Source organism: Shewanella sp. AC34-MNA-CIBAN-0136 (genome assembly GCF_040309945.1).
In the GTDB taxonomy this organism is placed as follows: domain Bacteria; phylum Pseudomonadota; class Gammaproteobacteria; order Enterobacterales; family Shewanellaceae; genus Shewanella.
The window spans coordinates 57672-115342 of the sequence record NZ_JBEOPJ010000016.1 but is presented as its reverse complement, the minus strand read 5'-3'; the positions used below and the strand labels follow the sequence as shown (position 1 = coordinate 115342).

Below are 57671 nucleotides of genomic sequence, written 5' to 3'. Positions count from 1 at the left end.
CACATTTGAAACAAGATCCCGATACCGAAGATGTGGCGGTTATTTTTGTCACCGGTCATTTTGATGAAGTTAAAGAGGTTAAAGGATTTCAGTTAGGGGCAGTCGATTTTATTCATAAACCCATTAACCCGGTTATCACTAAAGCACGTATTAAAAATCAGATGATGTCTAAATCTCAAACTGATTTATTACGCTCTATTGCACTGTTAGATGGATTAACCGGTGTTGCTAACCGGCGTAAGTTTGACCAAGTGCTGCCTGTAAGTTGGTTACAATGTGCGCGTGAAAAACAGCCATTGACCATTATTTTATTGGATATCGATTTCTTTAAGCACTTTAATGATACTTACGGCCACACTGAAGGCGATACGTGCTTACGCATCGTTGCACAGAAGATACAAGACACCGTTAATCGTCCTTATGACTTAGTCGCGCGTTATGGTGGTGAAGAGTTTATCTGCGTGCTGCCAAACACTGATTTAATTGGCGGAACTTATGTGGCTCAGCAAATTGTTGACAGTATAGTATCATTGAAAATAGCTCATTTAAATTCACCAATATCTGAATTTGTTACTGTAAGCGCTGGGGTTTCAACGGTAGTGCCAATGTATGATATGCCGAATAAAAATTTAGTTGAAGCGGCAGATAAACAATTGTACTTAGCCAAAGACCGTGGCAGAAATAGAGTGTTAGGTTGTTTAGCAGAATGAAACACCTAGATAACTAGATCGCTGCGCTGCTAGTACGCTTCGCGGCTAGATGCTATAAATGCATAGGCTTAGAGCTTAGAGTCTAGACGACTAGAGCGCTGCGCTGCTAGTACGCTTCGCGGCTAGATGCTATAAATGCAAAGGCTTAGAGCTAGAGTCTAGACGACTAGAGCGCTGCGCTGCTATAAAACCAAAGGCCTAGATGACTAGAATCTAGTTCGCTTGATATCGCTTTTCATCGCTTGCTATCGATTTACATTTAACAGCGCAGCTGTCCTTAGCAGGACGCAGTCCGCCTTAGAAGCGCAGCGCTCTAGAACCTAGGATCTAAGCTTAACAGCGCAGCTGTCCCTAGCAGGACGCAGTCCGCCCTAGAAGCGTAGCGCTCTAGAACCTAGAATCTAGGATCTAAGCTTAACAGCGCAGCTGTCCCTAGCAGGACGCAGTCCGCCCTAGAAGCGCAGCGCTCTAGAACCTATGATCTAGGCTCTAAGCTTAACAGCGCAGCTGTCCTTAGAAGGACGCAGTCCGCCCTAGAAGCGCAGCGCTCTAGAACCTAGGATCTAAAATTTATGCCGATAACCTAATACATAAGCTATATCAGCACTGTTATCCATGTTTAAAAAATTCTCAACCATAGTGAATTCGATGGCGCTGCTATTGAAGTAATAGCGATAACCTAACACCGCTTCATTAGAGGCTTCTGAGAAGTTTTTATCCCAACTCACCATGCCATCATAACGATGATATTCAGCTAACCAACCGTGCCTACCGCTACGATATTCGTAACCCAGCCCTAACATTAAGTAATGTGATTCGAAGGCATTTTGCGATAACGGTTCTGTATTGTGTAAGAAACTCATTCCTAAAGTCGAGTTCACATGGTGATTGCCATTGTGATAACCGTAATTGATTTGTACGCTTTGCTGGAAACTTTCATCAACAAATGGGCCTGAATCTACATACTTGTAGTACAAGGTTCCCCCGATGGAAATACCATGGTGTTCATTTTGCAGTAATTGATAACCTAGGTATGCAGTAAGAGCATTATTGAGGGTTTCACCATTAAAGTTTTCAACATTGATATGGTATTTTTCTGAATGGATCTGACTTTGGTGTTTCGCTTGTTTATTACGACCATTTTGATCAAATCCAAAAGCATCGTGAAACCACATTGTTAAGGAGTCTAAATGGTTATCACCGCTAAATTGCCAAGTGTATTTAGCATCAAACAATAAATCCTCAGTGATTTGCCATTTTAAGCCGCTGCTAATCGCATTTTGGTAGTAATCAGCTAATAACTCATCTGACTCTGACCAGACGCTGGCTGCATTGGCTGTGATGTACCATTCTTTTTGACCTTGGGGCAACGAAAAGCCAGATCGTAAAAGTGGGCTAAGATTAATAGATTGCATCGGTGATTGCGCATATACCTGTAACGGTCCGTAATCATTAAAACTGACTACTTGCGCTTTTGCAGGCAAGATCGTAAAAATACTCACAATGGATATCAGTTTAAGGTTGGTCTTCATCGCTATTCCCTGAGTTAACTGTCCAGTTAATCTATTTGTATCGGCTAATTACATAAATAAAATAAATACTTGTATCTGCCAATATTTAGTGGTGTTAGTTGATGAGGTTGTGCGCATTATGATGGTATGAGAACATAATTTAAATATCCAAAAGGAACACATTATGACGTTCAGTTATATCATCACTCCTATGCTAACAATAGTATTCACTGTTTAAGATAATGTTGGCTAATATTACTGAGTATTTAAACAACTATTTTATTTGTAAAGTATTGATTATTATCTGATAGCAAGGTATAAAATTATTTATAGGCTCCTTGTGGATAATGAAATTAATATGATAGTGTTAATTTTGAATTGTTAATTCGAGTTTTATTTTGAGTTGTTGTTTGAATTGTTGTTTGAATTGTTGTTTGAATTGTTGTTTGAATGCTGTTGCTGTACAGAGATATAGTTTCTTTAATGTTTTATTTGTGATATCAAACTGCCGGTTTATTCAGTTTTTTAGTTGTATTATTTAAGCGTTATTTCCCCAAAATGTGTAATGGATACGCATTAATAAAATGGATTTGTAATGAAAAAACTTTCTTTTCAATTTACTCAATCAATGTCCTTCGAACTATTTCTTAACCTTTATATTTCTGCAATACATCATCGATTAGTTTACTCAACAGTACCTTTTATCTCTGTTATTTATGACATTGTTATTGGCGAGAACGTTTTTTTCAGGATCACTTGCTGCAATATTAGCGATACAGTCCCTCACTGTTCGATGCTGGAGCTGTGATGGATTTCATTTGGTTGTTAGGTTTACTGGCCATCTATATTCCAATCCAAATGTGTATTGATACGTACATTGTGTATCGAACTGACGTACAACAAAAAGGTTGTGATTACCTGTTGGCATTTATTCCGTTGCTGACGTTTGCCTATCCAGAGCACTATTTGTATAGTTTTATCTCTTTAGCGCTCATTGTACTGTATGGCATATCACTGCGTTATTATGCTGCATTTAATGATTGGCTTGATTTTGATCAAGATCGTTTAGCTGGATTGTGTCTCGGTGGGTTGGGGGTTGGTGGCATAATTATCACCGCGAGTTTGATTTACCAATTTGTACAGCATTAACCTAAGATAATGTAGGTTTGACAATTTTATCGCTGAATGGCGTTATGCTTGAGCGACAATTTTTTGATGAAGATTATCCCATTGTTCTGGGAATTTTCCATCCAGCATATACACAAATGCAATCAATTCTGCGATTAAAAGATACAGCTCTTTAGGTACTTCATCACCTAATTCTAATAGCTGCAAAAACTCACTTAAGTGTGGATCTTGATGTATATGGATCCCCGCTTCTTTAGCGATTAATATCATCTCCTCGGCAACTAAGTCCTTACCCGTAGCAGTAATTTTAGGAGCACTTTTACCATCAAAACTGAGTGCAACTGCTTGCTGTATTTTTTTCGAGTCATCTTTCATTATGTTCTCTATTAAGCTCTGGTTTTGACTAAATAGTGATCGCCGGGTAATAACGTCGCTGGAATTTGGGCCAACTGTGTTGTGAGCTTACCTGGTGTAAAACCAATTTGTGTAATTTTATCTGACAGTGTTTGGTTAAAACGTTCTACTCTCGTAAGTAGCGTTTGGTTGTTGCCTTTAAATTGGATATCAAGCACATCTGCCTGCTTATGAGCACAAATCAATAATGATCCTTGGGCTAAATTAAATTTGAGTTGTAGCTTCCATCCTGCTTTTTTATCTTTGTCTGAATCATTTTCTTGTTCAAATTTACCTTCAAACTGTTCATCACGTTGGTTGATTGAATAGGGGAGAGCAAAGTACCAAGTCATGGCTTGATTGGGATCGGTGCTTGCATGTTGGTACAGCGCAATACTGTTAGCCAATTGTGCCAAAGAGTCTGCCCCTCCTAACTTATCTAATGCGGCTAACAGACCTGAATTAGCACTGAGTTTACTCAAGGTCCGTTGTTGCAACTGCGCAAGGTGGGCCTGAAGTTTATCGCTGATCCCTGAGCCTGTTGATTTTGTTTTCACCCCTAATAACAACTGGAATAGAGTTGTGATAGCGCTACCAGAAAACAGAGGCGAGGGTAGTGAGTTAGTTGAGTGACCTAGCTGAGTGTGGGCAAGATTAAGCGCCGCTAAACTGTATAGCTCACTGCTGAGTAATGCTGGATCACTTAATGCACTTAATGGATGCGGGCTAATTTGTGGCAAATGCTTAAACAGTTCACTGGCCAGATTATGTGGGACTTGTTGGCTTAACTGCTGTTTTACTGGCATCGCGCCTGCTTTTGATAACGCTTTATTCAGCACTTCTATTGGTGCAGGGTCACCGTTCAATTTGTTTAATGCGTTGTTGTTGGATGCATTGTTGTTTAATGCGCTGTTGTTTAATGCGCTGTTGTTTAATGCATTGTTGCTTGGCGCATTGCTCTTTGCACTATTGTCTATCGCAGAAGCGGAGTTTGCTTTGGGTGTGTTTTGTTCCGCTAATGATTTTGTCGATAACGATGTTTGCTCTACCGTGTTGGTAGCATTTTTGGCTAGATTGGCTTGCTGAGCCATATTGCTGGTGGTTTTAGTGAGATTCGATTCAGATGATAGTCCTGATGGATTAGGTTGTTGTGTTACCGGCCCCCCGGTTTTTACTGTAGCACTATCTTGGCCGATTTTGGCTGAAAAAGGCGTTAATTCAATAGGCGTTTTTTGTTGGGTATCGCTTCCTTTTACCGCATTATCAAGTGTAGGCAGTGGTGTTGACTCTAGCTTTTTTAGAAATTGGCTGAGGATTTGTGCTGGTTCATTTTTAGTGATGATGATGTTTGCTGCTTGAACAGACTGATCTGCTTGAGGCGTTGTGGTGAGTTTCGTTAAATTAACGGTTATTTCAGCAATGACTGGCGTGAGCGCAAGTTGCAATTGCTGATGCTGCACCACCACCTTAGCTAAATATTGGCCTGAGTTTAACGCGGTGTTTGGCGATAATTGGATGCTTGTGCCACCAGAAAAAGTTAATTTCCCTTGGTCTATTATCGCTGTAGGCAGAGGATAACCTTGAGTTCTGGTTGCCAGCGTTGCGAGTTGTTGTGTTGATACACCATTTTGCTTTGCCAGTTCCTCAAGACCTTGTGGTAAGGAAAGCTGAATGGGTTGTGCCAAAAGCACTAATTGAGTGGTAACTGTTTGGGCGGGTGATGTGGCCGTTGAGCCAGCAGAAGCCGCTGACATTACAGGGGTGGTAGCTTGGTTGTTGATGACTTCTGTTTGAACTACGGGGACATTTGCACTGGAAACGGCACGAGCCACAAGTTTAGCGTGATCGCTTGCTATAACGACTTGCGCTGTCTGTTGTAATAATTTTTGCAGTTCAGCGGTCTTGTTTAGTTGATATTGCTGATTTTCAATGGTGACGTCGAGTTGGGCGTTTGCTGGTGGTTGTAACACTTTGACGGGCAATAATACGGCTGCTAAATCTGATTTAGTGGTCGACGAGCTAGATACCGCGGATTTGTCATTTGAAGTTTTTGTTGGTAAAGAAGGACTATCGGTTTGAGTTTGTTTGCGCTCAGCCAACTTCTGCGGACTTGCATCTGCAGGTTTTATTGTGACGGTATTGACCGTTTTTTGAGGGAGCGTTGTTGGTACAGCCATAGAAATCCTTTCAAACGAACATGTTTGTCTATTGAAATCAATCTACATGTCAGTGAACAATATTAACCACATTTACAATTTTTTGATTGATATTGTCAAATGGCACAGTATCCTTAGCTCCCTGTTACCTTATTGGGGTAACATACAGGGTTTTATTGCCATTACAGTGAATGATTGCTGATAACACAGACGTATGAGTAAGGCCTGACTGAAAATAGTGAATAATAACAGCCTTACACTTGCTTGCTAAATTATATCGACTTGAACAAAAATTGCTTTAATAAAAAAGACAAAAATAGCAGTTTGTTGAGTAGTACCTTTTGTCATTTTAAAGAGAATTATATGAAGTATAAATGGATATTACTTCAGGTGTTTGTTGCCGTTAGCATGCCAGTGTATGCCGAAGCAGAAGCACCTCAAGTTACCACATCATCACGTCCTGCGGTCGAAATCAAATACAATGATCCTCGCGATCCATTTGAAGAAGTTAACCGCACAATGTGGGACTTTAACTATCTGTTTTTAGATCGGTATATTATTCGCCCAGTTGCCCATGGTTATAAAGACTATGTTCCTAATCCAGTCAGAACGGGTGTTAATAATTTTGTTTATAACTTAGAGGAACCTAGCTCTCTGGTGAATAATACCTTGCAAGGAAAGTGGGGATGGGCTGCTAATGCCGGCGGTCGTTTTACGGTTAATACCACCATAGGTTTACTGGGTTTAGTCGATGTAGCTGACATGATGGGGATGCACCGTAAACAAGATGATTTCAACGAAGTGTTGGGTTATTACGGTACACCAAATGGCCCTTATTTTATGGCGCCGTTTTATGGCCCAATTGTGACAAGAGAAATCGCCTCTGATTGGGTGGATGGTCTATACTTTCCTTTATCTGAGCTAACGATGTGGCAGTCAGTATTAAAATGGGGTTTAAAAGGCTTGGATGCTCGCTCTAAAGCCATTGATCAAGAAAGATTATTAGACAATGCTCTTGATCCTTATGCTTTTGTAAAAGATGCCTATTTGCAGCATATGGATTACAAAGTTTTTGATGGTGATGTGCCATCTAGTCAAGCGGACGATGAGTTACTTGACGAATATTTAGATGAACTAGAATAGTCGAGGCATACAGGCACCTCGGCAGTGTAGTTTGCGAGGTTGTTGTATGGCGCTTACTGATGTCGAGATCCTCTTTGTTGAAGATGACCCGATATTTCGCCATGTCGTTGCTGATTTTTTGCAGCGGCAAGGTGCTCGGGTTCAACAAGCATGTAATGGCGATGAAGGCATAGCCCTTTTTTCCGATGCTATTTTTGATATTGTTATTGCAGACTTAAGCATGCCAGGCCTTCATGGTTTGTCGATGCTTAAACAAATGCAAGATATTAATCCTGCTATACCCGCTATTGTTATTTCTGGTAATGATGTGATGTCTGATGTTGTCGAAGCATTGCGCATTGGTGCCAGTGATTATCTGACTAAACCTATTGCTGATTTATTCATTATTGAGCAGGCAATCATACAAGCGATGATGTCAGCCGCTACGCCGATGAATGTTTCTGGGCAATCGCATTTACAAGAAATGAATGAGTTATCTTACCAAGAGCTTACCGATAACTTATCTTTACTTGAGCAAAATGCTCAAGCGGCCAAAAGTGTTCAGCAGCAGTTATTTCCTGCGTCGCATATCTATTATCCCAAAGCCGAAATCAATTACAGTCTATTTAAAAATAATGATGTTAGTGCTTACTTCATCGATTCTACAATGGTGGGGGAGCATCATTTAGTGATGTATATGGCACACTTTTCACCTGAGGATAATAGCGCCGCTTTTGGCTGTGTCTTATTGCGTAGTTTTATTAATCAAAAACTTAAGTTATTTAGAAATGGTTTAAGTAATACCTTAATCGAACCTAATAATATGTTGTCTTATCTTCATGAGCGTATGGTGAAGTCTGGGTTACATATTAATACCGATATTATTTATGTGTGCCTCGATTTGACCCGCTACCAGTTATCAATAGGGCAGTCTGGTAAAGGATTAAGGTGCTATTTACGTAACGGTAATGAGCTTACTCCTCTAGCATTGCCAGAATCAGCACCTCTTGGCAGTACCGTATGGGATAAGCCGAGTATGCAAACTAGAACCTTGTTACTGGATGAACAAATTTGTATTGGCACACATTTTTATGAGCATAAACAACAACTGCTTGATAACCGTTTTACAGGATTGGTTTATCAATCCGATATTAAAGCAGGTGGCTTTATGCAGTTAGCGTGTCGCTGATCATTGTTTAAGTCTATCTAGACACCAGACACTAGAAACCTAGAGCGCTGCGCTGCTAGGACGCTTCGCGGCTAGAGGCTATAAAAGCAAACTGCATAGCGAAGCGACTTTAGCAGGACGAAGTCAGCTCTAGCAGCGAAGTGAACCTAGCAGGATGAAGTCAGCTCTAGCCGCGAAGCGATCCTAGCAGGACGAAGTCCGCTCTAGCAGCGAAGCGATTCTAGCAGAACACAGTCCGTTCTAGCAGCGAAGCGACTTTAGAAGGACACAGTCCGTTCTAGCAGCGAAGCGATCCTAGCAGGATGAAGTCAGCTCTAGCAGCGAAGCGATTCTAGCAGGACGAAGTCCGTTCTAGTAGCGAAGCGAACCTAGCAGGACACAGTCCGTTCTAGCAGCGAAGTGAACCTAGCAGGATGAAGTCAGCTCTAGCAGCGAAGCGATTCTAGCAGGACGAAGTCTGCTCTAGCAGCGAAGCGATCCTAGCAGGATGATGTCAGCTATAGCAGCGAAGCGATCCTAGCAGGACGAAGTCCGCTCTAACAGCGAAGCGACTCTAGCAGGACGAAGTCCGCTCTAGCAGCGAAGCGACTTTAGCAGGACGAAGTCAGCTCTAGCAGCGAAGTGAACCTAGCAGGATGATGTGGGTATATAAAAAATCCCCTCACAAGTGAAACTTGGAGGGGATTTTATTAAGAATAACAATTACATCAAAACCAATTAACGTTGAATTCCTTCATGTTCGGCCGTGACTGCAATTTCTTCTTCTAATACTTCTTCTTCAGTCTCATTTTTGTTTTCTGCACCGTGCATCCAGTCAACTAATTTATCTGACATTAGGTATAAAATAATACCTGAGACGACCGCGGTAATACCAATGCCGGCAAAAATTGCCATTGCGTTAGCGAGTTGTTCTTCGACTTCGCCGCCATGGCCAATCAATGAACCGACTAGGCCACCAATTTTGTTTGCAGCAGCAATAAATAGGAACCATGCACCCATCATTAATGATGCAATACGCAGTGGAGCCAGTTTAGTGACCATCGATAAACCAATTGGTGATAAACATAATTCACCCATGGTGTGGAAGAAGTAAGCTCCTACTAACCACCACATGCTTGATTTAACTGAAGCGTCGCCACCCATTTCGAACACTGCGCCCATCATGAATAAGAAACCAATGGCCAGTAAGAATAAACCTAACGCAAATTTAACGGGTGAGTTAGGTTCATTTTTACCTAAGCGGATCCAAATAGAGGCAATCACTGGAGCAAAAACAACAATAAAGATAGCATTGAGTGATTGGAAGTAAGTGGTCGGTACTTCCCACGAGCCAATCATACGATCGGTGAAATTGTTGGTGAACAAGTTCATTAATCCGCCTGCTTGTTCGAAGCCAGCCCAGAAAATAATGGTGAATAACCCCATTACCATAATGACTTTAATACGGTCACGTTCAATCTTAGTTAGTGGTTCACTTCTGGTTTCACCTCTCGCTGCATTTTTTCTTTGTTCTACTTTAGCTGCCGGTTCGGTACCGATGTCGCCAAGTAATTTTTGAGCAAAGAAAAATTGAATAATCAACGATAAAATCATACCAACACCGGCGCAGAAGAAGCCTGCTTGCCAGTTATTGATAAACACGTCTTCACCACCAATAACCACTTCATGACCAAATGAAGTGTAAGCCCAAGCAACGATAAAGCCTGACAAGGCTGCACCTAAGTTGATGCCCATGTAAAATATGGTAAATGCGCCATCACGACGGTGATCACCAGCAGGGTATAAATCACCTACCATTGTGGAGATATTTGGTTTAAATAGGCCGTTACCTATAATTAGCGTCCCTAAACCAATATAAAACATAGTGGTTTCTAAACCCGGCATCCAGCTATGTGGTGCTGCAAGCGTAAATTGACCCGCTGCCATTAAGAAGCCACCAATATAAATGGCTTTACGTTGACCCAATACGTTATCTGCTAGCCAGCCACCAATTAATGGTGTTAAGTAAACTAAACCGGTAAAAGTACCATATAGAGATAATGCGTCTGCTTGGCTCCAGCCTAAACCACCACCTGCTTCATTGCTTTGCACTTTATCTACCAAATAAAGTACTAAAATTGCACGCATTGCGTAATAGCTAAAGCGTTCCCATAGTTCTGTTGTAAAAAGCAAGAACAGCCCCTTAGGGTGTCCAAACAATGTACCTTGTGGTTTTGCGTCACTCATTAAGTCTTCCACCTTAAGCTTGTGATTGCCTGTGAGAAAATATCGTCACAGAAATAATTGTTTGCAAGAGTTGTCTATGATTGCCTTATCAACTAACACTTGAAATAACGGGTGTTTGACCGTGATGAAGCAATACTGAGCAACTTTATTGTTTATTTTTTATATTAAATAATGTCAGTTTGACGCTGAATGCTAACCAAACATCAAAAAGCTAACCTTATATACCCTTTTCATGCCGACAAAGTCAATGTTAATGCGGGGAACAGAGAGGTTAAGCTTGTTATAAAATGTGTCAATACAAACAATCAACTATCAGTAATGTTAGTTGTTTGTATTGTTTTTGTTGCAAAGTTGGCTGGAAATTAATAAGGTTTTCTGGCATCGAGCCGATACCTATATCACGCTTAAGTGACATTTTAGTTAAGCATGATGGTGCAAGGTGTTGATTATAAAGTGTTGTCTTTTAATTTAAGCGATAAACAGTTAAAATACGATTCTTTAACAAATTTCGATGTCATGTCGAAGAGGTATTTATGACTATCATTCGAGCTGTGACATTGATTTTAATTGGCTGTTTTATCTGCACTGCCCATGCCTGGGTTGATACAGATTTTGACGGCGTTCCTGATAAAAAAGATGCCTGTAATGATACCCCTGTTAACAGTGTTGTTATGGCAAATGGTTGTATTGATACTGAATTGTTGATTGTTGATGAGGATGCCGAAGATGATGCTGAGTTTGATGAAGCTGAATTAGGCGCGACAGTAACAAATAATTCGGCCCTTATTGCTGAACAATGTCGTCAACAACGAGATGTTTCTGTGGCAGTAGATTGTTTTGGGTCTATTCTTCAACCTGTGTATTTTGATTTTGATAAATCAGTAGTGTTGTTAACTCAGCGGCCAACCTTGGTTAGGGTACAGCAATACATTGAGCAACATCCTCAAGTGGCTATTCGTTTAGAGGGACACACTGATAATATTGGTAGTGATGCTGTTAACCGCTCACTATCACTTAAACGTGCAGCCACCATTAAAGATTTACTCGTAAATGAGTACCAATTTCAACCGACGTCGATTGAGATCGTTGGCATGAGTAACAAAAATCCGATCGCGGATAATGCCACTATAGAAGGGCGTCAGCGTAATCGACGAGTAGAATTTATTATATCGGCAGAATAAGACTGCTATTAAAATGGAGAAAGAAATGGAACATATAGAAGGTTTAGATGCTTTAGTGGAGCAGGCACCTGAGTTTTTGATGACTTATGGTCTTAAAGCGCTAGCTGCTATTGTTATTTTTCTCATCGGTAAGTATTTTTCCGGTGTAGCAAAACGCATAACAACCAAATTATTGACCAACCGCAAAGTGGATACAACAGTTGTTTCGTTTGTGGCAAACTTAGCGTGGATGTTGGTGTTTGTATTTACTATTGTCGCCACGCTGGGTCAAGTTGGTGTGCAAACTGCGTCATTGGTTGCGGTTATCGGTGCCGCGGGTTTAGCAGTAGGTTTAGCATTACAAGGTTCACTTTCGAACTTTGCATCAGGTGTATTGATGGTGCTTTTCCGTCCATGTCGCGTAGGTGACTTTATCGAAGCGGCTGGTGTTGCCGGTGTAGTTGATGAAATTACCATTTTCTCAACCCGTTTACGTACTGGTGACAACAAAATGATTATCGCGCCTAACTCAGCGATTATGAACGGCACTATCACCAACTATTCAGCACTAGAAAAGCGTCGTATCGATTTAACGATTGGTGTTTCGTATACTGCTGATATCGCTAAAACTAAGAAGGTATTAGCGGATATTTTAGATAATAATCAGTTTGTGTTAAAAGACCCTAGTTATACTATCGGTCTAGCTGAGCTTGCTGACTCTTCAATCAACTTTGTTGTACGTCCGTGGGTTAAAACACCAGACTATTGGACTGCGCGTTTTGAATTGCTTGAGCAAATCAAGAATGCATTAGATGCAGCTGAGATTGAAATTCCATTCCCACAAATGGATTTGCATGTGAAAGAAGTTCCAGCAAAATAATATTGCAGACAAGTTAATCTTCTAAAAACCAGCATTTGCTGGTTTTTTTATACCTAATATCCGCTCTACTCCCCAAAAACCTCCTGAATTGAGTTGTTTTTTGTGCGTCAATAATCATCTAGTTAGTCTTACTTTTACTATTTACTGTTTTTAGCAGCCATAACGCCTTATTTCATAAATATATATTTTTTTGAACATATAAAAAATAAATGTTTATGAAAAAATAACCATTTAGCATTGTTAAGCAGCGTTTCCAAGAGGATGATAATTAAAGGTAAGATTTTTGGTTGTCATTGATTAAAAATCTACTGCTGCACCTTTTTTCATCAAATTTCATACTTAGGAGTATCTTAATATGAGTCAAAGTATCGCAAGTTTTATTACTCAAACCCTTGAACAAGCAGGCGTGAAACGGATTTGGGGGGTAACTGGCGATTCACTTAACGGAATTAGTGATAGCTTGCGAAAAATGGGTACGATTGAATGGCTAGGAACACGCCATGAAGAAAGCGCTGCTTTTGCCGCAGGTGCAGAAGCACATATTTCAGGAGAGTTGGCCGTCTGTGCTGGTTCTTGTGGTCCAGGTAATCTTCATTTGATTAATGGTTTGTTCGATTGTCATCGTAATAAAGTTCCAGTATTAGCCATTGCTGCTCATATACCTTCATCAGAAATTGGCAGCAATTATTTCCAAGAAACTCACCCACAAGAATTATTTAAAGAGTGCAGTGTTTTTTGTGAATTAGTTTCCAGCCCTGAACAAATGCCATATTTACTCGAAACAGCCATGCGTCAGGCTATCTTACATAATGATGTTAGTGTGCTGGTTCTTCCGGGAGATATCGCGCTTAAGGCGATGCCTGAAACGACCAAACCAAAATGGAACGTCCCAAAACCTGCTTCTTATATCGCTAATTTAGCTGACACAAAAACACTTGCTACTCACCTTAATAAAAGCGGCAAAGTCACTTTATTGTGTGGTGCTGGCTGTAAAGATGCTCATGATGAAATTGTTGCCTTAGCCGCAAAACTACAAGCACCCATTGTACATGCCATGCGCGGTAAAGAGTTCCTTGAATATGATAACCCTTACGATGTTGGGATGACTGGGTTTATCGGCTTTTCATCTGGTTACCACGCAATGCAACAAGCAGATACGTTGTTGATGATAGGCACCAGCTTCCCTTATCGAGCTTTCTATCCAGAAAACATCACTATCTTACAAATTGATAATCAGCCCGCGTCACTCGGGAGACATGTGCAGATTGATTTTGGTGTTCTAGGGGATACCAAAAATACCGTCACTTCACTGCTTGAACTTATTAAGGAAGGCCGTTCTAGCGCTCACCTAGAGCAGTGTGTTAAAAACTATCAAGAATCCCGAAAAGATTTGGATGTTCTCGCCAATGGTAAAACATCACATAATTTAATTCATCCACAATACTTAACCCGTCTGCTTGATGAGCAAGCAGGTCAAGATACTATCTTTACCTGCGACGTTGGCACGCCAACAGTTTGGGCTGCTCGTTATTTATCGATGAATGGTCAACGTCGTTTAATTGGATCATTTAACCATGGGTCAATGGCTAATGCATTGTCACAGGCAATGGGAGCTCAATCACTGGATCGTAATCGTCAGGTAATTGCAATGTGTGGTGATGGTGGATTTTCGATGTTGATGGGAGAGCTACTCTCTCTGAAACAACTTAACCTACCGATTAAAATTATTGTTTATAACAACCGCTCACTGGGTTTTGTCGCCATGGAGATGAAAGCCAGTGGCTACTTATCAAATGATACTGATCTAGAGAATCCAAGCTTTGCAAAAATTGCTGAAGCTTGTGGTCTGAAAGGGATCCATGTCAACGATCCAGGCAAACTACCCGAAGCAATGGCGGAAATGATGGAGCACTCTGGGCCAGTTGTTCTTGAAGTCGATACGGCGAAACAAGAGCTTGCGATGCCACCAAAAATTAAGTTCGAACAGGCGAAAGGCTTTAGCGTTTACATGATGAAAGCGCTAATTAATGGTAAAGGTAATGAAATTGTTGAGCTGAGTAAAACCAACTGGTCACGTTAATCAAATTCCGTTCTTATTGGGCTCGGTCATTTAGCCCTTTAGGAAAGTATATGATCGTTAAGCGTTACATCGTAAAATGCCTTGTCGATATTACAATAACTAATAATGTCTAAACTGTAGATTGAGGCTTATTAAGTCACTAAACTGGCTTTTAAAGAGTATCGAGAAAATTTTATCTAGTAATATCGATTCAAAGTTAAATATATAATATTAAAACTGATTAACTATCTTTATCATAAGAGCACTGAGCCATTAGCTATCATTTGCGTAACTATTGGCTCTAACTATTTCTACTGGTGTCATGTTTACTAAGATCTCTCGTTAGCACCCAGTTCAAACCGCTCATCAGTACCTTTAACAGGAGTTTTCCATGAAGCTATTTTCTACCATTGCAGTGATCACATTATTATCCTCATCGGTTATGAGTGCCCCCAGTTTTGCTGGCGAGAAAACCATGATTACTATGGGGGGAACCCCTGTTGCTTTAGAAGGTAAAATACCGAGTATAAATACGGTTGCACCCTTGTTTACTGTTGTGGATGAAAAGTTTAATCCAGTCAGTTTGAGTGACTTTAAAGGTAAGACGATACTCATTAGCGCGGTACCCAGTTTAGACACTGGCGTGTGTGCATTACAGACCAAACGATTTAATAAAGAGTTTACTCAATATGATGCCAATGTGGTCATGTTAACCATTAGCGAAGACTTACCGTTTGCTCAGAAGCGTTTTTGCCAAACCGAAAATGTGGATAAAATTAAAGTGTTGTCTGACTCCGTATGGCGTGATTTTGGCGAAAAGTATGGTTTGTTGATCAAAGACCGTGGTTTATTAGCCCGTTCAATTTTTATTATTGATTCTCAAGGCATATTGAAATATCAAGAATTAGTGACTGAAGTAAGTGAACACCCAAACTACGAAGCTGCTTTAGCGGCATTAACAGAAATTTCATCAGCGGCGAAGTAGTTGCGTAGCTTCCATAATGTTGAGTAAAAGAGGATAGAGATGCAGCATGATTGATTTTCGAAGTGATACGGTGACTCAACCGACTGAAGCAATGCGTTTAGCCATGTCGAGGGCGGAGGTCGGTGATGATGTTTATGGTGATGATCCGACCGTCAATAATTTACAAGATATGGCTGCAGAGATGTTTGGCTTTGATGGTGCTCTGTTTGTCAGTTCTGGTACGCAAGCTAATTTATTGGCATTGATGTCTCATTGTGAACGCGGAGATGAGTATCTTTGTGGTCAACAAGCTCATAACTATAAGTTTGAAGGCGGCGGGGCAGCGGTATTAGGCAGCATTCAACCTCAGCCTCTGAATAATCAAGCTGATGGCAGTATTTTATTGAATGATATTGAAGCTGCGATTAAGCCTGATGACGTGCATTTTGCAAGAACACGGTTATTGAGCTTAGAAAATACCATTGGCGGCAAGGTATTAAACCAAGATTATTTATCCCAGGCACAAAGTCTTGCGTTTAATCGTGGGCTTAAAATTCATTTAGATGGTGCCCGGGTTGCCAATGCTGCGGTTGCGCAGGGCATTGCTATTGCCGATATTACTCAATACTTTGACTCTGTATCGATTTGTTTATCAAAAGGCTTATGTGCACCGATTGGGTCGATTTTGTTAGGCGATGAGCGATTAATTGGTAAAGCGACACGTTGGCGTAAAATGCTCGGTGGTGGAATGCGTCAAGCAGGTATTATCGCTGCAGCGGCTAAGTTGGCGTTAACTGAGCAGGTCGATCGTTTAGCGGATGATCATTACAATGCAAAAACCTTGGCTTTGTTGTTGGCTGAAATGAGTGAGTTTGCTGTCGATGTTAGTTTGGTGCAGACCAATATGGTTTTCGCCACACTCGCAGAACATATCGACCCTAAAATGCTTACTGCCAAACTGGCCGATAAAGGCATTATCATTAGTCCGAGCCGACAGTTGCGCTTGGTGACTCATAAAGATATTAGTGCTAATGACATCAGTGTTTTTGTGAATACGTTGAAGCAAATTATTCGCTAATCAATATCAGTTAATATTCATTTTAAAGGCCATACTCAGTGTGGCCTTTTTCTTTTTTGGTGCGAAGATGCATTTATTTTGGGCATTCTGAGAGTTTTCTAATTTAAAAATATATTTATCACATTGATTATTAAAGCTTAATATACTTGGCTTGATCGTTGCTACTTATTTGGAGGTATGCGCCTAACGACGCAAAATTAATAAGTCAGATAATGAGGTCACTATGAAATATTTCTCACGTCATATCATCATGCCTATTCATCTTAATAGCACTCAAAGCTTATGTTGTGGCCAGTTATTAAGTTGGGTTAATGAGGAAGCAACAATTTTTGCCAGTTGCCAAATGCGCAGCCAATTCCATATTGCCAAAGTGATATCGGAAATTAATTTTATGGCACCGGCACAAACAGGCGACATTATCGAGTTTGGGTTTGAGCTAGTAAGCTTAGGTCAAAGTTCAGTCACTGTTCGCTGTAAAATACGTAATAAAGTCAATCATGCGCCGATTGCTTTCATCGATAAGATGGTATTTGTCAACGTGAATGAGAATGGCTTACCCATTCCGCACGGTATGCGAGCCAATGCCGCTTAATTGTATTTCTATTATCGTGGGTTCGTGTTCGTAAGTATGTGTTACGACAGGGCAAGAACTTATAGCCATTGACAATAAAACAGCAAAAAATAAGGAGCTATGATAGCTCCTTAATGTTGATGGTAAATAGACTTGATGTATTATTCGACTTTAGCGATACGCTGTTGATAATCATCGATTAAATGCTCCATTATTTGATTCGGAGAAGCATCTTGGCAGCAGTTGTCTAAATAGATTTTAAAAGTGACAAGGGCATGGCCATCATGCTTAAGGCGGCTACTTTGCATGGCAAAATAAGCTTCTTCATTATCGGCCTTTCGAACCACAAAATCGTCTAGTTCAAATGATTTGGTGCCAGAGAGGTTGTGCCATTTAGTGATACGGTCTAGAGCAATTTCACAAGATTGGTTTACTTCGATATGGTTGAGCCATGTTGCAGCTTGTTCGTTTTCTTTATAGTGCGGGCATCGAACGGTGTAATTATATATATGAGTGATTGCTGTCATTGTTTACCTACCTATTCGCTATCTAAGTGTTTTCACTATAGACCTTATTTTTTATATTGGTCAATCCTTATTTCAAGAACTTAGATCTAAGCATCACTTTTTACTAAATTAAAAATAAGCTGTTGTCATAGTTGATTTTTTACATTAAACGGCAGATAAAAAAGCCCGTAATAAAATACGGGCTTTATGCTGTGCTATAAAACGAGTTTAGCTTAATTCTGGTTAATAACTATTTGATAATTGCTTATTATCCCTTGCTGAGGTTAGTTATAAAGCGTTTGTGAACATTTGACAGATCTCTTGATGTGTCGCTTGTTTCGGGTTAGTAAAGCCACAAGCATCCTTGAGAGCATTGTCTGCTAAAGTTGGGATGTCTTGTGCTTTTACGCCTAGCTCGGTTAAATTAGCAGGAATGTTAACCGCTTTTGATAATTGCTTAATGGCGTCAATGGCCGCTTTAGCGCCTTGCTCGTCTGTCATTGCTGCTATGTCGACACCCATAGCTTTTGCGACATCAGCTAAGCGTGCAGGCACAACTTGGGCGTTATAGGTTTGTACATGAGGTAGCAATAATGCGTTACAAACCCCGTGTGGTAAGTCATAAAAACCGCCAAGTTGATGTGCCATAGCATGCACATAACCAAGGCTGGCATTATTAAAGGCCATGCCCGCTAGAAATTGTGCATAAGCCATGTTTTCTCTGGCTTGAATGTCATCGCCTTTTTTAACTGCATTAATTAAATTGGCTTGGATCAGTTCAATAGCTTTGATTGCACACGCGTCGGTGATGGGATTGGCTGCAATAGAGACATAAGCTTCAATTGCGTGTGTTAATGCGTCCATCCCGGTTGCAGCAGTCAGTGATGCTGGCTTTTCTAGCATCAGTTCAGGATCATTTACAGATAGAATAGGTGTGGTATTTTTATCGACAATGGCCATTTTAATGTGCCTTGCCTCATCGGTAATAATACAAAAGCGTGTCATTTCACTTGCTGTGCCTGCGGTAGTGTTAATCGCGACTAAAGGCATTTGTGCTTTAGTTGATACATCCACACCTTCATAATCTTTAATGCTACCGCCGTTGGTGGCCACGAGTGCGATTCCTTTAGCGCAATCGTGCGGTGAACCGCCGCCTAAAGAAATAATCACATCACACTGATTGGCTTTTAGTAGTTCAAGGCCTGCAGCAACATTACCTGTTGTTGGGTTAGGTTGAACGCCATCAAAAATAACCACTTCAATACCATTGGCATTGAGTTTATCTGCAACCTTTGCCACTAAACCAATACTCACTAGTGGTTTGTCGGTGACAATAAGTGCTTTGGTAAATCCAAACGCGTTGATGTCTTTAATCGCTTCATCTACGCTGCCTTGACCCAGAATGTTGACGCTTGGAATGAAAAATTTAGTCGCCATATTGATTGTCCTTTATATAGAATTAAGTTTTCTCTTAATTAAACATACCAATAACATTGCAGTTATTATGTGACGTGAAGCTCGTTAACGTCGATTAAGTCACAATCAATAGGCCGTTTTATTACCAACACGACATTTTCCAAGTAACTGTGATCTAGGGTGATATTTTTTGACACCGACACTATGGTTGGTCGGTTATTGCGCATTTTGTTGTGTTGGATAGGATGACAATTTCTCTTAAATAATATTATCGAAATTTCAGATGAATATTATGCCCTTTATATATAGAATGGTTCACGGTATAAAGACGATAAATCATAGTGTTAGTTTACTTCTACTATACTAAATAGAGACAGCTTGGATGCTAATGTGCTTGTTAAGGATGGATAAGGGAAATGTATAGATGTTTGGTCTAAATGTTTTTTTCTCAATTTTAGAAAATGCAGCGCTATTACTTGCGCTAGTTTATGTTTACTCACTCTCTCCTACGCATCAACGTAAGGTGACGCCTTTTTTATGGCAATTTTTAATGGGCGCAGTTATTGGCACTATTGGCGTTGTTATTATGATGGATCCCTTGGTTCATCAACAGGAAATATTGTTTGATGCCCGCTCGGTAGTACTCTGTTTAAGTGGACTGTTTTTTGGAGGTATTCCAACACTTGTCGCAACCATTATCATGGCGCTTTATCGCTATCATTTGGGTGGCGTTGCTGTATGGGTTGGTATATTTGCGTTAAGCAGTAGTGCGGTCATTGGATTAGTGTGGCGTCGGTACCGTCGGCATGAATTAGATCAAATTCGTTATCGTGAATTCTACCTTTTTGGCGTTATTGTTCATTCCCTATTGTTGTTATGGCTATTTTTATTGCCATTTGATCAAGCGTTACACGCTATCAGTGTTGTGTCTTTGCCTATCATGCTGGTATTACCTTTATTGACTATGGTCATCGGTCATTTACTTGCAAAAATAGTGTTTCGTGGGCGCGATATTCAAGTCAAATTACAAGAAGATTTTCTTTTCAACAATCAATTTGATATTGGCAATATTGGTATTTCTATTACCACTAAAACTAAGCATTGGTTGAGAGTTAACCCCTATTTATGTCGAATGTTCGGTTACAGCGAAAATGAATTAAAGGCGTTAACGTGGGCTGAATTAACACACCCAGATGATTTGAATAAAGATTTATTATTATTTGAGAAAATGAGTAAAGGCGAACTCAATGAATATGAAATTGATAAGCGTTTTATTGCCAAAGATGGTTCGGTCATTTATACCCATGTGACCATCGCCTGCCGCCGTCATGTTCAAGACAATACTTTCCTAGTTATTGCCGGTTTTCTTGATATCACTCATCAGAAACAGGCCGAACAAGATTTATTGCAAAGTAACGAGCAACTTGCGCTGGTACTCGATAGCAGTGAGTTAGGCGTGTGGGACTGGGATGTACAACACAATCGAATTCGTACGAATCGATACAGTGCTGACATTTTGGGTTGCTCAATGGAAGAGCTTAATCAGCATCCTAAATTGTGGATAAATGCGATACAGCTAAAAGATAAATTTAAGTTTCTTCGCAGCATTAATGAAATTGTAAAAGGTCGCTGTATAAGCCAACGAGTGGAATATCAATTAACTAATATGGACGGCGACAGTCGGTGGATTTTGCAAACAGGAAGAGTGGTTGACGTTGATGATAAAGGTAAACCGCTTAGAATGTGTGGTACTCATAGTGATATCACTGATATCAAGCAGGTTGAAGACTCGCTAAGTATTGCAGCATCTGTATACCAAAACTCCAGTGAAGCCATGAGTGTGTTTACTGCAAAGGGCATTATCATTGATTCAAATCCTGCCTTTTCTTTTATCACTGGATTCAGTCAACAAGACATACAAGATCAGCATTTACGTATGTTTGAAACAGATCTTCAGCCCCAACATTTTTATCAACAATTAAGCCAACAGCTTAGCCAGCAGGGACATTGGCATGGTGAAGTGTGGATGCGTCGTAAAAATGGTGAAAATTACCTTATCTTATTAACCATTAATTCAATCATCCGAACAAAGTCGCAGGCTGCGCGATTTGTTGCGTTATTTTCCGATATTACCGAGAAAAAGCAAACTGAAGAGTTGATATGGCGCCAGGCTAATTATGATGCACTTACCGGTTTGCCAAATCGTAGGATGTTGTTAACATTTTTGAATCAAGAGGTATTCCATTCTGACCGACAGCATAATCATTTTGCATTGATGTTTTTAGACTTGGATTTTTTTAAAGAGGTTAACGACACGTTGGGCCATGATATGGGCGATGTATTGTTAATTGAGACGGCGGAACGCTTAAAAAACAGCGTACGCGAAACCGATGTTGTCGCCCGTCTTGGTGGTGATGAATTTACCATAGTGTTAACTAATCTTGAAGATACTCATGGGGTCGAACGTGTTGCACAACAAATACTTAAACGACTTGCAGAGCCTTATTTATTAGGTGATCAAACGGCCTATATTAGTGGCAGTATTGGTATTACGTTATTTCCAGACGATGCAAAAACAACCGAAGCATTATTGAAGAATGCCGACCAAGCCATGTATTCGGCAAAATCCCATGGTCGTAATCGGTTTAATTATTTTACCTCCGCAATGCAAGACGATGCACAAAAGCGGATGGCGTTGATTCAAGACCTTAAAGTGGCGATTATCCAGCAGCAATTTGAGTTGTATTATCAGCCTATTGTGGATTTAAGCTGTCAGCAGATCATCAAGGTGGAAGCGTTAATTCGTTGGAACCATCCAACAATGGGGTTAATTCCACCGGCAGATTTTATCTCTATTGCTGAAGATACTGGGATGATAATCGATATTGGCAATTGGGCTTTTTATCAAGCCTGCGAGCAAGTCGCAAAATGGAAGACACAATTTAATCACCATATTCAGATTAGTATTAATATGTCACCAGTACAGTTTAAAGACGAGTCGACCGATGTTGAAAATTGGCTTAAATACATGTCTTTACTCGCGCTGCCTACCAATAGCATTTGTATTGAAATCACTGAAAACCTACTACATGACATTGAACCTAATGTTGAGGCTAAATTGCAGGCTTATAGTGATGCAGGTATGCAATTGTCGCTTGATGACTTTGGTACTGGCTATTCATCATTACCCTATTTAACCAAATATAATGTAGATTATCTTAAGATTGATAAATCTTTTGTGGGTCGATTGGCTGCCAAAAACAATGATATGTGTTTGTGTGAAGCGATTATTGCAATGGCTCATAAACTCGGTATCAAAGTCATTGCCGAAGGTGTTGAAACCGAAAGTCAACGGCGTTTATTGGCGTCTGCTGGTTGTGATTATGGCCAAGGATATGTATTTTCGCATGCCTTGTGCCGCGATGATTTTGAGCAAAAGTATTTAGTGGAAAAAGTAATACCATTGCAGGTTAGTCAGCAGATATAACGTTAGTACTGTGACTCTTCATTCAAAACCGGCGTGACCCATCGTGATGATATGGCTAATGCCATCACTAATGTAATAGTTAATGATGTTTAGATTAGTATACAATAGCGACCTATTTTTATTTGTGTTATTGGGTCTGTTATGTCATTTACGTCGCTAGGGTTACCGCCATTATTATTAGATGCGGTTAATCAATCTGGGTATCAAACTGCTACTCCTGTCCAACAAGCTGTGATCCCACTAGCGCTCGATGGCCGAGATGTATTGGCCAGTGCCGAAACCGGTACCGGAAAAACAGCTGCTTTTGCGTTACCGTTACTAAGTCATTTAATGGCGCAAGATCATTCAGACTTATTGCCACCAAATCGTTTACGCGCATTAATCATGACACCGACTCGCGAGCTAGCGATTCAGATTGAGCAAAATTTAGTTAAATACAGCCAGTTTATCAATCTGACCAGCTTAGCCGTTTATGGTGGCGCGAGCATCAATCCTCAGCGTAAGGCATTAGAACAAGGCGTAGATATTTTAGTGGCAACGCCAGGACGATTGTTTGACATTATTGGCCAGCATGAATTGGATCTATCTTTTGTTACTCACTTAGTGATTGATGAAGCTGATCGCATGCTTGATCTTGGTTTTGTTAAAGATATTGAAAAAGTGAAGCGTTTAATCGCCAGACAACATCAAACTATGATGTTTTCTGCTACTTTTTCTGAAGAAGTTAAAACGCTAGCGGCTAAAATGCTAAACAATCCTGAATACGTTCATGTTGAAACCCAAACTACTGCCGCTAATGTTGTCCAGCAAGTCTATCAAGTGGATACCCGCCGAAAAGCTGAGTTGTTATCTGAATTAATTGGCAAGCATAACTGGCAACAAGTTATGGTGTTCACCAGCCGTAAAGAAACAGCAGATCATTTATACCGCGAGTTAAGCTTAGACGGTATTAAGTCATCGGTATTTCACGGTGATAAAAGCCAAGGGGCTCGAAATCGTGCGTTGGAAGAGTTTAAAACTGGTCAATTACGCGTGTTAATCGCTACTGACTTGGCCGCTCGAGGGCTTGATATTCAAGCCCTACCAAGAGTCATTAACTTTGAATTACCTGAAGAATGCGAAGATTACATCCATAGAGTAGGGCGTACAGGCCGTGCGGGATTAGGCGGTGAAGCCATTTCGCTGGTGAGTCCTCAAGAGCTAGAGTTACTTGGCGCAATTGAACAACTTATTGAACAATCATTGCCGATATTGGTACCAACAGGATACGAAGAAGGGGCGCCATTACCGGCTCGATATCGCGATGTTGCGGCAGAGAAACCGAAAAAAGTACTTAAGTACAAACGTGGCAAGCCATCGCAAACAGATGTGAAACCTACTCGAAAGGGTAAATACGCTAAAGCGAAAAAATGATCACTAAACCGATTAACACCAATATTATTACTGGCTTTCTGGGGGTGGGTAAAACCACGCTCATTAGCCAATTATTAGCTCATAAGCCCAAAGATGAAGTGTGGGCGGTGCTGGTGAATGAGTTTGGCGAAATAGGCATTGATGGCGGTTTGTTAAATGCGACGGCTATAGGTAATAATAGTAATAATAGTCCTGATGTTACACCAGCAAAGCCTGTCAGTATTGTCATAAAAGAAGTGCCAGGTGGTTGCCTGTGTTGCGTCTCCGGCTTACCAACACAAGTCGCGATAAATCAACTTATTCAGCAAACTAAGCCGGACCGGTTATTGATAGAACCAACTGGGCTTGGGCATCCTGCTGAAATAGTGAAGTTATTAACATCTGAATATTATCAACATGTTATTACTTTGCAAAGTAGTGTATGTCTGGTTGATGCGCGTAAAGTCAGCGATCCGCGCTATCGAAATCATGATACGTTTACGCAGCAATTACAGATGGCAGATGTGCTGTTGGCCAATAAAGCCCAGCATTACACTGAAACAGATCATTTACAGTTACAGCAATTCCTCAGCAAGTTACATTTACAACAGACGCCACTAATTAGTGTCGATAATCACTTTACTGATGTTGACCTAATCCAACAGTTATTATTGCGCTTAAATACCCCGACAAAGTATCAAACGGTGCCAGCGGGACAACGGCTATTGGGGCGGAAAACGCTTATGGATAACTGGCTGTCTAACGAACCACCACTGAGCGATATCGATACCCCTGAGTTTTCCCCTACTGGGTTTATTCACAAAACTAACCAAGGTGAGGGCTGTTACAGTAGTGGTTGGATATTTTCAGCAGTACATTGTTTTCAGTTTGAGCAATTTATGGCGTGGGTAGACACGGTTAAAATGGACAAGGTACTGAGATTAAAAGCTATTGTTATTACCCAGGATGGGGTGCTCAGTGTCAATATGGTGGATGATAAGTTGATGCTTAATGAACTTGATGATGCACTAGATACACGGGTCGAAATTATTAGCGATATGCCGCTTGAACATGAAAGATTGCAGCAACAGTTACTGGCGTGTTTATTGATTTAGTCTGAGTTGAGATGGGCAATTCGTTTTATAGGACATCTCGTTTTGATAGGACATGTCGTTTTGATAGTACCTCTCGATTGAGTAGGATGACTCGTTTGAGTACGCTAATTAACGCTGAGTTCGGATATTAGTGTTAAGTATGGTAACAAAAATTAAGGGCATTGATATGATATCAATGCCCTTATTGTTTACGCTATTTACTGTGATGGTCCATTAGTTTAACGAGTACATTCTTCTAATAAATAGGCTAAATGGCGGTATGAAATACCACTGTGTTGGGTTAAGCCGACTTCACACATTCTGTTAGCGTAGTAACCTTCTTTCGTTTCTGCCGGAATGAGCTTTTTAATGTTACGCAGTGCGCTGGCATTAATTTCAGGCTTATAAAGCCCTTTTTCACCGGCATAACCACAACAGCTAATGCCCGCGGGCAACACTACATGGTTAGCACACGCATCAGCAATAGCTTGTTGCTTAGGCTCTAATTTCATCTTACGGGCACTACAGCCTTGGTGTAAAGTGACGTTAGATTTCTTCGTAATTGTCATGTTTGGTAACATCTCGTCGTGCATAAACTCGACTAAATCGGTTATTTTCACCTTAGGGTTACCGGTTAATGTGCGATAAGTACAAGACAATGCATCAACGATAATAGGCACTTTGCCATTTTCTGACTGTGTACTGAGTGCGTCAATAAGTTCATCACGCTTAGCATCAGCGTTTTTAAAATCACCTTTTGATTCCCACATCTGACCGCAACATAAATGGCGGGTATTTTCTGGGATGATCACATTGTAGCCAGCGCGTTCAAGTAAAGTCATAACCACTTCTGGCAAGGTGCGGTTGTCAGGATCTTTTGGTGTTGGACCAAAGGTTCTGCCACCACATGCAGGGAAGTATAAAACTGTTTGTTGACCAGGTTTATGGGCTGATGGCTTTGCCACCTTGCCACCTTTAGGGAAGTCTGGATTCCAATAAGGTACTTCTTTGGAAATCAAACGACCCGCTTTCATCAACGAGTTGGTGATACCATCGCCAGTTATTTTATGCACAATACCTAAAATATCAAAGCCGGTGCTGATCACTTGGTTTACTGCGCCAAAATGCTTGGCTTGGAAGTCGAGCACTTTTTGTTCTGTGGTGGTGATGTACGGTGTGCGCAGTTTACGCACCAAATTACCCATGCTGTTGTCAACTGGGCAGGCAATAGTACATAGCTGACAGGCTGCACAGGTATCAACCACATCATATTTGGCACTGGCACGCATTTCTGCGGCGGCTTTTTTATCACCCGATTGCTCTAAACGTTCAATTTCACGCAATACCGCAATACGTTGGCGCGGAGAGAAGTTAAGCGCCGATGTTGGACAGGTTTTCTCACAAAAACCACATTCAATACATTTATCAATAAAGTCATCTACCACTGGGCAAGGTTTGATGTTTTTAACATGTACCAGCGTGTCATCATTGAGAATAACCCCAGGATTTAACAATTTACTTGGGTCGAAAATCTGTTTGATTTGCTTCATTAATGTATATGCGTCAGTGCCCCATTCCATTTCAACAAAGGGGGCTACAGCTCGACCAGTACCATGCTCTGCTTTCATCGAACCATCGTACTTATTGATCACCATTTCAGCGACATCTTGCATGAAATTTTGGAAACGATTGATATCATCTTGAGAGGCAAACGTTGGCGTGATAATAAAATGGAAGTTACCGGCTAAAGCATGGCCATAAATCACCCCTTCTGGGTAACCGTGTTGATGGAATAAAGCGGTTAAGTCTGCTGCTGCACTGGCTAAATGTTGTAATTCGAATGCAACATCTTCAATAATAACCGATGTGCCTTTAGGTCTTGCACCGCCAATAATAGGGAATAAACCAGAGCGCATTGCCCAATACTGGCCAAATACTGCTGGATCATTACTGAATTCAGTTGGACGTTCAGTGTCAATGTGAGCGATTTTTGTGATCACATCTTGAGTGTATTGCACTAACGTTTCGGGGTCATTAGCACGACACTCAATTAATAGAATGGCTGAACCTTCTGGTAAATCACTTAGCCACTCCGGCATGCCAGTTTTACCGGTAACCGATTTAATCGATGCCCAATCAAGTAATTCTGCAGCGGCCACACTATCACCTTTAATCGGTGGTATTGCGCTGGCAGCATCTTCCATATTGAAGAACACCGCCATGGCAGAAGCTTTAAATTGCGCTTCTTCAACGGTGTGATAAGTGACTTCATTTACAAACGCAAGTGTGCCTTCTGAGCCCACAATTAAGTGATTAATGATGTCAAATGGATCGCTAAAATCTACCAGTGCATTAATGCTGTAACCAGTGGTGTTCTTAATCGAGAACTTTTTACGGATCCGCGCCGATAGGGTTGGATTATTTTGAGTTAATTGCGCAAGATCGGTTAACGCCGTAAGTAACGCAGGATTAGATTGGCTAAATGCTGCTTTTGAATGCGGACAACCTGTATCAAGTTCAGTACCATCGGCAAGCATTAATTTAACTGATTTAATGGTTTGATAACTGTTCTGCGCGGTGCCACAACACATTCCAGATGCATTATTTGCTACCATTCCGGCAATTTGTGCAGAGGCTAGTGTGGCTGGATCGGGACCAATTTTTTTATTGAAGGGTTTTAATGCCATGTTGGCATCTGAACCAATGACCGCAGCACCTAGAGTGATTGAATTTCTATCTTCACTGATTTCAATGTTTCTAAAACCATCATGGCCCAAAATAAGTAAAATGCCATCACCAATTGCCTGGCCAGATAAACTGGTACCGGCAGCACGAAAGGTTACTGGCACATTATGTGCTCTGGCGATATTAAGGGTTATTTTAACTTGTTCTGGAGTATCTGCGTGTACCACAATTTCAGGTACGATACGAAAGTAACTGGCATCAGTTGACCAAGCAAAACGACGCACTGGATCATTGGATACGGCGTGACTGCCGAGCTGTGACGTTAACGTATCCATCACTACTTGATAATTAATAGTCATAACATGCTCTCTTTACACTCGAATGAACGGCAGGCATTTTGTGCCTGCTGTTGTATTGTTATCGTTAGAATATAAGTAACTTTATCGTTAATTAGAATCCACCCCAGATAACAGCAATAGTGCCTGCAACTAAGGCATAACCCAGTGCGATAGGCATTGTTTTACGAATAATTTCAGACTCACGACCTGCCATACCTACCACGGTAGCAGCAGCAACGACGTTCATTACACACATCATGTTGCCTGCATTGGCTCCAATGCCTTGCAACGCTAACGCGATGGCGTGATTCATGCCGATATTATCTGCAACTGAATACTGTAAGCCTGAGAACATCATGTTTGAGAAAGTCGCAGAACCTGACAGGAAGGCACCAAAAATACCGACAATAGGTGAAACCCAAGCCCAAACTGAGCCCATGCTATTGGCCAGTAGGTCTGCTAATGCAACTGGCATTGAAGCGAGACCGGCGCCATTTTCACCTGAGTTTAGGAATATTTTTACCATAGGTACTGATGCACCTAATGAAATGATCGTTGGTAACATTGAACGACAAGATACGGTGATTGATTGCTTCATTGCAGTAGGTTTCATTTTAAATAAGATAAAACCGAATAAACATACAACAACAAAGAAGATTCCCGGTGCATACAATGTAGCAAAGCCGGCTTTAAGCTCTGTGCCTAATAAACCCGTCCAGCTAATGTTAAAGCCAAGCAACCAGCTTTTAAATGGAGTAACGACACGAGATAAGACTAATAACGACGCCATAATGATGTATGGAGACCAAGCGGCAATTTGTGAGAATTTAACCGGTGTTTGATTAATCGCGAGCTCTTCATCTGATTTATTGTCGTTTTCGCTGAAGTCACACCAAGGTGTTGATGGCAGTAACCAGCCTTTTCTCGCGACAGGGATAACTAACGCCATACCCACAAGAGCACCAATAACAGAAGGGAACTCAGGACCAGCAATATAGTTAATTAACCATGCTGGTATGGTAAAGGCAAAACCCGCAAATATTGCAAATTTCCAAACTTGTAAACCTTCTTTAATCGACTTGTTGCGACCAAAAAATCCTGTTAATACACAAACCATCACTAACGGAATTAATGTACCTGTTATTAAGTCGATGGTGATCATGTGTTTAGCAATATACTGTGCATAACCGGCAAAAGTGCCACCATGTTCAGCAATTTGAGCTGCCGCCATGTTAACGCCGCCTTCTGTTAGGCCTTGTTCCATCCCAAATAGAACAGGTAAACCAATTGCGCCAAATGACACTGATGTTGAATCAGCAATCAAGGCCACTACGGCTGCAGCAATGGGTGGGATACCTAATAGTACTAGTAGCGGTGCACCGATTGCAGCTGGAGTACCGAAGCCTGCAGAGCCTTCAATAAACGATCCAAACAACCAGCAAATAATAATCACCTGAACTCGCGCATCGGCACTGATGTTAGTAAAGCCTGAACGAATAGTGTCCATGGCGCCAGAATATTTAAGGGTATTTAACAAAAATACCGCGCCAAAAATAATGGTCAGCGGTGTTAATGCAGCGAGAAGACCTTCGACTACAGATGCCGCAAGAAGTTGCGTATCCATTTGCCAAATAAACATTGCTACAAGGCCTGTAGCAACCATTGATATGGGCATTGCTTTCGACGCTGGTAAGCGCATAAGCACCAAGAATACCATTACGCTAATAATGGGGGTTAAGCTTGCTAGTATCTGTAATATTGTCATGCATACCTCGTATCACTATAAGTGGGTACTAAATTGTTATTATTTGTTAGCATTTGGCTAACTAGGGCGTAATAGACGTTATTTAAGTGTTAAAAGTGTTGATCGAGATCATCTAATACACGGGAAAGTGCATTAGCCGACAGAACTGTGAAGCGAGTCCAATGTGAGGTTTTTAGTGCGTGGTAGAGATCACGCTTTTCAGAGATGTAACAATTCATATAAAGTAAAACCAAGCGAGTTACCGATTGGCTTACAATATAATTAATTAGCATTTGGTAATGTGAAGAGGCTCACTAGAAAGGCGACGGTGTTGTGATCGAGTTCAAACAGTTAGAAAAGTTTACTTCCCCAGCCTAATTTGTTACGTAATACGTGAAAATAATTATGGCCTTTGGGATGGATGAGTCTTAGGCGTTCATTTGAGCGGCGAATAAAAATTTCATCACCGGGTAATACGGCTAAATGAACATGGCCATCACAACTGACTTCGAGGTTTTCACCATTATCAGGTGATACCACTAGTTTAATGATGCTACATGCATCGACCACAATGGGTCGGCATGACAAGGTGTGAGGAAACATAGGCACTAAAATAAGTGCTTGAAGATTAGGGGTTAATATTGAACCGCCAGCTGACAAAGAATAAGCTGTAGAACCTGTTGGTGTAGACACAATCATGCCATCAGCACGTTGGCTATACATAAACTGCTCGTCAATATACACCTCAAATTGGATCATATGAGCAATTTTGCCAGGGTGAAGTACCGCTTCATTGACGGCAGTATTACTGGCGGTTATTTTGCCGTGACGGTGAACTTCAGCCTCCAGTAAAAAACGGTGTTCAGTTTCAAATTCACCGCCGAGCACTTTAGACAAGGCTTCTTCGAAGTTATCAGGAGGTAAATCAGTTAAAAAACCTAAGTTACCCCGGTTTACACCAATCACGGCAACATTAAAACGCGCCAATACTCGGGCTGCACCTAACATATTACCATCACCACCAACCACGATGGCTAAATCACAATGTTCACCCATTTCAAGTAGGTCCATTGAACAAACATCTACCCCCAGCTCTGCAGAGACTCGTCCTTCAACGATAACCCTAAAGCCCTGCATGCTTAACCAATGATGCAATCGGGTTAACGTGAGGTTAGTCCCTTGATGATGTGGTTTACCGATGAGACCGATTGTCTGGAACATTTTAGTCATATTCGAGTTTGTTATGCCTTTAGGCCTTGAAACATAAGAATTGATCCCCATAATATACTCAAACTTATTAGAAGTGTGAGATTTGCTGTTAATTTATCAGTAAATGGCCACTTTATTTTATTGTCGTAGAATACGAAATAACGCATTTTTTAGCTGGAGTGAAAATGAGCAACGAATCGAACAACACATCGCAAGATCAAGTGGAAGAAGCTGTAACTCCTGAAGTTGTGGCTGATGAGGCAAGTTTGATGGATGAAGTAACCCAAGCAAATTTTCGAATTGAAGAACTAGAGCAACTATTGGCTGAGTCTGAAACTGCGTTAGCTGAGCGTAAAGATGTTGAAATGCGCGCAGCGGCAGAAACACAGAATATTCGTACTCGCGCGGCAAAAGATGTCGAGCAAGCACGTAAGTTTGCCTTGGAAAAGTTTGCTAACGAACTCTTACCTGTAATCGATAATATGGAACGCGCCTTACAGGGGACTAACCCTGAAGATGAAGCGACTAAAGCGATTTATGAGGGTGTCGAACTGACCATGAAAGGCTTTTTAACCTCGGTGGCAAAGTTTGGTGTAACTCAAGTTGATCCACAAGGCCAAGCATTTAACCCTGAACATCATCAAGCTATTGGGATGCAGCCAAGTGCTGAATTTCCTGCCAACACTGTCATGATGGTCATGCAGAAAGGTTATTTATTGAATGACCGTTTACTGCGTCCTGCGATGGTGATGGTATCTCAAGGCGGTGGCAGTGTGGATGTTGAAGCTTAACGATAACGTTAATCTCAATAATACTCGCTTGTTGACACTAGAGCTGTAGCCAATAGCATTATAGTATTCTTCAACATAGTGCTATTCATATAGTGCTATTTATTATAGTGCTATTTATTATAGTGCTATTTATTATAGTGCTATTTATCATAGTGCTATTTATCATAGTTACGTGCACTATGATCACTAGAACGCGAGCGATAAAAAAGGACTGAATTTTCAGTCCTTTTTTGATCCTCTGCCAGTAATAACAGTAGAATATTAAGCCATAAATGCTTGGATTTGCGCTAAAATACCTTCAGCATCAAGTTGAAGATCCGTGATGATTTCATCAGGTGCGCCGTGTTGAATAAATTCATCAGGCAAACCAATCTGTAACACAGGTTTCACGATCCGCATTTTGTGTAATGCTTCAATCACTCCAGAACCCGCACCACCCATAATCGCATTTTCTTCAACGGTAACGATAACATCATGGCTATTGGCAAGTTGTTCAAGCAAGGCTAAATCTAGTGGCTTAACAAAGCGCATATCGGCAATGGTAGCATCCAGTTTTTCAGCAGCATAGGTAGCAGCTTCAAGTGTGGTACCAAAGTTAACAATGGCAATTTTTTGACCTTGACGGGTTAATACCCCTTTACCTATCGGTATTAATGTCATGGCCTCGACTTGTTCAGCCCCAGTCGCAAACCCTCGAGGGTAACGTACCGCAGTCGGCCCATCTTGATAGCAATACCCTGTATAGAGCATTTGACGGCATTCGTTTTCATCTGATGGCGCCATAATGATCATATTAGGAATACAACGCATAAAGCTTAAATCGAATGCCCCTTGATGAGTTGGGCCATCTGCACCAACAATACCACCACGGTCAATAGCGAATAATACTGGTAAACGTTGCAAAGCCACATCGTGGATAAGTTGATCGTATCCGCGCTGTAAAAAAGTCGAGTAAATAGCAACCACAGGCTTTAGACCTGCACAGGCAAACCCTGCGGATAAGGTGACCGCATGTTGTTCGGCAATGGCAGCATCAAAATATTGGCTTGGGAATCGTTGCGAAAACTCAACCATACCTGAGCCTTCACGCATAGCGGGCGTAATAGCGACTAATTTGTCGTCTGTGGCAGCCATGTCGCATAACCATTTACCAAATACTTGTGAAAACGTTGGTAAACCTGGTTTTGTTGTCGGTTTCTTAAACTGGCTAGGATCAAATTTAGGCACCGCGTGCCAGCCGATAGGATCTTTTTCAGCAGGCTCATAACCACGACCTTTTTTGGTCATGATATGCAGTATCTGTGGACCCTTGAGGTTACGCATATTACGCATTGTTTCAACGAGCGAATCAACATCGTGACCATCTATTGGGCCAATATAATTAAACCCTAGTTCTTCAAATAACGTTGCAGGCACCACCATGCCTTTAAGGTGCTCTTCAGTACGCTTAGCCATTTCTTTAATGACCGGCATCCCTTTAAGGACCTTTTTACTGTTTTCTCGAATGGTGGTATAAAAACGACCTGACATCAGCTGTGCCAAATGATTATTAAGCGCGCCAACATTTTCAGAAATTGACATTTCATTGTCATTCAGTACCACGAGCATGTCATTGTGCAAGTCGCCAGCATGATTTAAGGCTTCAAACACCATTCCCCCGGTCATGGCGCCATCACCAATCACAGCAACCACTTTTCGACCCGCACCTTCTTTACCTGCAGCAATCGCCATACCTAAGGCGGCGCTAACAGAGGTGCCAGAGTGACCCACGCTAAACGTATCGTATGGGCTTTCTTCACGCCATGGGAAAGGATGTAAGCCATTCTTTTGTCGAATGGTATGCATCTGTTCACGACGATCGGTAAGGATTTTATGTGGATAAGCTTGATGCCCTACATCCCAAACTAACTGATCAAATGGGGTATTGTAGACATAATGAAGTGCCACAGTTAATTCAACTGTGCCTAAGCCAGAAGCAAAATGTCCGCTAGAAATAGCAACAGACTGAAGTAAGAACTGTCTGAGTTCATCAGACACTTGAGGAAGTAAACCTTGAGGTAACTTCCTTAATTCTTCTGGTGTATTAGCTTTCGCTAGTACTGGAAATTTAGAAATATCGAAGCTCATAGCGAGATTGTCTGACTCTTTATTATAATCTTCGCTCAATAATGTAGTGGGCGAAGTCTGCAATTAACTGGCTATTGTATGGTAATTTAGTCAGCGCTGATAGTGCATCTTGTATTAGTTGTTCTGCACAGGCTTTGGCACCATCGAGACCCAATAGTTTCGGGAACGTGCTTTTATTCGATTGCTGATCGCTGCCTTGTGGTTTGCCTAGCTCTTCGGTGCTAGCAGTAATATCTAAAATATCATCTTGCACTTGAAAAGCGAGCCCAAGCGTATGGGCATATTTCATCATTAATTTATAATGCTCATCGGGTACGTCAGCAGCGATTAAGGCAAGCTCAACCGCACAACTGATTAACGCTCCGGTTTTTTTATTATGTAATTCGGTTAATCGGTCTAAATTTATACTGTGATCTGTTGCACTCAGATCAATCGCCTGCCCACCGCACATACCTTGATACCCTGAAGCTTTTGCGAGTACTCTGACCATCGCCAGTTGTTGCTTCGGATGTAAGTCATTACAAGGGGCTGTGATAATTTCAAAAGCCAATGTTTGCAACGCATCACCGGCTAAAATCGCGGTGGCTTCGTCAAATGCAATATGAACAGTTGGTTGGCCACGACGAAGTGCATCGTTATCCATTGCCGGTAAGTCATCGTGTATTAATGAATAGGCATGAATACACTCAATAGCAGCCGCGGCTTTATCAAGTGCATTGATATTGACACCGAGCATGTCACCTACACTGTAGACCAAAAATGGTCTTATGCGTTTCCCACCCAATAGCGCACCATGGAGCATCGCTGCTTTTAAATCTGGTGCAGCGTCATCGAGCAGCGTTAAATGTTGGTTAAGAATACCATTAACGCGATTTTGGTATGTTGTTATTGCTTCAGCTAACACGTATCAAGACCTATTATTTAATACACACTATGTTGACGATTATTCACTTTCTACAGTGAACGACGCTAATTCGGCATCATCTTCATTTAATAAGATAGAGACTTTTTGCTGTGCTTGCTCAAGTTTGGCTTGGCTTTGACGTACTAACTTAATGCCACGCTCAAACTGCTTAAGTGCATCATCCAGCGACACTTCACCTTGCTCCAAATGAGCAACAATGGTTTCAAGTTCAGTTAATGATTGTTCAAAACTGAGATTTTCAGGTTTTTTAGCCACGAGTAATATTCCTTTCATTCAGCGTGTGACAAGGTATATCAGCCCAGCGTATCGGTCAAATACAGTCGCTGGTTATTTGCTCAACAGCACGCTTTGTTATTGAATTTTGTTTAGAATGTACAAAAACAAGCTAAACTTGAGCCAAGTTTGTCCGATAACAAGTCATGATTTAAATTTGCTAGCAAAAATAGTATTGAAACTTTTGCTGTAATACATAACGATGGGCATTGTTATCAACACAAAATGCTGTCGGATTATTCGGATCATATAACGTGCGCTAACAGCACGATGGAAGTAGCACAAATAAGCAGCATAATGACTGCGATTGAGGAGAGGTTGTGGATTTAGCTACCCTAATAGGTATTATCGGTGCTTTTGCATTTATTATTGGTGCGATGATCACCAGTGGTGGTATCGGATTATTTATCGATGTACCGTCAATTTTGATTGTTGTGGCAGGCTCTTTATTTGTGGTGATGATGAAATTTAACCTAAAGCAATTTTTAGGTTCAATAAAGATTGGTATGAAAGCCTTCATGTTTAAATTAGATAAACCTGAAGACTTGATAGAACAAGCTGTCACCATGGCTGATGCTGCCCGTAAAGGCGGTTTTTTAGCATTAGAAGAAGCGGTTATTACCAACACCTTTATGCAAAAAGCCGTTGATATGTTAGTTGATGGCCATGACGGTGATGTGGTGCGCAACGCATTAGAAAAAGACATCGCATTAACTGAAGAACGCCACAAAACAGGGGTGGGTATTTTTAAAGCCATGGGCGATGTGGCACCTGCAATGGGCATGATTGGTACTTTAGTTGGTTTAGTGGCGATGCTATCTAACATGGACGATCCAAAGTCTATTGGACCTTCAATGGCAGTGGCATTGTTAACGACTCTTTACGGCGCGGTGATTGCCAACATGATCGCCATCCCGATGGCAGATAAATTATCATTGCGGATGAATGAAGAATTGCTTAATCGTAATTTAATTATGGATGCAGTATTAGCGATTCAAGATGGACAGAATCCACGGGTTATTGAAGGCTTTTTGAAGAACTATTTGGCTGAAAGTGTGCGAAAAATCGATACAACGGACGGAGAGTAACTCATGGCTAAGGCCAAGTGTGATTGTCCACCCGCTGGCGCCCCTATGTGGCTTGCCACATTTGCAGACTTAATGTCGTTGCTGATGTGTTTCTTCGTGTTGTTGTTAGCGTTCTCTGAAATGGACGTGATGAAGTTTAAACAAATCGCTGGTTCAATGAAGTATGCATTCGGGGTACAAAACAAAGTTGAAGTAAAAGACATTCCTAAGGGGACGTCTGTTATTGCGCTTGAATTCCGCCCAGGTCGCCCCGATCCCACTCCAATAGAGATCATTAATCAACAAACCAATGAAATGACTCAGCCGACGATAGAATATCAGGCGGGTGAAGAAGACAGCGCGGGTGGGACTCAAAAACAGAATGGTGAGCAACGCGGTGGCAATGCAGCCGCAACAGCGCAACAAGAAGCTGAAGCCGTTAAAAAAGACGCTGCCTCTTCGCAAGAAAACATTAATGATCAAGTTAAAAAAATGGCTGAAAAACTCAATGAAGAAATTGTCGATGGCGCCATTGAAATTGAATCTTTAGGCCAACAAATTATTATCCGTATCCGTGAGAAAGGCTCTTTTGCTTCGGGCTCAGGCTTTTTACAACCTAAGTTCAAACCTATTGTGCGCTCAATTGGTGAATTATTAAAAGATGTCCCTGGGATTATTACGGTGTCGGGTCACACTGATGGTGCTGATATTAATAATGAGCTTTACAGTTCAAACTGGGAACTATCAAGCCAACGAGCTGTGGCTGTGGCTCATGAATTAAGAAGAGTTTCTGGTTTTGATGAATCAAGGATGAAAGTGGTTGGCGAGGCGTCTAATCGACCATTAATCGCCAATGATTCTATTGAAAATCAGGCTCGAAACCGCCGGGTAGAAATCTCTATCGAACAAGGCAAAGCGAAAGAGTCGAATGAAATAATTGTAACTCAATAGTTTGCCATCAAAAGATAAGCGCAATCTCTACAAGTTAAAGAGATTGCGCTTTTTTGTTTTATAAATGTGCCTTACAGCGCTTTTACTAACAAATAACAGATAAAAAAGTGAATATGTTTGGTTAATAGGCATCATTTGGTATAATCGACGAATTATTGCATACGTTATGCTATCGACTGGATTATACACACATCTAGAAAATAGAGCTGTGCTGTTTTTTTAATTTATTATCAAGGTATTACTGTCTTTTTTATTTAGCAAAACCGAGTGTAGTGCTATTTGATGGTGATACCTGTGGACGCCCCATGAAGTTTATTGTAAAGCTGTACCCTGAAATTATGATGAAGAGCAAGTCGGTAAGAATGCGCTTTACCAAAATGCTTGAAACTAATATACGTAATGTGCTTAAAAATGTGGATGAAGGTGCAAAAGTACAACGCTTATACGATCGTATAATCGTGCAAGTACCGAGCGATAAACCGGAGTTATGTGACGTTTTTGCAGAGCGACTAGCGTGTATTCCAGGTATTGCTCACGTGGTGCAAGTGAGTGAGTATACTTTTGATTCAATCGATCATATTTATCAGCAAGCTTTACCAAAGTACCGCGATGAAATTGCCGGTAAAACTTTTTGTGTCCGCGTAAAACGTTCTGGTAATCATGACTTTAATTCAATTGATGTTGAGCGTTATGTCGGTGGCGGATTAAATCAACACACTGAGGCGCTAGGGGTAAAACTTAAAGACCCTGACGTGACCGTTAATCTTGAAATCAATCAAGATAAGCTTTACATGGTTGAGCGTCGTATTCAAGGTTTGGGTGGTTTTCCGATGGCGACCCAAGAAGATGTGTTATCGCTTATTTCGGGCGGTTTCGATTCTGGTGTGTCGAGTTTTCAGTTTATTAAAAAAGGCGCTCGTACCCATTACTGTTTCTTTAATTTAGGTGGCGCTCAGCACGAAATTGGCGTTAAGCAAGTCGCTTACCATCTATGGAAGAAGTACGGTGAGTCTCACAAAGTACGTTTTGTGTCGGTGCCATTTGAGCCTGTAGTTGAAGAGATTTTAGAGCGTATTGATAACGGTCAGATGGGGGTGGTACTTAAGCGTGTAATGATGCGAGCAGCAACACGCATTGCTGACAAATACGGTATTCAAGCACTGGTGACAGGTGAGAGCTTAGGTCAAGTATCTAGCCAAACACTGACGAATCTAAATGTTATCGATCGCAGCACCGATTTATTGATTTTACGCCCGCTTATCGCAATGGACAAACAAGATATTATTAATCAGAGCCGTATTATTGGCACTGAAGATTTTGCTAAATCTATTCCCGAGTATTGTGGTGTTATTTCACAAAAACCTACGGTTAAAGCGGTATTATCTAAGGTTGAAGCCGAAGAGCTTAAATTCTCTGAAGATTTAATCGACCGTGTGGTTGCATCTGCAGTGGTAATGGATATTCGCGATATTGAAGCTGAAATGAACCAACAAGTGACCGAGACCGAAACGGTTAACGATGTCGCTTCTGGCGAAATAATTATTGATGTTCGTGCACCTGAAGAAGAAGAACGTAGCCCATTATTAATTGATAATGTAATGGTTAAAGCGATTCCATTCTTTAAGTTAGCCACCCAATTTGCCGATTTAGATAAGTCTAAAACGTATTTGTTATATTGCGATCGTGGCGTAATGAGTAAGCTGCAAGCCTTATACCTTGTAGAAAAGGGCTATACTAACGTTAAAGTGTATCGCCCTTAAGTTGTCTAAACGACACCGTCTTTGCGGTGTCGTGACTTTGGTCTATTTTTAGGGATTTATCCACGTTAGTGTTAGTTTTGGCGGTGAGCTTAAACAGTAATACGCTTTGAGTGAGATGAATCACAGACAATAAAAAACCGCATTTAATGCGGTTTTTTATTGTCTCAGTAACGTGCTTAAGATGAGCTAGCTCTAGTTAGCTTGAACCACTTCTGAAGTTTTTTGTTGTTCATCATTGTCAGCAATTAAAATGCTGTTAACATCATTATTGATATCAATTTGCATCGCTTCAATGCTTTGTGATAATTCAGCATGTAAATCGATCATATCGATAGGTTCTAGTTCAGTCGCTTGAGCAGAAGATAAACCCAATATGGATAATAGTGCGACTGCAAAAATAGTGTTTAGGTTGAACATAGGGGACGAGCCTCCAGGCTAATAAGTCACATTTGCCGGACTATCCCAGTAACATCGTAGAGATTGTCCAACTGTATTTTCAATGATGCTAATTTAACCAAACACAGTGTTCTTTACAAACGACAAAAAATAACGATAATCATTAGAAAAACTAATTAAAAAACGAGAGATTGATCACTATGTCTAGACGATTACCTCCTTTGAATGCAGTTAAAGCATTTGAAGCTGCAGCACGACATTTGAGCTTTACCCGCGCCGCAGAAGAGTTGTTTGTCACTCAGGCTGCGGTGAGTCATCAAATTAAAGCATTAGAAGATTTTTTAGGGCTAAAACTGTTTAGACGTAAAAATAGATCATTATTGTTAACAGAAGAAGGCCAAAGCTATTTTCTGGACATTAAAGACATTTTTATTGAACTCGGCGAGGCAACTAATCGCCTGCTTGCCCGAAGCGCGGTAGGATCGTTAACCGTAAGTATGTCTCCGAGTTTTGCTATTCAATGGTTAGTGCCTCGTTTAGCTAAGTTTAGCGAAAAAAATCCTGATATTGATGTGCGTATTAAAGCGGTAGACAGCGATGCCAGTTCGTTAACGGATGATGTCGATGTGGCGATTTATTACGGTCAAGGTAACTGGCCTGGATTACGTGCTGATAAACTGCGTAATGAAGTGCTGATTCCAGTATGCTCACCATTATTACTCAATGGCCCTAAGCCATTAATTCAACCGAGTGATTTAAAGCTCCATACCCTATTACATGATTCCAGTCGCCAAGATTGGCAGGCATGGTTTAGGCAATGTGGTGTTACTGACATCAATGTCAATCAAGGGCCGATATTCAGTCATTCTTCATTAGTGTTACAAGCTGCTGCGCATGGCCAAGGTGTGGCATTAGGATATAGTGTACTTGCAAGACCTGATATCAAAGCTGGGCGTTTAGTGTGTCCGTTTTCTGAGGTGCTGGTGAGCAAAGATGCTTATTATTTAGTGTGTCAGCAAAACCATTCTGAGATTGGTAAAATTTCAGCTTTTAGAGAGTGGATGGTCGATATGTTTGCCGAGGAGTCGCGTAGTGAGTTACTTACCGGATAATACGCCAGTATTAGCTGAAGACTTTCTTTTGCAAGGTTCTAAAAGTGACACCTTGATTGTTTTTGCTCATGGTGCTGGTGCGAATATGCATCATCAATATATGACTTCGATGACCGATAAGTTAATCGCTCAAGGCTATCAAGTGTACCGATTTAATTTCTTGTATATGCAAGCCAATATGCAAGATGGTAAACGTCGTCCGCCTGACCGAGCGCCTAAATTACTTGCGCACTATGAACAGGTGCTGCTTGATATTCAACAAAAAATGGCTCTTGGTCTTATCAATTGTCAGCGGATAATCTTAATGGGTAAGTCAATGGGCGGTCGCATGTCGGCGATATTGACCAGCTCTGACCATCAACTACAACAGCCCCTTATTACCGATGTTGCAAATAAAATTAGTGCAATTGTGTGTTTGGGCTACCCATTTATTCCCCTCAAAGGTGGAGAGCCACGACTTGCGCCTATTCAGCACAATTCCATTCCGATGCTGATTGTTCAAGGTGAACGCGATAAATTTGGCGACCTTCAACAAGTACCCAATTGGGCTTTGGGTGAACATGCAGAAGTCTCTTGGATTGGTGATGGCGACCATAGTTTACAACCGCGAAAATCGTCTGGTTATACCCTTGAGGGCAATCTTAATCATGCCATTGAGAATATTCGTCAGTTTATTACCCGAGTAGGTTAATGCTGTAACGCGATGTTTTACGCATATGCGGTGTCTATTATGCTGATATTTTTATTAACGTCACCATAGTTATTAATACCTGCATTAATAACGATGGTGATGGTTGGAGTCACGAAAACCAGCTTGCTTCAATAGTATGATGCATTGTCGGTTTATGTTGTATGAGGTTAAGTAAAATGAATAAAGATCTATTATTATTTGCCACATTAAGTGGTTTTATGGCTGTAGCACTGGGTGCTTTTGCTGCACATGGGCTTAACACTATCGCACCACCGGAATTAGTGAATATTTTTAAACTCGGGGTCGATTATCAGTTTTATCATACCTTCGGATTGATTGCGTTGGCTTTTTCTGCTCATTGGATCCCCTCTAAGTTGATCAACTGGGCTGCTTATAGCTTTATTGCTGGGATAATATTGTTTTCTGGTTCGTTATACCTTTATGCTTTTACGGGGGCTAAATGGATTGGCCCAATTACGCCTATGGGCGGGTTATGCTTCTTAGTGGGGTGGTTGTTATTTGCTGCGGCGATTTGGCATGCAAAATCAGCAAAATAATGCCTTAGCTAAATTCTCCCACCTTGAGCATTTTTGAGTATAATAGCGAGATTATTGTCTCGCTATTATGCGAATATCCTTACGCTAAGGCTCCAAATGAAAAACCTATTCCTATTTTGTCGCTCAGGCTATGAAAAAGACTGTGCGGCAGAAATTCAACAACGGGCAACAGAATTAAATGTGGGTGGTTTTGTTAAAACCAACATCAACGATGCCTATGTGATTTATCAATGTTTTGACGATAATGGTGCCGATACGTTAGTTAAGGAATTGGCGCTTAGTTCATTAGTTTTTGCGCGTCAGATGTTTGCCGCGGGTGAGTTGTTGAGTGATTTACCTGAACAAGATCGAGTCGGGCCTATTGTGGCTTCATTGGCCGCGCTGTCAAAATGTGGTGAGCTACGCGTTGAAACGCCTGACACCAATGAAGCAAAAGAATTATCTGCATTTTGTCGTAAATTGACAGTGCCGTTACGTCAAGGTTTAAAAAAGAGCGGCGCATTGCTTAACGCAGAAAGTGACCGCCGTCCTATTATTCATGTGTGTTTTATCGGGCCAGGCAAAGCGTATGCGGGTTATTCGTTAAGCCACAATAGTTCGCCACACTTTATGGGTATTCCTCGGTTAAGAATGGCTGCAGATGCACCAAGTCGTTCAAGCCTTAAGTTAGATGAAGCGTTTGGAGCCTTTTTAACGAAAGAAGAACAAGAAACACGTTGTCGTAGTGGGTTAAATGCCGTTGATTTAGGCGCTTGTCCTGGCGGTTGGACTTACCAATTAGTTCGCCGTGGGATGATGGTGGCTGCGGTTGATAACGGTCCAATGGATCCGAAGTTGATGGAAACAGGCCAGGTGAAGCATTACCGTGCAGATGGTTTTCGTTTTGAGCCACCGCGTAAAAATGTGTATTGGTTAGTGTGTGATATGGTTGAAAAGCCAGCCCGAGTTGCTGAATTAATGGAAGCTTGGGCGATTAATGGTTGGTTTAAAGAAGCTATTTTTAATCTTAAGTTACCAATGAAAAGCCGCTATAAAGAAGTTAGCGTCATTTTAGAAACCATTGGAGCCATTTTAACTGAAAATGAAATTGATTTTAAAATGCAGTGTAAGCACCTTTATCATGACCGCGATGAAGTGACCGTGCATTTATGGATATTCCCTGAAAAGGGTGTGAGCTACGCATAAAAATACTATTGCACCGCTAACAAAAAGCCCCTTATGCAACGCTGCATAAGGGGCTTTTTAGTTAATGACAGATAACTAAGTCATTAACGTAACCATATAGAATTATCCTAGACGCTCGAGTACTGCTTGAGTGAAGTCGGTAGTGCCGTGAGTGCCGCCTAAATCGCGGGTAGTACGGTCACCTTCTTCAATAACAGCCGATACAGCGCTACGGATCATCTCAGCTTTATCAGACATGCCTAAGTACTCTAGCATTTGAATCGACGCTAAAATTACTGAGGTTGGATTGGCTAAGTTTTTGCCTGCGATATCTGGTGCACTGCCGTGTACCGCTTCAAAAATAGCGGCATCGCGACCAATGTTTGCACCTGGAGCCATGCCTAAACCGCCCACAAGACCGGCACATAAATCAGACAAGATGTCGCCAAATAGGTTAGTGGTCACAATAACATCAAAGTTTTCAGGATTCATAACCAGTTTCATACAAGTGGCATCAACAATCATTTCTTCGGTGGTGATGTCTGGGTAACGCAAGCTCACTTCACGTGCCACTTTCAAGAATAAACCTGAAGTTGATTTCATGATGTTAGCTTTATGAACGATAGTCACTTTTTTACGATTTTCTTTACGAGCAAGTTCGTAAGCAAATGTGGTGATTTGCTCTGCACCTTGACGAGTAATAATACTGGTCGCTTCGGCTGTTTGACCATCGTCAGAGATTTTTTGACCTAAGCCTGAGTACATACCTTCAGTGTTTTCACGCACGGTAATGATATCAATGTTCTCATAACGCGCTTGGGTTCCTTTAAATGAAATCACCGGGCGCACGTTAGCATAAAGACTGAACTTTTTACGTAAGCTCACATTAATAGAGGTAAAACCTTCACCGACAGGTGTGGTTAAAGGTCCTTTAAGCGTAATGCGGTTTTTCTCGATAAGGTCTAATGTACGTTGTGGTACTAATTCACCGTGCTTTTCTAACGCCGTTAACCCTGCATCTGCAAATTCATATTCAAAGTTACATCCTGCTTTGTCGAGGATTTTCAATGCTGAATCGATAATGCTTGGGCCAATCCCATCACCTGGGATCACGGTTATTGTACGTTTTGACATGAATAGTCCTTCCACGGTTGTGGTTACTGCAATTGATAGACCGCATATATGGCACGGCTAGGTGACGATAAAAAGCGTCGTTTTTCTGCGGCGTATTTTAACGACTTTTAATGTTTATTTACAGAAAATAGTGAGTATTATCACATTATTTCCGTTATTTTTAAGTCAATTCTAATTTGATTGTTTTACTATGAACCTTTATTACAAATCGTTTACTTGTAAAGTATCTTAATGCTGAAGATTTATCTGCGGTTCAATGTTTTATTGGCAGCATTAGCTTATTCTGTAAGCATTTTTTATAAAGACGACTTTGGTCGCATGTCATGTCTTTTGCTGGTTGGCTTAACGTTAGCTAGCCAATATTGAGATAATCCAACACGATGATCTATTACGGTGATCTATAAAAATAATCAATCAACGTTACCATTAGAGGAAAACTGTGAAATTATTCAATTTAATTCCATTGGCAGTCTGTCTGTCATTTAATGCCCATGCGGCTCCACAACGTGCACTGTCCCTTGATGACATTATGCATTTTGAAACCTTACAACAGCCGGTTATTTCTGATAATGGCAACGTGATTGCGGTACAGGCTACTCCTGATAGAGGCGATAGTCGTGCATTAATCCGTTTTAGTGATAACAGTAAACAGTATGAAATTGCCAATGGCACCGATGTGAATGTCAGTGCTGATGGCAAATTTGTGTTGGCGACCATTGAAGCGAACTTATTTGAGCGAGAAACCAAGAAGAAAGCCGATTTACCCCATGAAGTGGTCTTACTGAATACTCAAAGTGGTAAGCAACAGACGTTTGAGAATGTTGAATCTGCCCTATTTAGCGACAATGGTCATTTTTTAGTTTTAAAATTTAAAATTAGCAAGCCTGAGTCTACCGATGAGAAATCTGAATTATCGGAATCTAAGGCTGTTGAATCCATTGCTTCTGAGTCTAAAGCTTCTAAATCTATTATCTCTGAACCAACGGTTGCCGAAAATACTGCTAAGGTTGAAGATGATACTGATGCTGAAATTGAGGAAGCAGATAAAGGCTCTGATGTTCGGTTAATTAATCTGGCTACCAATCAACACACCCAGCTATCTGATGTGACCCAATTTGCTTTTGATAAAGCTGGTAATCATTTTGTTGCAGTCGTTAATCAAGGTGAAAATCAACTGCACCAGATAGTTCTGGTAGCATTGGATGACCAAAAACAGCGTCAGCTTTATGGTAGTCGCGATGAACATATTGAAGCATTAGCGATCAGCGATGATGGTCAATATGTTGCCGTGACGAAAGGCGCTGCGAGTTCGACACGCTATGGCCGTGAGCACAACATGTTGCTTATTGATGTAGAGCAGAATAAACAACAGCAATTTGCCCAGTCTGAAGCTTGGACATATAACCAATATTCAAGCTTACAGTTTTCAAAAGACGGTCAACGTTTGTATGTTGGTCGAGTTCCCCAAGTTGCTCAGCAAGCTGAATTAGCTGATTATCAAAATGCCAATGATGTGTTTAATCCAGAGATTATCACGGCGAAAAAGCAGCTACGCATTTGGCATGGTGATGATGCCAAAATTAAGCCTCAAGAAGTCAAAGAATATGAGCAAGAATTAAAACGCACTTATTTAGCGGTTTTACACTTAGATTCAAATAAGTTAGTTCAATTAGCTGATCAAGTGGTGCCAGATGTTACTTATGGTGAGCAAGCGCGTTTTTTATTGGCCAGTTCAGATGTGCCATATCAAAAAATGATCACCTGGGCAGGTTTTTATCGTGATGTGTATTTGGTTGATGTAAACAACGGTAATAAAATTCCAGTGTTAACTCAGCAACCTAGTGATGCAATGCCGACTCTGTCACCGAATGCTAAGTTTCTGGCTTATTATCAGCAAGGTAACGTGTTTCTGTTAGACATTGCATCTCAACGTCGGGTTAATTTGACTGCTAATATTACGACACCGTTTGCTGATGAAGACCATGACTATCCCAGTGCTGCACCCGGTTACGGTTTTGGCCCTTGGTTAACTGATGATAGTGCGATAACCGTTTATGATAAATATGATGTATGGCAGTTTAATACCGCATCGAACCAAGGGTTTATGTTAACCAATGGCGAAGGGCGAAAGCAGAAAACTCAATTTAGACTTGTTGGTTTAGTGAAGGATGAGTTGTTACCCGCAGTAGTGAGTGATGCTGAAACTGTGCTATTGCAAGGTTATAGTCATCTATCAAAAGCAGACGGTTTTTTCAGCGCCCAAATGGGTGTTGCTGGTGTGAAGCGCTTAACCGAAAGCAACAGTAAATTAACGTTGCTTGCCAGAGCTAATAAAGCCTCGACAGTGGTGTTTTCGAAACAGCGCTATGATTTATATCCTGATTTATATATTGCAGCTAATACCTCACCACAGAACGCCCAACAGGTGACCCAACTGGATAAGCAGCGTAAACCCTTTAAATGGGGCAGTGCGGAGCTAGTACATTGGCGAGATGGTGACGGTGTTAACATGGATGGGGTACTCATTAAGCCAACAAATTACCAAGCCGGTAAACAGTATCCAACCTTAGTGTATTTCTATCGGTTTATGAGCGATAGGCTACATGCGTTTCCTGATATGAAGCTCAATCATCGACCTAACTTTGCTTGGTATGCAGACAATGGTTATGCGATTTTCTTGCCTGATATTCGTTTCGAGATAGGTTATCCGGGGATCTCTTCAGTAAAAGCACTGACCGCAGGCGTACAAAAATTGATAGCGATGGGGATTGCCGATCCTGATGCTGTTGGTATTCAAGGGCATTCTTGGGGCGGTTATCAGAGTGCTTATGCGGTAACCCAAACCAATATCTTTAAAGCTGTTGTGACTGGTGCTCCGGTATCGAATATGACCAGTGCTTATAGTGGTATTCGCCATGGTTCAGGGCTAGCAAGACAATTTCAATATGAAACGGGCCAAAGTCGAATGGGCGAGAGTCTGTTCAAGGCACCACAAAAGTATATTGAAAACTCGCCGATTTTTTATGTCGATCGTATTCAAACACCCATGATGATTATGTTTGGTGATAAAGATGATGCTGTACCATGGGAGCAGGGTATTGAGCTATATCTGGCAATGCGTCGTGCAGGCAAGGATGTGGTGTTTTTACAATATGAAGATGAGCCACATCATTTGAAAAAATATCCCAATAAACTTGATTATACCATTAAGATGAAGCAGTACTTCGATCATTACTTAAAGGGTGAGCAAGCCCCAGATTGGCTCCGCCAAGGTGAAGCTTATCAGGAGTATAAAAAGTAGATTAAAACGGCTATCAATGTTTGATCTGAATTAACTTTTACGCCCTATGCTGATACCGATAGGGCGTTTTTTGTTATTGATACCACAGACAAATAAGCAACTATTGTGGTTCTTGATGGGTTATTGGCACGGCAAAATATTGATCTTCAGTGTCTTGTCCCCATGCAATCAGCAGATTATCTCTAAATAACAATGGGGTGCACTCTTCTTTAGTGGTTTCACCGTCTGATTTTATGTGGTGGGTACGGTAATACATCACTTGATATTGTCCATCAATGCCGGTTTTGGCTTCGACAAAATCTGCACTGCCTAATAATGTTCTGATCTCATCAAGGCTTTGACCAAAGCTGACTTCACTCATTTTTTGTAAGTTGAATGCTTGGCGATCATCCCATGCTCGGTCTTCTGGCTGTGGTTCATAAACAAAAATTACCACGGCAACAAACAGTAAATAGGCAGTGAAAATTCCACCGATGATATACGTCACTTTTGCATTCATAATCTGTGTAATCCGTTATGGTATTAATACCGTTGAGGTTATGTGTTTTTACTCAACTCTGGATAATAAACGGTTATCAAATAACACTTTTTTGTTATCTGTATTGTATCGACTTACTATAAGCCTACTATCATGTTAAAACCCTTGGCAACATCAATAGCAAGAGTGATAGCAGACGTTAAATACACTTATTTTTAACGCTTTAGCCCATCCCTTATCCAGAGTAGAGGTTAGCTTATTATGGCATTAGTTTGTTATTGGATTGATCCTAAATTGTTTCAAATTAATATTCAGTGGAATATCGCATTGTAACTGCGCTAATTTATAACTAATTCTGGCAATCTCTTTTCCTTCGGCTAATTTAAGTGCTTGCTTGGCGCCAAGGTTATCTAAAGAACGATATAAATTAGCTAGCGTTCTAAATTTATTGAGTAAATCCGCTGCAGATTTTGGGCCTATGCCCATAATTCCGGGAATTTTATTGCCGCTGTCACCCGCTAATGCAATAAAGTCGAGCATTTGGTATTGCTCTATTCCCAGTTTCTTTTCATATTGCGCAACATCAAAGACTTGCTGATTAAAGTGATCCCACAAGGTGAGATTTTTGGTCGGTAACTGGCTAAAGCCTTTGTCGGTTGACACAATAATCACTTCACCCTTGTTGCTGATCATTTTCATCGCGATGGTGGCGATAACATCATCGGCTTCAGATTGAGCGTCGAAAGAATTGATATCGTGTTCAGCCAATGTGGCTTTGATATTTACCAGGCCATCACTTAATGCCGTCGGCATGGGTTTACGACCTTTTTTGTAATCACTGTACAGCGTTTTGCGCCAAGATGGCTCATTGCCATCCCAAACGACAATGCAATGAGTCGGTTGATGTTGTAACAGCATTTTTTTTGATGCTGCTAAAACACTTTCTTGAACGCTGGTAATATCGTTTTCATCAGGTAGCACCGCATGAATGCGGCGTACGAGATTGAGTCCATCAATAATGAGTAATTTATTCATTTGTTTTTATTATTTCGTAGCAGGGCACGTAAGCGCTGCCTGGCAGTTTCATTCGTTGTTGTTTAACAAAAGCGTTTAATAGCTTATCCATCATTAGCATGAGCTTAGCATCACCTTCAATCTTAAAGGGACCAAACTCTTGAATTAACTTGATGGTATCGCCTTTTACGTTACCGGCGACAATACCTGAAAACGCTTTACGTAAGTTAGCGGCAAGTTCTGCCTTATTTTCTTGAAAATAGAGATTCAAATTTGCCATAACTTCATGGGTCGGCGCAAAGGGTAATTGAAATTCGGGTTCAATTTTGAGTGACCATTGATACTGGTAAGCATCACATTTTTCTTTGCGATAGATTTTTACTTGCTCCATGCCTTGCTTCATTATTTGCGCCACTTTGGCAGGGTCGCCGATAATGATTTGATACTTACTCTGTGCTTCTTCGCCTAATGTTGCCCCGATAAATTCATCGATAACGGCAAAGTATTCAGCACTTTCAGCAGGTCCGGTTAATACCAGTGGAAAGGATGCATGGCAATTTTCTTTATTTAATAAGATACCAAGAAAGTAGAGTAGTTCTTCAGCCGTACCCGCGCCGCCAGGGAAAATGACAATACCATGGCCTAAACGGACAAAGGCTTCTAGACGCTTTTCTATGTCGGGTAAAATGACTAATTCATTAACAATTTGGTTTGGGGGCTCAGCAGCAATAATACTGGGTTCGGTTAAGCCGATATAACGGGCGTTGTGAACTCGTTGCTTTGCGTGGGCAATCGCCGCGCCTTTCATTGGGCCTTCCATAGCACCAGGGCCGCAACCGGTGCAAATATCCAGTCTACGTAGCCCAAGTTGGTAACCGACATCGCGGGTATATTGGTATTCAACAGCATTGATGCTGTGTCCTCCCCAACAAACCACCACATTAGGGTCTTTCATTGGCGAGATTGCTTGAGCATTGCGTAAAATATCAAACACCACATTGGTAATGTGGCTGGCATTACTTAAGTCAATATGCTTTAAATTTTCGTACTTATTGCTGATGTATATAATATCGCGGAGTACTGCAAACAAATGTTCTTGAATACCGACAATGATTTCCCCGTCGACGAAGGCTTGTAGAGGAGGGTTGATGAGTTCAATTTGGATGCCTCTTTCACGCTGTAAAATATTAAGGCTAAAAGATTCATAGCGACTAAACAGGTCTTCGGAACTGTCGCTGATAAGGCCTGAAGCTAACACCGCGAGTGAGCAATTTCGATATAATTGGTAAAGGTCGCTTTTTGCACCTTGTTTCAGACGTTCGACTTCTAATTGAGAAAGCTGATCTAGACTACCACGTGGACTAATTTTTACTATCATAAGCAACTCCTTTGGACTCGAGTGTTTGATGCCGAGTCCAAAGAAAACTGTCTTGGGAGGCTAGATATCAATAACGACTCGGTCTCTGCCGTTGTTTTTTGCTTGGTATAATGCAGCATCTGCTCTTTCGAAAGCTTCTTCAAGCGTTTCGTTTTCCATTACTTGTGCAGCACCTATAGATAATGTAACTGTAATTCTCTGATTTTTAAACTTAAACGGAATATTTTTGATTTTCTCTCTCACTCGATTCAATAATTGAGAGATATGTTCATCAGTAACATCAGGTAATAGTAATACAAATTCTTCACCACCATAACGAGCAACAAACTCGCTATCGCGTAATGAGTTTTTTAACGCCATAGCAATGACTTGCAGGGTTTTATCGCCGGTACTGTGGCCAAAGCTATCATTAATGCCTTTAAAGTGGTCTATGTCTGTAACGGCTATCCACAGTGGCGTTTTAAAGCGGACATGGTTGCGATACTCTTGCTCCATGCGATCTTCTAACGCAGTACGGTTTGCTAATTGGGTAAGCGGATCGAGTAGGTTGAGCTTTTGATGTTCAAATAGCTTTTCTTTGTAACTATTCGCTTCCTGGCTCATTGAATTGAGCTCTTTACGCATTGTCTCTATTGATTTACGTAAAATGGTTTGTTCACGTTGTTCCAGTGCCTCTTTACGAGACAGTGAATCGCGAAGTGAAGATAACTGCACCGTCAGTTGAATCTTTAATTGGTTAAGATCATCTGCATCTACCACTAACTCGTCGGCGTTATTGACGCGTAAATTGATTTCTTTATTTAATTGACCTTTAAGTTGCTCACAACGTTGGTTGTTGTTATGGGTGTTGTTGACCACATCGCGAACGATAGTCAGAGCATCATTGAGGGCAAATAAAAAGTCTTGTGATGCGGTTTTTTCGCGAGCAATATTTTCTAATAGTAAGCTTAATATCGATTGGTAAGAATCCAGTAAGTTATTTAAGCTGATATCACCAAGTAACACTTCTTTTATGACTAGAATTTGGTCCCGTTGATCTTTTCTAAATTCAATTTCAGCAATTTTAGCGGCAAGCTCTTTAGCTAGCTGAATATGGTGAGGCAAAATTTCGTAATTGTCGGCATCAGCAAATTCGTGTTTTAAAATTTCTTCATAGAAAAAAATCAGTTTTTCAACTTTGGGAATGTATTCCCATACAGTATGGAATGGTTTGCCTAATTCTTGTTTAAAGTAGGTGATTTCTTTTTTGAGTTTGTCTGGCGCAGAGTTAATTCGTTGGATCTGACGGATCACTCGATTGAGCCCATTACGACTGTCTTCTAAACGAGTCATGGTATGGCTATATTGAGATTTTAATAGTCTTTCGATATCGACGAGTTCAGGTAGTGCCTCGTCAATTTGCTCAAAATTGTGCATATGATGGCGCAATTTAGCCAGTTTATTATCGAGTTCTAAGTTTTGCCCTTTACAAGCAAGACTCAGATGAGTGATAAATTGAATTAATGTTTTCAATTTATCATTACGATCGATATTTATTTCTTCGAGAGCAAGTTTAGCTGCATGGAGCTTTTGCTTCATCAACGAAATTTGAGTTATCGCTGTATTTGACTCTTTCATTTTGCAGTGCCTACTTTCATTCTTCAGCTAAAGGCATCTATTGCCGTGATTAGGATATTAATTTAGACGGCAAATCGAATTATAGTAATTAACATATCATCGATTAACATTATAGTAATATTATCTCAATAATGTTGTGCAGCAAATCCAATTACCGTACAAAATCTCATAACTGGTCACAATAGCATGTTTATTAATCAATTAGTTTTTCGGCCAGTTGATCTCTTGGGTGTTACGATTACTTTCTGCACGAATGATGCCGCGATTAAGTGCTTGAGTCAGATTTAAATAAAGTGGGCGCATAAAAACAGCCGCTGGAGCGAAATTAAGTGGTCGCAATGACACATAAGCGGGTTGCTCAGTTATTTCCATGGCTGCAGCAAGTGCGTATTGCAATGTTTCAAATTGTAATTCAGCACTGATGCTGGCATCTGGGTTACCCAGTAGTGGCAAATTAATGTGACCAATACTGGCATGTTGGACCGCGGATATGTTAGCAAAATTTGGTATAGTAAATTGGGTCTCATGTAATTGTTTAAGGCAATCAATTACAGCATGTAAGATATTTTCTGCGTCGTATTGCTTATCGAAATAACATGCAATCAATCCTGAACGTATTATATACACTTCAGTGTCGAGGTGTTTACTGAACAGGCTATTAAAATTTTGCATCAATGCGATAGATTCAGTGAGCCCAAGTTGAATATCAATATTGTTTAATTTATTGATATTCACTAACGCAATCGTTTTAGACTCAGTGTGTTTAAGAGTGCTGATGCGTTGAATAAACGCCCTATAACCTTGGGCTTGCGTTATCGGGTCTATGGTATTTAAATGTTGGGCGTTAAGGTATGAGGTATTTCGCTGTTGAAATTTTCTGTAGATAAAAAACAACACGATAATCGCAATACTGAAACCGAGAATTAATACTAAAATGATAAATTGACTATATTTATTCTTTGCCGTTTGTTGATGTAGTTTATTACGTAATAAACCCAGTTCGAATTTTAATTTTTGTTCAGTGAGTTCAGAGAAATCATTTGTTTGTTCGGTTTTTTGTTGCGATGTGTTGATCAGCTCAACAATGGCATCGACTGTTGCAAGTGCTGCATTGAGGTTGTTTGTTTTGCGATATGCGGTAGATAAATAGCCTAATGCTTCTGTTTGCACATCATTTAAATGTTTCTTTTTAGCCAGTTCAATAGCCTTGCTCGCATGATCAATAGCCTCATTCCACATGCCTTCACTGGTATTTATTTGGGCAAATAGTAGTTCATTATGGACTAAGTAATGTTCTACTTTCCGAGCTCTAAATATATCATTTGCACGTTGCATTACGTTCAATGCTGCTTGGATATTATTTAATTTGAAGTAAGCCTCGCCTAAGTTGTGGTATGTGAGCCCTATGGCGATTTCATTTCCCATACGCTCATTAACTTGCTGGACATTTAAATAATAGTCGATGGTTTTATTCCATTGATCTTGGCCAGCGTAAATCATTGCGATGACCGTCAAGGTCTCTGCTAGGTAGACATCTTGACCTATCGCTTGAAGTATTTCGGCAGCATTATGGGCATATTTTAGGGCATCATCCCATTGTTCTAAATCTCGGTATGTACGCGCAAGATTAAGTTGTGTATGAGCTTTAATTCCGGGGTAATCCAGACTATTGGCTAAACGAAATGCTTCACTGTAGTGCTGGAGTGACTTGGCTTGATCGCCATTAAGATTGTAATAACGACCTAACTGGGTTTCGGCATCGGAGATAAAATAATTATTGTGTAATTGGTAAGCGATATCGCGGTAACGATTTAAGTGAGAAAATGCCGGCGTAGGTTGAAGTAGCAATGAATGTAACATGCTGAGTTGTTCATGAAGTGTTGATTTAAATAGCGTACTTTCTAAACTGACATCTGTATTAACCATATTCAACGCATTATTTGATTCAACAATCACCTGATTATATTCTTGGTTTTGACGGCCTTTAATTCGCGCTTTAAGCATGATGACGACGGCTTGCTCAAGTGTGGTTGATGCAATGGCGTCTAATTGTGTTATGAGCAATTTAGCGTCTTTATACTTAGTAGGTGATGTAAGCTTTGCTTCTAAATTCAGTCGAGCCAGCAGCTCTAAATCGCGATGAAGTTCATTGGGTGGGTAACTTAATTCATTTGCGGCTTGCTCAAATTCCTCCTTATTTGAAAATTGTAAAGGAAACTCTGTGGCCTTCATTAGTTTTGTATACAGCTTTTGAGGATTTTCTTTGAAAAATATTTCTTGCTGCTCAATATCCCTTGCTGAAACCACTGAACTTAATAGTATCGAACATAATATGACCAGAGGAAAACATCGCAGCATAGTAAGAGATACCTTTTATAGTGTTAGTTAACGTGGACTTCATTTTTACGTGGAATGAATAAATAAATTTACCTGGGTCAGATGTTCTCACCGGGTGTTTTCCATTAAATTGCAAATTGCCACTGTGTTAATGAGTCTAGATCGTTATAATTGTTCGGAATTTAAAATAAAAACAATAGAATCATACCAGAAGGAACCTAGAGTGAAACCTACTTCTCTTGCAATTTTAACCAGCAGTGCTATTTTTTCGATGAGTTGGGCAATGCCTGCACTTGCAGATGTCGATTACCATATCGATATTAACCAACCCACACACCATTTAGCCCAAGTGAGTGTGTCATTCCCTCAAACCAATTCGGATGTATTAACGGTCAATTTACCGGTATGGCGAACAGGTCGTTATCAAGTATTACCCGTTGCAGATGGCGTAAGGTTGTTTAATGCGACCGACAGTAAAGGACAATCATTACCTTGGAAACGCACTGCCAGTGGCGAATGGCAAATCGCCTTAACCAAACCTACATCGGTGAAGGTGACATATCAATTACATGCCAATGAGCTTGGTGATCGTTTACGTCACATTGATAGTAGCCATGCTTTTTTAGATGCCAGTGGTGTATTTATGTATAGCCCTGCATTTCGTCAGCAACCCGTTACGGTCAACATGGAAGTTCCTGAAGGTTGGAAAAGTTACTCTGGCATGGATAAAGGCAGCACATCACATTCATTTAAAGCGGCCAATTATGATGTGTTAGTTGATTCACCGATAGAAACAGGCATAAACCAACATGTCAGCTTTGAGGCTGACGGTCGTGATTACGACGTGGTATTTTGGGGCGAAGGTAATTACGATACTCAAAAAATTGTAGCAGATCTCACCAAAATCAGTGGTCAGGCATCGGCTATTTGGCCTGATTATCCATTTAAACGATATGTGTACATGGTGCATGCAACCAGCGGTGCTCGTGGCGCAACAGAGCATCTCAATTCTACTATTATCCAATTACCACGATTTAATTTTCGTGAACGCGAAGATTATTTACGCTTTATCAGTACCGCCTCGCACGAGTTTATTCATACGTGGAATGTTAAAGCTTACCGACCTCAAGGGCTGGTTCCGTATGATTATCAGTCGGAAAATATGACCGATTTACTGTGGATGGCTGAAGGCTCCACCAGTTATTTCCAAAATCAGTTATTGTTACGCGCAGGAGTGATAACCGCCAAAGAGTTCTTTGACGATTTAAGTCAGCGTATTGTGCTTAATCAACATAACCCAGGTCGTGAAGTCCAATCTGTCGCAGAAGCCAGTTTAGGCCAGTGGAGTAGCACTTGGGGCGATTATGCGGTTAATCACAGTGTGAATATTTACTCTGAAGGTTACTTGGCTTCAATGGCACTTGATTTTAGTTTGCTAAGCGATACGCAACTTGCTCATTCATATAGAGATGTCCATAAAGCGCTTTATCAACAATATAAAATTCCATTAAGTTATAACGTCGCGGACGTGCAATCTATTTTGAAAAACCTTTCTGGTAAAGATTACCAGTCGTGGTGGGCTGAATATGTAAACCAACCGTTTATTTTATCTTTTGATGACTTGTTGGCACATGCTGGTTTGATCACCACTTATGGTCAATCTCCTAAAACAGAAGTAGATGCCGGAATGATGTTGTCTGGCTTATATAACGATTTAATTATTGCGAGTGTGCTAAAAAATGGCCCAGCTTGGAATGCTGGTGTTGCTGCCGGAGATGAAATTGTTGCTGTTAATGGTTTAAAGGTTACCGCGGATGGTTTAACTAAACGTCTTAATGATTTTAATGTTGGTGATACGATTAAACTAAGCATATTCAGGGATGAGCGTTTAAAAGAAGTGAGTTTACTCCTGACTGAACAACCTAAAGGTGACTTATCAATTGCATCCGTAGATAAGGTAACTGATGCGCAGAAAGCGTTTTATAAAGCATGGTTGGGGGTTGAATGGCCGTTTGATGACAAGGGTGAGTGGATTAATACTACTGACTAAAATGTTGATTTGCATATCCCCAAACGACCTTGAAATGCAGGATCCAGCATGTGGAGAAGTAACGCTTCAGAAACGATAACAAGCGAACGCTGCGCTCACGGATAAAGCGGTCTCGCGGCTTGTTATCGCCCTTTCGCTCGTCACCGCTTGCTACCTCAAGCGGTTGTGACAGCTTCGCTGTGCTGTCTGCTTTTATAGAATCTAGCCGCGTAGCGTCCTAGCAGCCCAGCGCTCTAAGAATAGTGATATTAATTCTCTTCAATCACTGCCTTGTTCAGTTATCCTACGGGGCTTTGAAACGAGCATGTTGAAGTGGCTTGGTTGAATATGTCATTCAGTATTGAGATGCGAGCCGTTATGATAAATAAAATGCCCTGAGAACAGGGCATTTTTGTATGATGGTTACGCCGGAGGAGCTGTTTCGATAAAAAATGGCTCTTTTTCTATTGTGGCTAAAAATATTTTCAGTTTTGGATAATCTTCGATATCAATCCGTTGGCGGAAAACCGCCCAACTTAAATAACAACCTAAACGCAATTGCACATCATTAAACGGTCCGTATAGCGGTAGTTCGAATTTTTCAAATTCAGCTAGTGTTGCGTTAATGCGTTGTGCTTGTCTGATTGTGTAATCAAAACGTTCAATATCAACGCCATCACGAGACAAGAAAAACAAGTTAATTGAACTGTCTAGAGCAGTGTTGATCATGCAAAACTGATCAAGTTCTACCACGGTATCAAGGTACGTTTTTGATGACTTATGACGGATGTAGCGCAATATAGCGCTTGAATCCGTTAACGATAACTCTCCATCGTGTAAAAAAGGAACCCGTTTTGTAGGGGATAGCGTTGCGCTGCTAGCCTGATCTGTTTCAATAAATTGATAATCTAATGTTGATTCCAATAAGGCTATTCGGCAATGCCGAACAAAGGGAGACGTAAAGCTACCGTAAAGTTTCATGGGATACCCTTATGGTATTAAACGCTTTGCTCTAAAGGACCAAATGCTTGATTTACCGCGTTGACGAAAGCCACTAATTCACTGCCCATCAAGGCAAAGTCAGCGTCTAAACGTGCTAATGGATCTTCGGTACCAACGTCATCACTACCTGCTCTAAACTCTTCAGAAAACTTAAGTCGTTTAATACTGGCATCAGACTGCATTAAAAAAGCAATCGACTGACCAAAATGCAATGCCAATTTGTGCACTTGCTTACCTGTCGCAATATGGGCAAGCACTTCATCTTCTTGAAGCACTTGTTGTTTAAAGCGAACGATACCGCCTTCATCAGAGTCTGACTTAAGCTCGGCTTCATCTTGCATTTCAAATGGCGCCGGTGCTTCACCCGCTTGCAACCATTGCGTTAACGTTGATTCGATTGGTGTGGCATAACTTAGCGGGATAACCGGTAAGCTACCTATCGCTTTACGAAGCAGTGCCAACAACTCTTCCGCTTTAGTCGCACTAGAACTATCAACTAAAATCATTTCTAGCTCAGGCATGATGAGTGCATGAGTTTGGCTACGTCGA

The 57671-nt window shown here is 40.9% G+C and carries 44 protein-coding genes (2 of these 44 cut by a window edge); 23 read left to right on the top strand and 21 right to left on the bottom strand.

Annotated elements, in window-relative coordinates; genetic code table 11:
- Nucleotides 1–710: the 3' portion of a diguanylate cyclase gene (locus AAEY94_RS15840; protein WP_162023602.1), read on the top strand. 229 nt of this gene lie to the left of the window's left edge; only the last 710 of its 939 coding nucleotides appear in the window; its start codon lies off the left edge, out of view; its stop codon occupies nucleotides 708–710.
- 563 nt (nucleotides 711–1273) lie between these two features.
- Here AAEY94_RS15840 and AAEY94_RS15835 read toward each other — a convergent pair.
- Nucleotides 1274–2242: a DUF3187 family protein gene (locus AAEY94_RS15835; protein ID WP_350979219.1), complete on the bottom strand. Its 969-nt coding sequence runs from the start codon at nucleotides 2240–2242 to the stop codon at nucleotides 1274–1276.
- A gap of 786 nt (nucleotides 2243–3028) precedes the next feature.
- On the opposite strand from AAEY94_RS15835, the gene AAEY94_RS15830 reads away from it, so the two are divergent.
- Nucleotides 3029–3370 carry a hypothetical protein gene (locus tag AAEY94_RS15830; protein WP_101086466.1) on the top strand — a complete coding sequence of 114 codons (342 nt, stop codon included), beginning with the start codon at nucleotides 3029–3031 and terminating at the stop codon, nucleotides 3368–3370.
- Between the two features lie 42 nt (nucleotides 3371–3412).
- Here the strand turns inward: AAEY94_RS15830 and AAEY94_RS15825 are convergent, their stop codons facing one another.
- Nucleotides 3413–3724 carry an EscU/YscU/HrcU family type III secretion system export apparatus switch protein gene (locus tag AAEY94_RS15825; RefSeq protein WP_041413136.1) on the bottom strand — a complete coding sequence of 104 codons (312 nt, stop codon included), beginning with the start codon at nucleotides 3722–3724 and terminating at the stop codon, nucleotides 3413–3415.
- A gap of 11 nt (nucleotides 3725–3735) precedes the next feature.
- Entirely contained in the window at nucleotides 3736–5919 is a 2184-nt protein-coding gene (locus AAEY94_RS15820) for a hypothetical protein (protein WP_350979218.1), read from the bottom strand.
- Nucleotides 5920–6306: 387 nt separating this feature from the next.
- On the opposite strand from AAEY94_RS15820, the gene AAEY94_RS15815 reads away from it, so the two are divergent.
- Nucleotides 6307–7041, top strand: coding sequence for an MlaA family lipoprotein (locus tag AAEY94_RS15815; RefSeq protein ID WP_502959406.1), 735 nt, complete (start codon nucleotides 6307–6309; stop codon nucleotides 7039–7041).
- A gap of 46 nt (nucleotides 7042–7087) precedes the next feature.
- Entirely contained in the window at nucleotides 7088–8209 is a 1122-nt protein-coding gene (locus AAEY94_RS15810) for a response regulator (protein ID WP_101086469.1), read from the top strand.
- Between the two features lie 717 nt (nucleotides 8210–8926).
- Here AAEY94_RS15810 and AAEY94_RS15805 read toward each other — a convergent pair.
- Nucleotides 8927–10435 carry a peptide MFS transporter gene (locus AAEY94_RS15805; RefSeq protein ID WP_101086470.1) on the bottom strand — a complete coding sequence of 503 codons (1509 nt, stop codon included), beginning with the start codon at nucleotides 10433–10435 and terminating at the stop codon, nucleotides 8927–8929.
- A 533-nt stretch (nucleotides 10436–10968) separates the two neighbouring features.
- On the opposite strand from AAEY94_RS15805, the gene AAEY94_RS15800 reads away from it, so the two are divergent.
- From AAEY94_RS15800 to AAEY94_RS15775, 6 genes are all read left to right on the top strand, one after another.
- Complete coding sequence (locus AAEY94_RS15800) at nucleotides 10969–11616, top strand: OmpA family protein (RefSeq protein WP_101086471.1); 648 nt, start codon at nucleotides 10969–10971, stop codon at nucleotides 11614–11616.
- 25 nt (nucleotides 11617–11641) lie between these two features.
- Nucleotides 11642–12475: a mechanosensitive ion channel family protein gene (locus AAEY94_RS15795; protein ID WP_194956191.1), complete on the top strand. Its 834-nt coding sequence runs from the start codon at nucleotides 11642–11644 to the stop codon at nucleotides 12473–12475.
- Nucleotides 12476–12830: 355 nt separating this feature from the next.
- Complete coding sequence (poxB, locus tag AAEY94_RS15790) at nucleotides 12831–14555, top strand: ubiquinone-dependent pyruvate dehydrogenase (protein ID WP_162023596.1); 1725 nt, start codon at nucleotides 12831–12833, stop codon at nucleotides 14553–14555.
- Between the two features lie 370 nt (nucleotides 14556–14925).
- Nucleotides 14926–15519: a thiol peroxidase gene (gene tpx / locus AAEY94_RS15785; protein ID WP_335692435.1), complete on the top strand. Its 594-nt coding sequence runs from the start codon at nucleotides 14926–14928 to the stop codon at nucleotides 15517–15519.
- 46 nt (nucleotides 15520–15565) lie between these two features.
- Nucleotides 15566–16576, top strand: a complete 1011-nt coding sequence (gene ltaE, locus AAEY94_RS15780) for a low-specificity L-threonine aldolase (RefSeq protein WP_101086474.1) — start codon at nucleotides 15566–15568, stop codon at nucleotides 16574–16576.
- 223 nt (nucleotides 16577–16799) lie between these two features.
- On the top strand, nucleotides 16800–17168 hold the full coding sequence (locus AAEY94_RS15775) for an acyl-CoA thioesterase (RefSeq protein ID WP_101086475.1): 369 nt from the start codon (nucleotides 16800–16802) through the stop codon (nucleotides 17166–17168).
- A 140-nt stretch (nucleotides 17169–17308) separates the two neighbouring features.
- Here the strand turns inward: AAEY94_RS15775 and AAEY94_RS15770 are convergent, their stop codons facing one another.
- Together AAEY94_RS15770 and yiaY are read right to left on the bottom strand one after the other, a co-directional pair.
- The gene (locus AAEY94_RS15770; RefSeq protein ID WP_101086476.1) at nucleotides 17309–17674 is read right to left on the bottom strand and encodes a cytoplasmic protein; all 366 of its coding nucleotides are present in this window, start codon (nucleotides 17672–17674) and stop codon (nucleotides 17309–17311) included.
- Nucleotides 17675–17941: 267 nt separating this feature from the next.
- A complete protein-coding gene (gene yiaY, locus AAEY94_RS15765; RefSeq protein ID WP_350979216.1) occupies nucleotides 17942–19090 on the bottom strand; it encodes an L-threonine dehydrogenase in 1149 nt (382 codons plus the stop codon).
- A 403-nt stretch (nucleotides 19091–19493) separates the two neighbouring features.
- Between yiaY and AAEY94_RS15760 the strand changes: the two genes are divergently transcribed.
- The 3 genes from AAEY94_RS15760 to AAEY94_RS15750 all read left to right on the top strand — a co-directional run bounded on the left by AAEY94_RS15760 (nucleotide 19494) and on the right by AAEY94_RS15750 (nucleotide 25063).
- Entirely contained in the window at nucleotides 19494–22556 is a 3063-nt protein-coding gene (locus tag AAEY94_RS15760) for an EAL domain-containing protein (protein ID WP_350979215.1), read from the top strand.
- Nucleotides 22557–22697: 141 nt separating this feature from the next.
- The gene (locus tag AAEY94_RS15755; RefSeq protein ID WP_101086479.1) at nucleotides 22698–23969 is read left to right on the top strand and encodes a DEAD/DEAH box helicase; all 1272 of its coding nucleotides are present in this window, start codon (nucleotides 22698–22700) and stop codon (nucleotides 23967–23969) included.
- Entirely contained in the window at nucleotides 23966–25063 is a 1098-nt protein-coding gene (locus tag AAEY94_RS15750; protein WP_350979214.1) for a CobW family GTP-binding protein, read from the top strand. The genes AAEY94_RS15755 and AAEY94_RS15750 overlap by 4 nt, the downstream gene beginning before the upstream one ends.
- A gap of 218 nt (nucleotides 25064–25281) precedes the next feature.
- Here AAEY94_RS15750 and AAEY94_RS15745 read toward each other — a convergent pair whose 3' ends face one another.
- The 3 genes from AAEY94_RS15745 to nadK form a co-directional block, all read right to left on the bottom strand.
- Complete coding sequence (locus AAEY94_RS15745) at nucleotides 25282–28086, bottom strand: FAD-binding and (Fe-S)-binding domain-containing protein (RefSeq protein ID WP_162023591.1); 2805 nt, start codon at nucleotides 28084–28086, stop codon at nucleotides 25282–25284.
- Between the two features lie 91 nt (nucleotides 28087–28177).
- Nucleotides 28178–29830: an L-lactate permease gene (locus tag AAEY94_RS15740; RefSeq protein ID WP_350979213.1), complete on the bottom strand. Its 1653-nt coding sequence runs from the start codon at nucleotides 29828–29830 to the stop codon at nucleotides 28178–28180.
- A gap of 330 nt (nucleotides 29831–30160) precedes the next feature.
- A complete protein-coding gene (gene nadK, locus AAEY94_RS15735; protein ID WP_350979212.1) occupies nucleotides 30161–31039 on the bottom strand; it encodes an NAD(+) kinase in 879 nt (292 codons plus the stop codon).
- A 164-nt stretch (nucleotides 31040–31203) separates the two neighbouring features.
- On the opposite strand from nadK, the gene grpE reads away from it, so the two are divergent.
- Nucleotides 31204–31809 carry a nucleotide exchange factor GrpE gene (gene grpE, locus AAEY94_RS15730; protein WP_162023589.1) on the top strand — a complete coding sequence of 202 codons (606 nt, stop codon included), beginning with the start codon at nucleotides 31204–31206 and terminating at the stop codon, nucleotides 31807–31809.
- 261 nt (nucleotides 31810–32070) lie between these two features.
- On the opposite strand, the gene dxs is transcribed toward grpE, so the two are convergent.
- From dxs to xseB, 3 genes are read right to left on the bottom strand one after another with little or no spacing between them, the layout of a single operon-like run.
- The gene (gene dxs, locus AAEY94_RS15725) at nucleotides 32071–33936 is read right to left on the bottom strand and encodes a 1-deoxy-D-xylulose-5-phosphate synthase (protein ID WP_101086484.1); all 1866 of its coding nucleotides are present in this window, start codon (nucleotides 33934–33936) and stop codon (nucleotides 32071–32073) included.
- 22 nt (nucleotides 33937–33958) lie between these two features.
- On the bottom strand, nucleotides 33959–34840 hold the full coding sequence (gene ispA / locus AAEY94_RS15720; RefSeq protein WP_011638238.1) for a (2E,6E)-farnesyl diphosphate synthase: 882 nt from the start codon (nucleotides 34838–34840) through the stop codon (nucleotides 33959–33961).
- Nucleotides 34841–34879: 39 nt separating this feature from the next.
- A complete protein-coding gene (xseB, locus tag AAEY94_RS15715; RefSeq protein WP_011638237.1) occupies nucleotides 34880–35116 on the bottom strand; it encodes an exodeoxyribonuclease VII small subunit in 237 nt (78 codons plus the stop codon).
- A gap of 338 nt (nucleotides 35117–35454) precedes the next feature.
- On the opposite strand from xseB, the gene pomA reads away from it, so the two are divergent.
- From pomA to thiI, 3 genes are all read left to right on the top strand, one after another.
- Complete coding sequence (gene pomA / locus AAEY94_RS15710; protein ID WP_101086485.1) at nucleotides 35455–36222, top strand: flagellar motor protein PomA; 768 nt, start codon at nucleotides 35455–35457, stop codon at nucleotides 36220–36222.
- A gap of 3 nt (nucleotides 36223–36225) precedes the next feature.
- Nucleotides 36226–37152 carry a flagellar motor protein MotB gene (locus tag AAEY94_RS15705; protein ID WP_101086486.1) on the top strand — a complete coding sequence of 309 codons (927 nt, stop codon included), beginning with the start codon at nucleotides 36226–36228 and terminating at the stop codon, nucleotides 37150–37152.
- Nucleotides 37153–37457: 305 nt separating this feature from the next.
- Nucleotides 37458–38912 carry a tRNA uracil 4-sulfurtransferase ThiI gene (thiI, locus tag AAEY94_RS15700; RefSeq protein ID WP_350979211.1) on the top strand — a complete coding sequence of 485 codons (1455 nt, stop codon included), beginning with the start codon at nucleotides 37458–37460 and terminating at the stop codon, nucleotides 38910–38912.
- A gap of 192 nt (nucleotides 38913–39104) precedes the next feature.
- Here the strand turns inward: thiI and AAEY94_RS15695 are convergent, their stop codons facing one another.
- Complete coding sequence (locus AAEY94_RS15695) at nucleotides 39105–39329, bottom strand: hypothetical protein (RefSeq protein ID WP_162023587.1); 225 nt, start codon at nucleotides 39327–39329, stop codon at nucleotides 39105–39107.
- A 179-nt stretch (nucleotides 39330–39508) separates the two neighbouring features.
- Here AAEY94_RS15695 and AAEY94_RS15690 point away from each other — a divergent pair, with 179 nt between their 5' ends.
- The 4 genes from AAEY94_RS15690 (at nucleotide 39509) to rlmM (ending at nucleotide 42853) form a co-directional block, all read left to right on the top strand.
- Entirely contained in the window at nucleotides 39509–40420 is a 912-nt protein-coding gene (locus AAEY94_RS15690) for a transcriptional regulator GcvA (RefSeq protein ID WP_011638232.1), read from the top strand.
- Complete coding sequence (locus AAEY94_RS15685) at nucleotides 40401–41111, top strand: alpha/beta family hydrolase (RefSeq protein WP_350979210.1); 711 nt, start codon at nucleotides 40401–40403, stop codon at nucleotides 41109–41111. The genes AAEY94_RS15690 and AAEY94_RS15685 overlap by 20 nt, the downstream gene beginning before the upstream one ends.
- Nucleotides 41112–41287: 176 nt before the next feature.
- Entirely contained in the window at nucleotides 41288–41668 is a 381-nt protein-coding gene (locus tag AAEY94_RS15680) for a DUF423 domain-containing protein (RefSeq protein WP_350979209.1), read from the top strand.
- A 96-nt stretch (nucleotides 41669–41764) separates the two neighbouring features.
- On the top strand, nucleotides 41765–42853 hold the full coding sequence (rlmM, locus tag AAEY94_RS15675) for a 23S rRNA (cytidine(2498)-2'-O)-methyltransferase RlmM (protein ID WP_011638229.1): 1089 nt from the start codon (nucleotides 41765–41767) through the stop codon (nucleotides 42851–42853).
- Nucleotides 42854–42955: 102 nt separating this feature from the next.
- Here rlmM and AAEY94_RS15670 read toward each other — a convergent pair whose 3' ends face one another.
- Nucleotides 42956–43966 (bottom strand): isocitrate dehydrogenase, encoded by a 1011-nt coding sequence (locus AAEY94_RS15670; RefSeq protein WP_182751234.1) that lies wholly within the window; start codon nucleotides 43964–43966, stop codon nucleotides 42956–42958.
- 439 nt (nucleotides 43967–44405) lie between these two features.
- Between AAEY94_RS15670 and AAEY94_RS15665 the strand changes: the two genes are divergently transcribed.
- Nucleotides 44406–47267, top strand: coding sequence for a S9 family peptidase (locus tag AAEY94_RS15665; protein ID WP_350979208.1), 2862 nt, complete (start codon nucleotides 44406–44408; stop codon nucleotides 47265–47267).
- A 100-nt stretch (nucleotides 47268–47367) separates the two neighbouring features.
- Here AAEY94_RS15665 and AAEY94_RS15660 read toward each other — a convergent pair whose 3' ends face one another.
- From AAEY94_RS15660 to AAEY94_RS15640, 5 genes are all read right to left on the bottom strand, one after another.
- Complete coding sequence (locus tag AAEY94_RS15660) at nucleotides 47368–47766, bottom strand: DUF3192 domain-containing protein (protein ID WP_162023583.1); 399 nt, start codon at nucleotides 47764–47766, stop codon at nucleotides 47368–47370.
- A 246-nt stretch (nucleotides 47767–48012) separates the two neighbouring features.
- A complete protein-coding gene (gene xni, locus AAEY94_RS15655) occupies nucleotides 48013–48780 on the bottom strand; it encodes a flap endonuclease Xni (RefSeq protein WP_350979207.1) in 768 nt (255 codons plus the stop codon).
- A complete protein-coding gene (ppnN, locus tag AAEY94_RS15650) occupies nucleotides 48773–50137 on the bottom strand; it encodes a nucleotide 5'-monophosphate nucleosidase PpnN (RefSeq protein ID WP_101086494.1) in 1365 nt (454 codons plus the stop codon). The genes xni and ppnN overlap by 8 nt, the downstream gene beginning before the upstream one ends.
- 60 nt (nucleotides 50138–50197) lie before the next feature.
- Complete coding sequence (locus AAEY94_RS15645) at nucleotides 50198–51754, bottom strand: sensor domain-containing diguanylate cyclase (RefSeq protein WP_350979206.1); 1557 nt, start codon at nucleotides 51752–51754, stop codon at nucleotides 50198–50200.
- Nucleotides 51755–51955: 201 nt separating this feature from the next.
- Nucleotides 51956–53986 carry a tetratricopeptide repeat protein gene (locus tag AAEY94_RS15640; protein WP_350979205.1) on the bottom strand — a complete coding sequence of 677 codons (2031 nt, stop codon included), beginning with the start codon at nucleotides 53984–53986 and terminating at the stop codon, nucleotides 51956–51958.
- Between the two features lie 328 nt (nucleotides 53987–54314).
- Here AAEY94_RS15640 and AAEY94_RS15635 point away from each other — a divergent pair, with 328 nt between their 5' ends.
- Complete coding sequence (locus AAEY94_RS15635) at nucleotides 54315–56141, top strand: M61 family metallopeptidase (RefSeq protein ID WP_350979204.1); 1827 nt, start codon at nucleotides 54315–54317, stop codon at nucleotides 56139–56141.
- A 402-nt stretch (nucleotides 56142–56543) separates the two neighbouring features.
- Here the strand turns inward: AAEY94_RS15635 and AAEY94_RS15630 are convergent, their stop codons facing one another.
- The gene (locus AAEY94_RS15630; protein WP_162023579.1) at nucleotides 56544–57101 is read right to left on the bottom strand and encodes a glutathione S-transferase family protein; all 558 of its coding nucleotides are present in this window, start codon (nucleotides 57099–57101) and stop codon (nucleotides 56544–56546) included.
- A gap of 17 nt (nucleotides 57102–57118) precedes the next feature.
- Nucleotides 57119–57671: the 3' portion of a recombination-associated protein RdgC gene (gene rdgC / locus AAEY94_RS15625; RefSeq protein ID WP_101086499.1), read on the bottom strand. 359 nt of this gene lie beyond the right edge of the window; only the last 553 of its 912 coding nucleotides appear in the window; the start codon falls outside the window, past its right edge — the gene reads right to left on this strand; the stop codon is at nucleotides 57119–57121.

Bases quoted from the DNA above. Each gene is read 5' to 3' on its own strand.
- AAEY94_RS15835 (WP_350979219.1), bottom strand. From the start codon at position 2,242: ATGAAGACCAACCTTAAACTGATATCCATTGTGAGTATTTTTACGATC.
- AAEY94_RS15830 (WP_101086466.1), top strand. From the start codon at position 3,029: ATGGATTTCATTTGGTTGTTAGGTTTACTGGCCATCTATATTCCAATC.
- AAEY94_RS15825 (WP_041413136.1), bottom strand. From the start codon at position 3,724: ATGAAAGATGACTCGAAAAAAATACAGCAAGCAGTTGCACTCAGTTTT.
- AAEY94_RS15820 (WP_350979218.1), bottom strand. From the start codon at position 5,919: ATGGCTGTACCAACAACGCTCCCTCAAAAAACGGTCAATACCGTCACA.
- AAEY94_RS15815 (WP_502959406.1), top strand. From the start codon at position 6,307: ATGCCAGTGTATGCCGAAGCAGAAGCACCTCAAGTTACCACATCATCA.
- AAEY94_RS15810 (WP_101086469.1), top strand. From the start codon at position 7,088: ATGGCGCTTACTGATGTCGAGATCCTCTTTGTTGAAGATGACCCGATA.
- AAEY94_RS15805 (WP_101086470.1), bottom strand. From the start codon at position 10,435: ATGAGTGACGCAAAACCACAAGGTACATTGTTTGGACACCCTAAGGGG.
- AAEY94_RS15800 (WP_101086471.1), top strand. From the start codon at position 10,969: ATGACTATCATTCGAGCTGTGACATTGATTTTAATTGGCTGTTTTATC.
- AAEY94_RS15795 (WP_194956191.1), top strand. From the start codon at position 11,642: ATGGAACATATAGAAGGTTTAGATGCTTTAGTGGAGCAGGCACCTGAG.
- poxB (WP_162023596.1), top strand. From the start codon at position 12,831: ATGAGTCAAAGTATCGCAAGTTTTATTACTCAAACCCTTGAACAAGCA.
- tpx (WP_335692435.1), top strand. From the start codon at position 14,926: ATGAAGCTATTTTCTACCATTGCAGTGATCACATTATTATCCTCATCG.
- ltaE (WP_101086474.1), top strand. From the start codon at position 15,566: ATGATTGATTTTCGAAGTGATACGGTGACTCAACCGACTGAAGCAATG.
- AAEY94_RS15775 (WP_101086475.1), top strand. From the start codon at position 16,800: ATGAAATATTTCTCACGTCATATCATCATGCCTATTCATCTTAATAGC.
- AAEY94_RS15770 (WP_101086476.1), bottom strand. From the start codon at position 17,674: ATGACAGCAATCACTCATATATATAATTACACCGTTCGATGCCCGCAC.
- yiaY (WP_350979216.1), bottom strand. From the start codon at position 19,090: ATGGCGACTAAATTTTTCATTCCAAGCGTCAACATTCTGGGTCAAGGC.
- AAEY94_RS15760 (WP_350979215.1), top strand. From the start codon at position 19,494: ATGTTTGGTCTAAATGTTTTTTTCTCAATTTTAGAAAATGCAGCGCTA.
- AAEY94_RS15755 (WP_101086479.1), top strand. From the start codon at position 22,698: ATGTCATTTACGTCGCTAGGGTTACCGCCATTATTATTAGATGCGGTT.
- AAEY94_RS15750 (WP_350979214.1), top strand. From the start codon at position 23,966: ATGATCACTAAACCGATTAACACCAATATTATTACTGGCTTTCTGGGG.
- AAEY94_RS15745 (WP_162023591.1), bottom strand. From the start codon at position 28,086: ATGACTATTAATTATCAAGTAGTGATGGATACGTTAACGTCACAGCTC.
- AAEY94_RS15740 (WP_350979213.1), bottom strand. From the start codon at position 29,830: ATGACAATATTACAGATACTAGCAAGCTTAACCCCCATTATTAGCGTA.
- nadK (WP_350979212.1), bottom strand. From the start codon at position 31,039: ATGACTAAAATGTTCCAGACAATCGGTCTCATCGGTAAACCACATCAT.
- grpE (WP_162023589.1), top strand. From the start codon at position 31,204: ATGAGCAACGAATCGAACAACACATCGCAAGATCAAGTGGAAGAAGCT.
- dxs (WP_101086484.1), bottom strand. From the start codon at position 33,936: ATGAGCTTCGATATTTCTAAATTTCCAGTACTAGCGAAAGCTAATACA.
- AAEY94_RS15705 (WP_101086486.1), top strand. From the start codon at position 36,226: ATGGCTAAGGCCAAGTGTGATTGTCCACCCGCTGGCGCCCCTATGTGG.
- thiI (WP_350979211.1), top strand. From the start codon at position 37,458: ATGAAGTTTATTGTAAAGCTGTACCCTGAAATTATGATGAAGAGCAAG.
- AAEY94_RS15695 (WP_162023587.1), bottom strand. From the start codon at position 39,329: ATGTTCAACCTAAACACTATTTTTGCAGTCGCACTATTATCCATATTG.
- AAEY94_RS15690 (WP_011638232.1), top strand. From the start codon at position 39,509: ATGTCTAGACGATTACCTCCTTTGAATGCAGTTAAAGCATTTGAAGCT.
- AAEY94_RS15680 (WP_350979209.1), top strand. From the start codon at position 41,288: ATGAATAAAGATCTATTATTATTTGCCACATTAAGTGGTTTTATGGCT.
- rlmM (WP_011638229.1), top strand. From the start codon at position 41,765: ATGAAAAACCTATTCCTATTTTGTCGCTCAGGCTATGAAAAAGACTGT.
- AAEY94_RS15670 (WP_182751234.1), bottom strand. From the start codon at position 43,966: ATGTCAAAACGTACAATAACCGTGATCCCAGGTGATGGGATTGGCCCA.
- AAEY94_RS15660 (WP_162023583.1), bottom strand. From the start codon at position 47,766: ATGAATGCAAAAGTGACGTATATCATCGGTGGAATTTTCACTGCCTAT.
- xni (WP_350979207.1), bottom strand. From the start codon at position 48,780: ATGAATAAATTACTCATTATTGATGGACTCAATCTCGTACGCCGCATT.
- ppnN (WP_101086494.1), bottom strand. From the start codon at position 50,137: ATGATAGTAAAAATTAGTCCACGTGGTAGTCTAGATCAGCTTTCTCAA.
- AAEY94_RS15645 (WP_350979206.1), bottom strand. From the start codon at position 51,754: ATGAAAGAGTCAAATACAGCGATAACTCAAATTTCGTTGATGAAGCAA.
- AAEY94_RS15640 (WP_350979205.1), bottom strand. From the start codon at position 53,986: ATGAAGGCCACAGAGTTTCCTTTACAATTTTCAAATAAGGAGGAATTT.
- AAEY94_RS15630 (WP_162023579.1), bottom strand. From the start codon at position 57,101: ATGAAACTTTACGGTAGCTTTACGTCTCCCTTTGTTCGGCATTGCCGA.